The sequence below is a fragment of the Amycolatopsis vancoresmycina genome, from assembly GCF_000716785.1.
Taxonomy (GTDB): domain Bacteria; phylum Actinomycetota; class Actinomycetes; order Mycobacteriales; family Pseudonocardiaceae; genus Amycolatopsis; species Amycolatopsis vancoresmycina.
The window spans coordinates 1-57,671 of record NZ_JNYY01000007.1 but is presented as its reverse complement, the minus strand read 5'-3'; the positions used below and the strand labels follow the sequence as shown (position 1 = coordinate 57,671).

Annotated in this window: 47 protein-coding genes, 1 tRNA gene and 1 rRNA gene (1 of these 49 running past the window's edge); 27 read left to right on the top strand and 22 right to left on the bottom strand. The window is 70.3% G+C overall.

Annotated features, from left to right (window positions below; genetic code table 11):
- The 5 genes from OO60_RS18570 to OO60_RS18550 all read left to right on the top strand — a co-directional run.
- Positions 1–475: the 3' portion of a TetR family transcriptional regulator gene (locus OO60_RS18570; protein ID WP_004560327.1), read on the top strand. 185 nt of this gene lie to the left of the window's left edge; the window shows 475 of its 660 coding nt (coding positions 186–660); the start codon falls outside the window, past its left edge; the stop codon is at positions 473–475.
- A 123-nt stretch (positions 476–598) separates the two neighbouring features.
- Entirely contained in the window at positions 599–1,711 is a 1,113-nt protein-coding gene (locus OO60_RS18565; RefSeq protein WP_004560326.1) for a Re/Si-specific NAD(P)(+) transhydrogenase subunit alpha, read from the top strand.
- A gap of 5 nt (positions 1,712–1,716) precedes the next feature.
- Positions 1,717–2,022: an NAD(P) transhydrogenase subunit alpha part 2 gene (locus OO60_RS18560; RefSeq protein WP_033261827.1), complete on the top strand. Its 306-nt coding sequence runs from the start codon at positions 1,717–1,719 to the stop codon at positions 2,020–2,022.
- The gene (locus tag OO60_RS18555; protein ID WP_033261772.1) at positions 2,019–3,407 is read left to right on the top strand and encodes an NAD(P)(+) transhydrogenase (Re/Si-specific) subunit beta; all 1,389 of its coding nucleotides are present in this window, start codon (positions 2,019–2,021) and stop codon (positions 3,405–3,407) included. The genes OO60_RS18560 and OO60_RS18555 overlap by 4 nt, the downstream gene beginning before the upstream one ends.
- Positions 3,404–4,135: a lipoate--protein ligase family protein gene (locus OO60_RS18550; RefSeq protein WP_033261771.1), complete on the top strand. Its 732-nt coding sequence runs from the start codon at positions 3,404–3,406 to the stop codon at positions 4,133–4,135. The genes OO60_RS18555 and OO60_RS18550 overlap by 4 nt, the downstream gene beginning before the upstream one ends.
- A 106-nt stretch (positions 4,136–4,241) precedes the next feature.
- Here OO60_RS18550 and OO60_RS18545 read toward each other — a convergent pair whose 3' ends face one another.
- Complete coding sequence (locus tag OO60_RS18545; RefSeq protein ID WP_033261770.1) at positions 4,242–4,604, bottom strand: Lsr2 dimerization domain-containing protein; 363 nt, start codon at positions 4,602–4,604, stop codon at positions 4,242–4,244.
- 143 nt (positions 4,605–4,747) lie between these two features.
- Here OO60_RS18545 and OO60_RS18540 point away from each other — a divergent pair, with 143 nt between their 5' ends.
- A complete protein-coding gene (locus OO60_RS18540; RefSeq protein WP_033261769.1) occupies positions 4,748–6,136 on the top strand; it encodes a dihydrolipoyl dehydrogenase family protein in 1,389 nt (462 codons plus the stop codon).
- A 3-nt stretch (positions 6,137–6,139) separates the two neighbouring features.
- On the opposite strand, the gene OO60_RS18535 is transcribed toward OO60_RS18540, so the two are convergent.
- The gene (locus tag OO60_RS18535; RefSeq protein WP_004559002.1) at positions 6,140–7,882 is read right to left on the bottom strand and encodes a hypothetical protein; all 1,743 of its coding nucleotides are present in this window, start codon (positions 7,880–7,882) and stop codon (positions 6,140–6,142) included.
- A gap of 270 nt (positions 7,883–8,152) precedes the next feature.
- Here OO60_RS18535 and OO60_RS18530 point away from each other — a divergent pair, with 270 nt between their 5' ends.
- Both OO60_RS18530 and OO60_RS18525 read left to right on the top strand, forming a co-directional pair.
- Positions 8,153–8,656, top strand: a complete 504-nt coding sequence (locus OO60_RS18530) for a DUF3145 domain-containing protein (RefSeq protein ID WP_081656009.1) — start codon at positions 8,153–8,155, stop codon at positions 8,654–8,656.
- Between the two features lie 32 nt (positions 8,657–8,688).
- The gene (locus tag OO60_RS18525) at positions 8,689–9,282 is read left to right on the top strand and encodes a hypothetical protein (protein ID WP_004559004.1); all 594 of its coding nucleotides are present in this window, start codon (positions 8,689–8,691) and stop codon (positions 9,280–9,282) included.
- Positions 9,283–9,335: 53 nt separating this feature from the next.
- Here OO60_RS18525 and OO60_RS18520 read toward each other — a convergent pair whose 3' ends face one another.
- The 6 genes from OO60_RS18520 to OO60_RS18495 form a co-directional block, all read right to left on the bottom strand.
- Positions 9,336–10,580 (bottom strand): beta-ketoacyl-[acyl-carrier-protein] synthase family protein, encoded by a 1,245-nt coding sequence (locus OO60_RS18520; RefSeq protein WP_004559005.1) that lies wholly within the window; start codon positions 10,578–10,580, stop codon positions 9,336–9,338.
- A 28-nt stretch (positions 10,581–10,608) separates the two neighbouring features.
- Entirely contained in the window at positions 10,609–10,854 is a 246-nt protein-coding gene (locus tag OO60_RS18515) for an acyl carrier protein (RefSeq protein WP_004559006.1), read from the bottom strand.
- Positions 10,855–10,928: 74 nt separating this feature from the next.
- Complete coding sequence (locus tag OO60_RS18510) at positions 10,929–11,912, bottom strand: beta-ketoacyl-ACP synthase III (protein ID WP_004559007.1); 984 nt, start codon at positions 11,910–11,912, stop codon at positions 10,929–10,931.
- Positions 11,909–12,832, bottom strand: coding sequence for an ACP S-malonyltransferase (locus tag OO60_RS18505; protein WP_081656010.1), 924 nt, complete (start codon positions 12,830–12,832; stop codon positions 11,909–11,911). Before OO60_RS18505 ends, OO60_RS18510 begins: the two co-directional genes overlap by 4 nt.
- 156 nt (positions 12,833–12,988) lie before the next feature.
- Positions 12,989–13,471: a nitroreductase family deazaflavin-dependent oxidoreductase gene (locus OO60_RS18500; RefSeq protein ID WP_004559009.1), complete on the bottom strand. Its 483-nt coding sequence runs from the start codon at positions 13,469–13,471 to the stop codon at positions 12,989–12,991.
- An 85-nt stretch (positions 13,472–13,556) separates the two neighbouring features.
- Positions 13,557–14,771 carry a PucR family transcriptional regulator gene (locus OO60_RS18495; RefSeq protein ID WP_033261767.1) on the bottom strand — a complete coding sequence of 405 codons (1,215 nt, stop codon included), beginning with the start codon at positions 14,769–14,771 and terminating at the stop codon, positions 13,557–13,559.
- A 117-nt stretch (positions 14,772–14,888) separates the two neighbouring features.
- On the opposite strand from OO60_RS18495, the gene OO60_RS18490 reads away from it, so the two are divergent.
- The 4 genes from OO60_RS18490 to OO60_RS18475 all read left to right on the top strand — a co-directional run bounded on the left by OO60_RS18490 (position 14,889) and on the right by OO60_RS18475 (position 19,116).
- Positions 14,889–15,797, top strand: a complete 909-nt coding sequence (locus OO60_RS18490; protein ID WP_033261766.1) for an ABC transporter ATP-binding protein — start codon at positions 14,889–14,891, stop codon at positions 15,795–15,797.
- Positions 15,794–17,014 (top strand): ABC transporter permease, encoded by a 1,221-nt coding sequence (locus tag OO60_RS18485; protein ID WP_004559012.1) that lies wholly within the window; start codon positions 15,794–15,796, stop codon positions 17,012–17,014. Before OO60_RS18490 ends, OO60_RS18485 begins: the two co-directional genes overlap by 4 nt.
- A 331-nt stretch (positions 17,015–17,345) precedes the next feature.
- Positions 17,346–18,119: a mechanosensitive ion channel family protein gene (locus OO60_RS18480; protein WP_004559013.1), complete on the top strand. Its 774-nt coding sequence runs from the start codon at positions 17,346–17,348 to the stop codon at positions 18,117–18,119.
- 361 nt (positions 18,120–18,480) lie between these two features.
- Positions 18,481–19,116: a nicotinamide mononucleotide transporter family protein gene (locus OO60_RS18475; RefSeq protein WP_003084483.1), complete on the top strand. Its 636-nt coding sequence runs from the start codon at positions 18,481–18,483 to the stop codon at positions 19,114–19,116.
- Here the strand turns inward: OO60_RS18475 and OO60_RS18470 are convergent.
- Positions 19,097–20,707 carry an L-lactate permease gene (locus tag OO60_RS18470; RefSeq protein WP_003084484.1) on the bottom strand — a complete coding sequence of 537 codons (1,611 nt, stop codon included), beginning with the start codon at positions 20,705–20,707 and terminating at the stop codon, positions 19,097–19,099. The genes OO60_RS18475 and OO60_RS18470 overlap by 20 nt on opposite strands.
- Positions 20,708–20,816: 109 nt before the next feature.
- Complete coding sequence (locus OO60_RS18465; protein ID WP_003084485.1) at positions 20,817–21,410, bottom strand: TetR/AcrR family transcriptional regulator; 594 nt, start codon at positions 21,408–21,410, stop codon at positions 20,817–20,819.
- A gap of 83 nt (positions 21,411–21,493) precedes the next feature.
- On the opposite strand from OO60_RS18465, the gene OO60_RS18460 reads away from it, so the two are divergent.
- On the top strand, positions 21,494–22,237 hold the full coding sequence (locus OO60_RS18460; RefSeq protein WP_003084494.1) for an SDR family oxidoreductase: 744 nt from the start codon (positions 21,494–21,496) through the stop codon (positions 22,235–22,237).
- Here the strand turns inward: OO60_RS18460 and OO60_RS18455 are convergent.
- The gene (locus OO60_RS18455) at positions 22,234–23,445 is read right to left on the bottom strand and encodes an alpha-hydroxy acid oxidase (RefSeq protein WP_003084499.1); all 1,212 of its coding nucleotides are present in this window, start codon (positions 23,443–23,445) and stop codon (positions 22,234–22,236) included. The two genes, OO60_RS18460 and OO60_RS18455, sit on opposite strands and share 4 nt — an antisense overlap.
- Positions 23,446–23,516: 71 nt before the next feature.
- Entirely contained in the window at positions 23,517–26,312 is a 2,796-nt protein-coding gene (gene aceE, locus OO60_RS18450) for a pyruvate dehydrogenase (acetyl-transferring), homodimeric type (protein ID WP_003084501.1), read from the bottom strand.
- A gap of 417 nt (positions 26,313–26,729) precedes the next feature.
- Between aceE and OO60_RS18445 the strand changes: the two genes are divergently transcribed.
- The 4 genes from OO60_RS18445 (at position 26,730) to OO60_RS45885 (ending at position 33,757) form a co-directional block, all read left to right on the top strand.
- Complete coding sequence (locus tag OO60_RS18445) at positions 26,730–27,161, top strand: DUF3052 domain-containing protein (RefSeq protein WP_003084504.1); 432 nt, start codon at positions 26,730–26,732, stop codon at positions 27,159–27,161.
- A gap of 72 nt (positions 27,162–27,233) precedes the next feature.
- The gene (locus OO60_RS18440; protein ID WP_003084507.1) at positions 27,234–27,695 is read left to right on the top strand and encodes a peroxiredoxin; all 462 of its coding nucleotides are present in this window, start codon (positions 27,234–27,236) and stop codon (positions 27,693–27,695) included.
- A 43-nt stretch (positions 27,696–27,738) separates the two neighbouring features.
- Positions 27,739–27,813: transfer RNA gene (locus OO60_RS18435), tRNA-Val, on the top strand.
- A gap of 1,489 nt (positions 27,814–29,302) precedes the next feature.
- Positions 29,303–33,757 carry a HEAT repeat domain-containing protein gene (locus tag OO60_RS45885; protein WP_081911232.1) on the top strand — a complete coding sequence of 1,485 codons (4,455 nt, stop codon included), beginning with the start codon at positions 29,303–29,305 and terminating at the stop codon, positions 33,755–33,757.
- A gap of 86 nt (positions 33,758–33,843) precedes the next feature.
- Here the strand turns inward: OO60_RS45885 and OO60_RS18425 are convergent, their stop codons facing one another.
- A complete protein-coding gene (locus tag OO60_RS18425) occupies positions 33,844–35,292 on the bottom strand; it encodes an MFS transporter (protein WP_003093780.1) in 1,449 nt (482 codons plus the stop codon).
- 123 nt (positions 35,293–35,415) lie between these two features.
- On the opposite strand from OO60_RS18425, the gene OO60_RS18420 reads away from it, so the two are divergent.
- On the top strand, positions 35,416–35,997 hold the full coding sequence (locus OO60_RS18420; protein WP_033261764.1) for an SDR family oxidoreductase: 582 nt from the start codon (positions 35,416–35,418) through the stop codon (positions 35,995–35,997).
- A 152-nt stretch (positions 35,998–36,149) separates the two neighbouring features.
- Entirely contained in the window at positions 36,150–37,019 is an 870-nt protein-coding gene (locus OO60_RS18415; RefSeq protein WP_155849054.1) for a hypothetical protein, read from the top strand.
- A gap of 43 nt (positions 37,020–37,062) precedes the next feature.
- Here OO60_RS18415 and OO60_RS18410 read toward each other — a convergent pair whose 3' ends face one another.
- Complete coding sequence (locus OO60_RS18410) at positions 37,063–37,557, bottom strand: carboxymuconolactone decarboxylase family protein (protein ID WP_004561053.1); 495 nt, start codon at positions 37,555–37,557, stop codon at positions 37,063–37,065.
- Between the two features lie 125 nt (positions 37,558–37,682).
- Between OO60_RS18410 and OO60_RS18405 the strand changes: the two genes are divergently transcribed.
- Positions 37,683–38,147, top strand: coding sequence for a MarR family winged helix-turn-helix transcriptional regulator (locus OO60_RS18405; protein WP_004561052.1), 465 nt, complete (start codon positions 37,683–37,685; stop codon positions 38,145–38,147).
- Here the strand turns inward: OO60_RS18405 and OO60_RS18400 are convergent.
- Positions 38,144–38,560, bottom strand: coding sequence for a cupin domain-containing protein (locus tag OO60_RS18400; protein WP_004561051.1), 417 nt, complete (start codon positions 38,558–38,560; stop codon positions 38,144–38,146). The two genes, OO60_RS18405 and OO60_RS18400, sit on opposite strands and share 4 nt — an antisense overlap.
- An 11-nt stretch (positions 38,561–38,571) precedes the next feature.
- A complete protein-coding gene (locus OO60_RS18395; RefSeq protein WP_004561050.1) occupies positions 38,572–40,059 on the bottom strand; it encodes an AMP-binding protein in 1,488 nt (495 codons plus the stop codon).
- Positions 40,060–40,090: 31 nt separating this feature from the next.
- On the opposite strand from OO60_RS18395, the gene OO60_RS18390 reads away from it, so the two are divergent.
- Together OO60_RS18390 and OO60_RS18385 are read left to right on the top strand one after the other, a co-directional pair.
- Positions 40,091–41,227, top strand: a complete 1,137-nt coding sequence (locus tag OO60_RS18390) for an acyl-CoA dehydrogenase family protein (protein WP_004561049.1) — start codon at positions 40,091–40,093, stop codon at positions 41,225–41,227.
- Between the two features lie 40 nt (positions 41,228–41,267).
- On the top strand, positions 41,268–42,215 hold the full coding sequence (locus OO60_RS18385; protein WP_004561048.1) for an SDR family NAD(P)-dependent oxidoreductase: 948 nt from the start codon (positions 41,268–41,270) through the stop codon (positions 42,213–42,215).
- On the opposite strand, the gene OO60_RS18380 is transcribed toward OO60_RS18385, so the two are convergent.
- Complete coding sequence (locus OO60_RS18380; protein WP_033261762.1) at positions 42,212–43,381, bottom strand: aminotransferase class V-fold PLP-dependent enzyme; 1,170 nt, start codon at positions 43,379–43,381, stop codon at positions 42,212–42,214. The genes OO60_RS18385 and OO60_RS18380 overlap by 4 nt on opposite strands.
- 45 nt (positions 43,382–43,426) lie before the next feature.
- Between OO60_RS18380 and OO60_RS18375 the strand changes: the two genes are divergently transcribed.
- The gene (locus OO60_RS18375) at positions 43,427–44,059 is read left to right on the top strand and encodes a GntR family transcriptional regulator (RefSeq protein WP_004560402.1); all 633 of its coding nucleotides are present in this window, start codon (positions 43,427–43,429) and stop codon (positions 44,057–44,059) included.
- A 21-nt stretch (positions 44,060–44,080) separates the two neighbouring features.
- On the opposite strand, the gene OO60_RS18370 is transcribed toward OO60_RS18375, so the two are convergent.
- From OO60_RS18370 to OO60_RS18350, 5 genes are read right to left on the bottom strand one after another with little or no spacing between them, the layout of a single operon-like run.
- Entirely contained in the window at positions 44,081–45,706 is a 1,626-nt protein-coding gene (locus OO60_RS18370) for a CocE/NonD family hydrolase (RefSeq protein ID WP_004560400.1), read from the bottom strand.
- Positions 45,707–45,756: 50 nt separating this feature from the next.
- A complete protein-coding gene (gene aspA / locus OO60_RS18365) occupies positions 45,757–47,148 on the bottom strand; it encodes an aspartate ammonia-lyase (protein ID WP_004560399.1) in 1,392 nt (463 codons plus the stop codon).
- Positions 47,145–48,062, bottom strand: coding sequence for an asparaginase (locus OO60_RS18360; RefSeq protein WP_004560398.1), 918 nt, complete (start codon positions 48,060–48,062; stop codon positions 47,145–47,147). The genes aspA and OO60_RS18360 overlap by 4 nt, the downstream gene beginning before the upstream one ends.
- On the bottom strand, positions 48,059–49,489 hold the full coding sequence (locus OO60_RS18355) for an amino acid permease (RefSeq protein WP_004560397.1): 1,431 nt from the start codon (positions 49,487–49,489) through the stop codon (positions 48,059–48,061). Before OO60_RS18355 ends, OO60_RS18360 begins: the two co-directional genes overlap by 4 nt.
- Entirely contained in the window at positions 49,486–50,133 is a 648-nt protein-coding gene (locus OO60_RS18350; RefSeq protein ID WP_004560396.1) for a FadR/GntR family transcriptional regulator, read from the bottom strand. Before OO60_RS18350 ends, OO60_RS18355 begins: the two co-directional genes overlap by 4 nt.
- A 388-nt stretch (positions 50,134–50,521) precedes the next feature.
- On the opposite strand from OO60_RS18350, the gene dnaE reads away from it, so the two are divergent.
- The 4 genes from dnaE to OO60_RS18330 all read left to right on the top strand — a co-directional run.
- Positions 50,522–54,109 (top strand): DNA polymerase III subunit alpha, encoded by a 3,588-nt coding sequence (dnaE, locus tag OO60_RS18345; protein ID WP_004560374.1) that lies wholly within the window; start codon positions 50,522–50,524, stop codon positions 54,107–54,109.
- Positions 54,110–54,176: 67 nt separating this feature from the next.
- A complete protein-coding gene (locus OO60_RS18340; RefSeq protein ID WP_033261761.1) occupies positions 54,177–55,646 on the top strand; it encodes an MFS transporter in 1,470 nt (489 codons plus the stop codon).
- A gap of 428 nt (positions 55,647–56,074) precedes the next feature.
- Positions 56,075–57,256, top strand: a complete 1,182-nt coding sequence (locus OO60_RS18335; protein ID WP_004560364.1) for a low temperature requirement protein A — start codon at positions 56,075–56,077, stop codon at positions 57,254–57,256.
- Positions 57,257–57,610: 354 nt separating this feature from the next.
- A 16S ribosomal RNA gene (locus tag OO60_RS18330) occupies positions 57,611–57,671 on the top strand; the annotation flags it as partial.

Sequence of the window (57,671 nt, the reverse complement as noted above, 5' to 3'; positions counted from 1 at the left end):
GACGGCGTTCTACCGGCACTTCGCCTCGATGGAGGAACTCGGCGTCGCGCTCGTCGAAGAGACCACGCGCACGCTGCGCGGCATGATGCGCTCCGCCCGCACCGATCCCGACACCTACCAGGGGATGATCAGCGCCTCGGTGGCCACGGTGCACCAGTTCGTCCGGGCGAACGAGGACCACTTCCGGTTCCTGACCCGCGAGCGCTACGGCGGCGGCCCGCTCGCCCGCGCGATCGGCGTCGAGCTGCGGCTGTTCTCCGGCGACCTCGCGATCGACCTCGCCCGGTTCGCGCCGCTGCGCTCGTGGAGCACCGAAGACCTGCACATGCTGGCCGACTTGATCGTTTCCGTGATGCTGACGACCATTGTCGAACTGCTGGAAGCCCGCCCTGGTGACGACGCGAAAATCACCGGAACGGCGGAAAAACGGCTGCGTCTCGTGCTGCTCGGCGTGCCGCACTGGAAATCGGCCTGAACGTTTCCCGCACGACGTTCGTATTTCCCGGCACAACCGGGAGACTTGCGACTCACGTCACTGGGGACTGTCGGTCCGGCGTGGTACAACCCTCGGATCGTGCCTCGCCGATGAGGAGGTCGTGTGACGGACAGCGAACAGAGTCAGCAGCTCACCGTGGGTGTGGTGGCCGAGTCACGCCCCGGGGAGCGGCGGGTGGCCCTGGTGCCCAAACTGGTCGGGCGGCTCGTGCAGCGCGGGCTGCGCGTCGTCGTCGAGCCGGGCGCCGGGGCCGGTGCGCACCTGAGTGACGACGCGTACACCCAAGCGGGCGCCGAACTCGGCGACGCCTGGGGCGCGCCGATCGTCGTGAAGGTCAACCCGCCTTCGCCGGGGGAAGTCGCGAAACTGAGCCGGGGCGCCGTGCTCGTCGGCTTCCTCGATCCGCGCGGAAACCCGGACGGGCTCGCGAAGCTCGAAGAAGCGGGCCTGCGCGCGTTCGCGATGGAGGCGATCCCGCGGATTTCGCGGGCCCAGGCGATGGACGCGCTGTCGTCGCAGGCCAGCATCGGCGGCTACCGCGCCGTGCTGCTCGCGGCGCAGAAGCTCCCGCGGTTCTTCCCGATGCTCACCACCGCGGCCGGCACCGTCCCGCCGGCGAAGGTGCTGGTGCTCGGCGCCGGTGTCGCCGGCCTGCAGGCGCTGGCCACGGCGAAACGGCTCGGCGCGCAGACCACCGGCTACGACGTGCGGCCCGAGGTCGCCGAGCAGGTCAAGTCGCTCGGCGCGCAGTTCCTCGACCTCGGCATCGAGGCGGTCGGCGAAGGCGGGTACGCCCGCGAGCTGACGCCGGAGGAGCGCGAGGAGCAGCAGCGGCGGCTCACCGAAGCCATCACGAAGTTCGACGTCGTGATCACCACCGCGCTCGTGCCGGGCCGCAAGGCACCGACGCTGGTCACCGCGGACGCCGTCAAGGGCATGCCCGCCGGGTCGGTCGTGGTCGACCTCGCGGGCGAGACCGGCGGCAACTGCGAGCTGACCAGGCCGGGCGAGGACGTCGTGGAGCACGACGTCACCATCTCCTCCCCGCTCAACCTGCCCGCCGAAATGCCTTCGCACGCCAGCGAGCTGTACGCCCGCAACGTCGTCGAGCTGCTGGAGCTGCTCGTGACGAAGGAAGGCGCGCTGGAGCTGAACTTCGAAGACGAGATCGTCGCCGGTGCCTGCGTGGCCGGGCGCGAAGGGAGCCCGTCGTGAGTCCCCTGGTGCAGAACCTCGCGGTGCTCGTGCTCGCCGGGTTCGTCGGCTTCGCCGTCATCTCGAAGGTGCCCAACACGCTGCACACCCCGCTGATGTCGGGCACCAACGCCATCCACGGCATCGTGCTGCTGGGCGGCCTGGTCGTGCTCGGCCTCGGCGTCGACGGCGTGTTCAACAAGATCCTGCTGGTGATCGCGATCGCCTTCGGCACGATCAACGTCGTCGGCGGCTTCCTGGTCACCGACCGGATGCTCTCGATGTTCAAGGCCAAGAAGCCCGCTCCGGCCGATGAGGAGGAGACGAAGTGACCGACTTCATCGCGATCCTCTACATCATCGCGTTCGCCCTCTTCATCTACGGCCTGATGGGCCTCACCGGCCCGCGCACCGCCGTCCGCGGCAACTGGATCGCCGCGGTGGGCATGGGCATCGCCGTCATCGCCACCCTGCTCACCCCCGGGATGGGCAACTGGGTGCTGATCGCGCTCGGCGTCGGGATCGGCGTGGTCGTCGGCGTCCCGTCGGCGCGCAAGGTCAAGATGACCGCGATGCCGCAGATGGTGGCGCTGTTCAACGGCGTCGGCGGCGGCGCGGTCGCGCTCATCGCGTGGGTCGAGTTCAACCACACCGACGGCTACGCGCACGAGCCGCTCTACATCTCGATCGCGTCCCTGTTCGCCGCGATCATCGGCTCGATCTCGTTCTGGGGCTCGAACGTCGCCTTCGGCAAGCTCCAGGAGCTGATCAGCGGGCGCCCGATCACCCTCGGCAAGCTGCAGCAGCCGGTCAACCTGCTGCTCCTGGCGATCGCGGTCGTGTGCGCGGTGCTCATCATCACCGGCGGCGACAGCGAGCTGCTGATCATCGGGCTGCTCGTCGCGGCGGGCATCCTCGGCCTCACCGTGGTGCTGCCGATCGGCGGCGCGGACATGCCCGTGGTGATCTCCCTGCTCAACGCCTTCACCGGGCTGTCGGCGGCGGCGATGGGCCTGGCGCTGGACAACACGGCGCTGATCGTGGCCGGCATGATCGTCGGCGCGTCCGGTTCGATCCTGACCAACCTGATGGCCAAGGCGATGAACCGGTCCATCCCGGCGATCATCGCGGGCGGCTTCGGCGGCGGCCCGGCGGTGGCGGCCGGCGCCGGGACGAAGGAAGCCCGCCCGGTGCGTTCGACCAGCGCGGCCGACACGGCGATCCAGATGGCCTACGCCAGCAAGGTCGTCGTCGTGCCGGGCTACGGCATGGCTGTGGCGCAGGCGCAGCACACCGTCCGCGAGATGGCGAAGCTGCTGGAGAAGAAGGGCATTACGGTCGCGTACGCGATCCACCCGGTCGCGGGCCGCATGCCCGGGCACATGAACGTGCTGCTCGCCGAGGCCGACGTGCCGTACGAGCAGCTCAAGGAGATGGACGAGATCAACTCCGAGTTCGCCCAGACCGACGTCGCGCTGGTGATCGGCGCGAACGACGTCACGAACCCGGCCGCGCAGACCGACCCGAGCTCGCCGATCTACGGGATGCCGATCCTGAAGGTCAACGAGAGCCGGTCCGTGATCGTCTTGAAACGCGGGATGAGCTCGGGCTTCGCCGGCATCGACAACGACCTGTTCTACGATCCGAAGACCAGCATGCTCTTCGGGGACGCCAAGTCGTCGGTGGGCGAGATCGTGGAGGAACTCAAGGCGCTATGACGACCGGGTCGGATGTTCGTGCGGCGTTCACGGATCCGGCCGAGAATCTCGCTTTCGACGAAGCGCTCCTCCGGGTTGCGCCCGGGTCACCCGTGCTGTGGCTCTGGCGCAACCCGGTTTGCGTCGTGGTGGGCCGCGGTCAGCGGATCGCGCGCGAAGTGCGTGTCGAGGAGTGCGCCCGCGACGGCGTCCCGGTGCTGCGGCGGGCCAGCGGCGGCGGCACGGTGTTCCACGACCCGGGCAACCTGAACGTCACCCTGGTCCTGCCCGGCCCGGCCGACCGGCCGCTGGAAGCGCTGGGCCAGGTGATGAGCGCCGCCGTCGACCAGCTCGGGCTGGTGCCGCGGATCGGCGACCGCGGGCTGTTCGTCGGCGACGCGAAGCTGTGCGGGTTCGCCGTGTTCCGGACCAAGACCGGCCTGCTGGCCCACTCGACGCTGCTGGTCGAGACGTCGGCCGGGCTCGTCGGCCGCTACCTGACCAGCGCGCCGCCGGACCCGCGGCCGCTGGACTCGCACCGCAGCCCGGTGGCGTCGCTGGCCGAGCACGGCCTGCGGCCCGGGTTCCCGGCGGTCGAGGCGGCCGTGCGGGCGGCGGCGTCGCAGCGGCTCGGGACGCTGGTGCCCCGGCCGCCGTCCGCGGCCGAGCTGGCGCGGCAGCGGGCGTTGCTGCACACCCGCTACCACTACCCCTCCTGGCACGCCGACGGCGCCCAGCGCGCGGCCTGAGCCATCCGGCCCGGGCCCTCTACCGCGGCTGGTCGTGAGTGGTAAGGAGGGTTCTAACTCGCCTTACCACTCACGACACCCGGGGCGCGCTCTGTCTACTGTGGACTTATTCGGCTGCCGAGAAGGTGACGGTCGGCACCTTGCGCGCGGCCGCCCTTGTGGTGCTCTTCGGCTCTGCGGCCTTCTTGGTGCGCGTGGTCTTCGCCGGTGCGGGCTTGGCGGGCGCGGCCTTGGGCTTCGCGGCCGGCGGGGTCTTCTTCGCGCCGGGGACGATTCGCGGGCGGTTCTTGCGGCCGCCGGTGCGGCGCCCGGCGTCGGCGTAGCGCTGCAGGAGCGCGCGCAGCGCTTCGGCGTTGGCGAACGAGAGGTCGATGTCGTAGTCGATGCCGTCCAGCCCGAACCCGACGGTCTCCGCCGCGGGATCGCCGGTCAGATCATCCAGCACCTGTACCGCCGTGTTCCTGGCCACGACAAACCTCCCGTGCTCGAACGTGTGATGTGTTCGCGCGCACCGGGCCGCGACGGCACCGGTGCCGCCGACAACTTGCAGCTTCCTGACGGAGGATAGCCGCTGGCTTGCGTGATCCCGCGTCGTGGTGTGCGCTGAACCCCATGGCTGGAGAGACTTTTGACGTAGTGGTGATCGGCGCGGGTCCGGTGGGGGAGGTGGCCGCCGAACGAGCGGCTCGCGGAGGCCTCAAGGTCGCCCTCGTCGAGCACGAACGCTTCGGCGGCGAGTGCTCCTACTGGGCCTGCATCCCGAGCAAGGCGTTGCTGCGGCCGGGAAATCTCCTCGCCGCGGCGAAGCGCATGCCCGGCGTGCCGGTCGGCGACCGGATCGACCCGGCGGCGGTGTTCGCGCGCCGTGACTGGTTCACCGGCAAGGGTGACGACTCGGGGCAGGTCGACTGGGCGCGCGGCGTGGGCATCGAGCCCGTCCGCGGGCACGGCGAGATCACCGGCGAGCGGGAGGTGACCGTCGGCGGCGACCGCGTGCTGACCGCGCGGCACGCGGTGATCGTCTGCACCGGCAGCGTGCCCAGCACCCCGCCGATCCCGGGGCTCGACTCGATCCGGCCGTGGGGTTCCCGGGAAGCGACGTCGGCGTCCTCGGTGCCGGCGCGGCTCGGCGTCCTCGGCGGCGGCGTGGTCGGCGTCGAGATGGCGCAGGCGTTCGCGTCGCTCGGCTCGGAGGTGCACCTGGTGATCACCGGCGAGCGGCCATTGCCGCGCACCGCCGCGTTCGCCGGCGACCTCGTCCTGCACGGGCTGCGCGAAGCGGGCGTCTACGTGCACACGGAGTCGGGCGTCTCGCAGGTGGCCGCCGGGCAGTTCGGGACCGAGCTGACGCTGAAGGACGGCTCCGCGCTCGTCGTCGACGAGTTCCTGGTGGCGACCGGCCGCCGCCCGGCGACCAGCGGGCTCGAGCGCTTCGGCATCGAGCCCGGGCAGCCCCTGGAGGTCGACGACACCGGCCGCGTGTCCGCAGTGGACGGTGACTGGCTGTTCGCGGCGGGTGACGTCACCGGCCGGGCTCCGCTGACCCACCAGGGCAAGTACGGTGCCCGCGCGGCGGGGGACACGGTCGCGGCGCTGGCGGCGGGTAAGCCGGTCTCGACGGACGCGTGGAGCCCGTTCACGGCGACGGCCGACCACCACGCGGTGCCGCAGGTGGTGTTCACCGACCCGGAGGTGGCGGCGGTCGGCCTGGCGGACGCGCGCCCGGGCTCGGCGGACCGCGTCGTCGACATCGACATCGCGGTGGCCGGCTCGTCCCTGCACGCGGACGGCTACACGGGCAAGGCCCGGATGGTCGTCGACACGAAGCGGAACGTGCTCCTGGGTGTGACGTTCGTCGGCCAGGACGTCTCGGAGCTGCTGCATTCGGCGACGATCGCCATCGTCGGCGAGGTGCCACTGGACCGGCTGTGGCACGCGGTGCCGTCGTTCCCGACGATCAGCGAGGTGTGGTTGCGCCTGCTGGAGGCGTACGGGCTCTGAGGGTCACTGGGCGGGCAGGTCGAGGGCGGCCTTCGCGGCCCTGACCAGGCCGGGATCGTCCGCAGTGGACGGTCCCGGCGCCCACACGGCCTGCACGACCCGGACGGAGCTGCCGTCGAGCTTGCTGGCGTAGGCGGCGTTCTCGAACCGCGGGGCGGGGGTGGCGCCCCACTGGCCGGTCTCGGAGGCGAGATCGAGGATGCCCCCGCCGCCGGGGGTGTCGGCAACGGCCTTGAAGGCGGCGGCCTGCGCGGCATCGGGAAAGGCGACGATCCCGACGGTGACCGCCCCGCCGCGGCCGTCGATGGTGGCGGCGTAGCTGGCGCGTTGCACGCCTGAGCAGCTGGTTTGCTGCAGGCTGGCCTGGGCGTCCCCGAAGGCGTGCGACGCGCAGCCCTGGTCCCCACCGGCGGCGCGGAGCGCGAACTGGAGGCTCGGCTTGGGAGCGGCACTGCGCGCGGTGGAGGGCGGCGGCGCGGGGGTATGGGAGGGGGCGGGCGAAGCGGCGGTGCCGTTTCCAGTGGTGGCGACGACGATCGCGGCCACGGCGAGCAGGACGAGCACGGCGATGGCACCGAGGGGAACCCACCGGACGGTCCGCGAGCTCGCGGCGGCGGGCGCGGGTTCGGGCCGCGGCCGGGGGTAGGGGGAGGGCTTGGGTGAGCCGGCCGACGGCAGCGGTGGCCGGGGCGCGGCGGTCGGGGCTTTCAGGGGTGTGGCTTCGGACGGCGGGCCGGATTCCGTGGCGGATGGCTCTGCTGCTGCGGTAAGGCACGGGGTTTCGGGCGCGCTCGCGGGTTCGGCCGGCTCCGGGTCACCCGGCGGGGTGGACTGCGGCAGTGTTCCGATGCCGGGGAACACGGGCAGCGCCGAATCAGCTACCGAATCCGGCTGATCCTCGGCGGCCGGTGTCACAACACCGGTGCGCTCGGCTTCCGGCGGCAGCACTTCGGTGCGTTCAGGCTCAGCCTCGGCAGCAGGGGCGGGGTCCTCGGCAACGACAGGCTCAGCAGCGGCCGGTGTCTCGGTCCGCCAGTCACTCAACCCGCCCGAAGCAGCACCAACCGCACCACCGGCGACCGGAGCCCCAGCCGGCTCGCTCGGCTCATCGTCCCAAAGGGACTCCGGCGGCGAGTCGTCCGTCAACCGGCTGAAGCCTTCGCCCAGCAGCACCTCGTCCGAAAACTCCGGTGCCGACGGGGCCAGTCCCTTGATCAGCGCCCGGACCTGGTCCACCGACCGGGGCCGGTGCGCCGTGGCCAGTGACACCGTGGCCGCCAGCATCGTCGTCGGCGTCGGGTGCAGGACGCGGACCGGGCCCGCCAGGTCGCCCGCCGGCTGGTCGACCGTCTCCACGTACGGTCCCACCGCGATGATCGTGCCCACCGGGGCCGTTCCCGGGACCAGGGACGCGATTCGCCGTTCGCACGCCTGGGACAGGTCCAGGGCCTCCGTGGCCGGGTTGACCGCTTCGTCGTCCGTGACCAGGGGCCAGCCGTCGGCCTTCCACGGTGCTCCCAGCGGGGCCTCCAGCCGCAGGGCCGGGTCCGGCAGGTCCACGCCGATGACGATGATCACCCCGTGGGGCAGCAGGACCACCGCCTCGATCGGGCGCTCCGTCACCGAGCCGACACCGATCAACGCGATGCCGCCGATCACGGTGCTGCCGCGGCCCAGGGACGCCAGTGCCGCCCGGACGTCGTCGGCGACCCGGGACTGCTGCCGCTCCAGGCGCACCAGTCGCACCGAAAGCCCCTTTCCGCTCGTCGTTCCGGGTCAACACGCTAGCGCGCCCAGCGCAACGAACCGCGCGACACGGGGACGGCACGGCGCGGTGCCCTCCGAAAGTGGGGCGGTGGGTGACTTGTGGTGTTCATGTGGCCAAACGGCACGGTTGGGGTGCAGAATGTGCTACAACGCATCGGAGGCGGCATTCGGGAGTCGCGCTGAAGCCGTTCCGCAGCTCGAGTCAGGGCGTAGGGGAAGACGTCCCTCGTCGAGCAAGCGGAGGTAGCAGTGAGCACCCGTGGCAGCACCCGAGGTGTGGTGTACGTCCACTCGTCGCCGTCTGCGGTGTGTCCGCACGTCGAGTGGGCCATTTCGGGCACCCTGGGTGCCCGCGTTGACCTGAAGTGGACGGCGCAGCCGGCCAGTCCGGGTCAGCTTCGCGCCGAATGCGGTTGGCGCGCGCCCGCGGGCACCGGCGCCAAACTGGCGTCCGCCCTCAAGGCGTGGCCGATGATTCGGTTCGAGGTGACCGAAGAGCCCAGCGCGGGCGTCGACGGCGAACGGTTCTGCTTCGCGCCCGGCCTGGGCCTGTGGCACGGCCGGACCAGCGCCAACGGCGACATCGTGGTGGGCGAAGACCAGCTGCGCGCCCTCGTCGGCATGACGCGCGGCGGCGAATCGCTGGCGCACAAGCTCGACGAACTCCTCGCCGCGAGCTGGGACGAGGCGCTCGAGCCCTACCGCCACGCCGGCGACGGCGCGCCGGTGACCTGGCTGCACCAGGTCGGCTGAGCCCGGGGACGGGGGCCGGTACGCTCTTCGGGGTGACCACCCCCGCCCCCGGCTCCCGCCAGCGCTGGCTGGTGCCCGTCGTGGTCGTCGTGCTGTCGGTGACCGTCGGCGGCGGCCTGCTCGCGCGCGAGCTCTACCGCCGGCCCGACCAGCCCGCCGACGACACCTCGGTGGCGGTGCCGCCGCCGTCTTCGGCCAGCAGCGGCGCGCCGGGCGCGGCCGGGGAAGTCGGGATGACCGACGACGCGCGAGCGCACCCGCAGGCCGACGCCGTCCGCCGGGTGCTGCAGAAGTACTTCGAGGCCATCAACACCAAGCAGTACCCGCTGTGGACCGACGTGGTCACCGACGAGCGGGCCGCCACCCAGTCGCAGAGCGACTGGAAGAAGGGCGTTCGCACCACAAAGGACAGCGACGCCCTCGTCTACCGGATCGAGCGCTCGTCGGGGAACTCGCTGCGCGTCCTGGTCGGGTTCACCAGCAAGCAGGCCATCGAGGACGCCCCGCTGTTCTTCCGCGAGCCCTGCATCAAGTGGCGGCTCGTCATGCCGCTGGTGGTCGAGGACAAGGCCCTGAAGGTCGCCGCCGTGGACGGCGGGCCGCCGCCCGAACACGAAAAGTGCTGAACGCGACAGAAGGGCCCGGCCGAAGCCGGGCCCTTCTGTCGTTTTCCGAAAACTCAGACCGTGAACAGCAGTGCGGTGTTGTGGCCGCCGAAGCCGAACGAGTTGCTGATCGCCGCGGTCAGCTCGACCTTGCGCGGCTCGCCCGCGACGACGTCCAGCTGCACCCGCGGGTCCAGGTCGGTCAGGTTCCGGGTGGCCGGCACGAGGCCGTGGTACAGCGACAGGATCGTGATGATCCCCTCGACCGCGCCGGCACCGCCGACGAGGTGGCCGAGCGAGCCCTTGGGCGCCGTCACGACCACGTGTTCCCCGACCGCGTTGCGGATCGCCGCCGCCTCGCCGATGTCACCGACCACAGTGGACGTCGCGTGCGCGTTCACGTGCCCGACGTCCGCGGCGGTCACCCCGGCCATCTTCATCGCCGCGCGCATCGCCGCGATCTGGCCGACGCCCTCCGGGTGGTTGCCCGTGATGTGGTAGGCGTCCGAGGTGATGCCGTGCCCGGCGATCGTCGCGTAGACGCGCGCCCCACGGGCCTTCGCCTGGTCCGCGCGCTCCAGGATGACCACGCCGGCGCCCTCGCCGAGGACGAACCCGTCGCGGCTGGAGTCGAACGGCCGCGACGCGCTCGCCGGGTCGTCGTTGCGCGTGGAGACCGTGCGGGCCTGGGCGAACCCGGCCAGCGTGATCGGGTGGATGCACGCTTCGGCGCCCCCCGCGATCACGACGTCGGCGCGCCCGGAGCGGATCATCTCCACCCCGCTGGCGATGCCCTCGGCGCCCGAGGCGCAGGCCGAGGCCGGGGAGTGCACCCCGGCCCGCGCCTTGAGGTCGATGCCCACGTGCGCGGCCGGGCCGTTCGGCATCAGCATCGGCACGGTCAGCGGCGACACCTTGCGGAGACCCTGCTGGTGCAACAGGTCGTTCTGGGTGAGCAGGGTGACGGGCCCGCCGATGCCGGTGCCGATCGACACGCCGAGGCGGTCCGGGTCCACATCGGTGTGCTCGTCGGTCGGCTCGGTGTACCCGGCGTCGGCCCACGCCTGCCGGGCCGCGATCAGCGCGACCTGCTCGCAGCGGTCCATCCGGCGGGCCTGGACCCGCGGCAGGACATCGGTCGGCTCGACGGCCAGCTGACCGCCGATCTTGACCGGCAGCTGCAGCTCCTCGACCCAGTCGGCCTCGATCGCGCGAACCCCGCTCGCCCCGGCCAGCAGACCGTCCCAGGTGGACGTGACGTCCCCGCCGAGCGGTGTGGTGGCGCCGAGACCGGTGATCACGACGTCGAAGTTGCTCATTCGAGTCTCCTCAAGGAGGGAAGAGGACTTACTTGGAGTTGGCCGACACGTAGTTCACGGCGTCGCCCACGGTCTTGAGGTTGGCGAGCTCGTCGTCCGGGATCTTGACGCCGAACTTGTCCTCGGCCTGCACGGCGATCTCGACCATCGACAGCGAGTCGATGTCCAGGTCGTCCACGAACGACTTCTCGGCGGTGACGTCGTCCTGAGCCACACCGGCCACCTCTTCGACGATCTCGGCGAGGCCGGCGAGGATCTCAGCGTTGTCAGCCATGGGGTAGTTCCCTTCTCGGTCCATCTGGGGGTCTGTTTCCCTCGGGCGAATGCCCGCGGGGAGCGTAACGGTGATCAGGGGCAGAGGAACGCCTGCCCGGCGTAGGACAGGCCCGCGCCGAACCCGACCGCCAGCACCACGTCGCCGGACTTGGCCGTCCCGGCCTTGCGCATGTGGTCCAGCGCGAGGGGGATGGACGCCGACGAGGTGTTGCCGGAGTACTTGATGTCGTCGGCGACGACCATGTCGTCGCGGGCGCCGTTGGCCCGCAGCTTCTTCGCGATCGCCTCGACGATCCGCAGGTTCGCCTGGTGCGGGATCAGCACGTCCACATCGGACGGCTTCAGCCCGGCGGCCTCGAGCGCCTGCATGGCGATCGGCGCGATCTTCGTGGTCGCCCACCGGAAGACCGACTGGCCCTCCTGGTAGATGTACTTCTCGTCGCGCATGTAGATCAGGTCGACCAGGTCGCCCGCGCTGCCCCACGACACCGGGCCGATGCCCGGCTCGTCGGACGGGCCGACGACCGCGGCGCCCGCGCCGTCGGCGAAGATGATCGCGTTGGCCCGGTCGACCGGGTCGACCGAGTCGGTGAGCTTCTCCGCCCCGATGACCAGGACCTTCTTCGCCGAGCCGGCCCGGATGAGGTCGGAGGCGACGCCGAGGCCGTAGCAGAACCCGGCGCACGCGGCGTTGAGGTCGAACGCGCCGGGGCTGGGGATGCCGATCCGGGCGGCGACCTGGGCGGCGGCGTTCGGGATCAGCGTCGGCATGGTGCAGTTCGGCAGGATCACCGTGTCCACTTCGGACGGGTCGACGCGAGCGTCGGCCAGCGCGGCGGTGCCGGCGGCGACGGCCATGTCGGTGAGCAGTTCGTCCTTTTCGGCGAACCGGCGCTCGACGATCCCGACGCGGGTCTGGATCCACTCGTCGTTGGTGTCCATGGTCTGCGACAGGTCGTCGTTGGTGACGATCTTCGCGGGCTGGTAGCTGCCGACACCCAGCACGCGGCTGCCGCGGGAGCCGGTGGTCAGGCTCAGGGCGGGTCGGTCGGTCACGAGGCGTCCTCCTGGCGCAGCGCCGCCAGCTCGGCCGGCGTCTTCAGCGCGGTGATAGTGGTGACGACACCCTTGAGCTGCCGCTTGACCAGGCCGGTCAGGGTGCCCGCGGGCGCGAGTTCGATCGTGCGGGTGACGCCGAGGGAGACCAGGCCGTCCATCGTCAGGTCCCAGCGGACCGGGCGGGTGACCTGGGAGACCAGCCGCGCCAGGTACTCGGCCCCGCTGGTGACGACGGCACCGTCCGCGTTGGACAGCAGCGGCCGGGTGGGGTCGGCCGGGGTCAGCTCGGCGGCGTGGGCGCGCATCGCCTCCTCGGCGGGCGCCATGTACCGCGTGTGGAACGCGCCGGCGACCTTGAGGGCGCGGATCTTCGTGCCTTCGAGGGGTTCGGCGACGATCTTCGCGATCGTGTCGGCGGCGCCGGAGGCGACGATCTGGCCGGCACCGTTGCGGTTCGCCGCGGTCAGGCCCTGTTCTTCGAGCCACGCGACGACCTGCTCGGGGTCACCGAGCATGACCGCGGCCATCGACGTCGGTTCCAGGGCGCATGCCTTCGCCATCTCGGCGCCGCGGACGGCGGCGAGCGCGACGGCGTCTTCGGGCTTCAGCACCCCGGCGATCGCGGCGGCCGCGAGCTCGCCGACGGAGTGGCCGGCGACCGGCGCGTCCGCGGGCACCGGCGCGGTGGCCTGGAGGTGCTCGAAGGTGAGCAGCGACAGGGCGACGATCAGCGGCTGCGCGATCGCGGTGTCCTGGATCTCCTCGGCTTCGGCCTCGGTCCCGAGGCGGAGCAGGTCGAGCCCCGCGCGCTCGGACCACTGCGCGACGCGCTCGCGCGCGCCGTCGAGGTCGAGCCAGGGCGTGAACATACCGGGGGCCTGGGACCCCTGACCGGGAGCGAGGACTGCTGCTGTCACCCTTCAAGAAAACACGGCAAACGGTGTTTCCCGGGATGCCGACGTTCACAGTGTCTGTGCGGCGTCTTTGTCGGAACCCTCCAAAGACGCGCCGCAGAAGCTCGCGCGTAACCCGGAAGCCTTGTCGGGTTCAATCACCTTTCGCTGTTAAGTCCATCACGTGACGGCCGTCTCGGGAAGGGTCAATTCCTGCGGCGTGAGCAGGACGACGGGGATCTCGCGCTCGGTCTTGCGCGTGTACTCGTCGTAGAGCGGGAAGATGGCCGCCATCATCGTCCACAGGTGCCCGCGCTCGTCGGCGGACGCGACCCGGGCGCGGGCGGTGAACCGGCGGGTGCCCACCTGGACCCCGACGCTCGGCTCGGCCACGAGGTTCTTGAACCAGGCCGGGTCTTCGTCGGCGCCCCCTTTGGACGCGACGACGACGAAGTCCTCGCCCGAGGTCCCGTAGATCAGGCAGGCGCGGCGGGGCACGCCGGTCCGGCGGCCGGTGGTGGCGAGGATGAGCGTGCGCAGCCCGTTCGACTCGTGGCCCACGGTGCCACCCGATTCCAGGTAGGTGCGCGTCTGTTCGCCGACCCAGTCCCACTGCGGGTCGGCGGAGTCGGTGGCGCGGTCGAGGTCGTCGGCGACGGCCATGGAAGCTCCTTCCGGGGGTGGACCGGCCCGGTGCCGCTCCTGTTTTCGAGACGAAGCCGGGGCCCGGGTTTCGACATCCGCGGCGTCACCAAAGCCCGCGGGCCCGCGCCAGCCGGCCCACGGTCAGCGCGATCCGCAGCACCAGGGCGTCGCGCGGGTCGGTCGGCTGGCAGCCGGTGAGGTCCGCCGCCTTCCGCAGCCGGTAGCGCACCGTGTTCGGGTGGACGAACAGCGTCTTCGCGCACGTCTCCAGCACGCCGCCGCTCTCCAGGTACGCCTCCACCGTGCGCTGCAGCGTCGGGCCGGCCTCCTCCAGCGGCCGCGCGATGGTGTCCACCAGCAGGCGCTCGGCCTCCGCGTCCCCCGACAGCGCGCGCTCGGGCAGCAGGTCCGCCGACCGCACCGGGCGGGGCGCGCCCGGCCAGCCGACCACCGCCCGCAGCCCCGACAACGCCTCCGTCGCGCTGTGGTGGGCCTCCGCCAGCGTCGGCACGGTCGGGCCGGCCACCACCGGGCCCTCGGCGAACGCGACCGACATCCGGGTCAGGATCTCCCGCTCCTTCACCCCGCCGTCGGTCGGTCCGCCGACCACGACCACCAGCCGGGAGCCCTGCACCGACAGCAGCACCGGCCGCCCGACGCGGGCCGCGCGGCTGCGGACCTCGAACACCACCGTCGGCGGGTCCTCCGACGGCGGGTTGCCGACGAGCACGGTCGCCGCCGCCGTGGGGTCCCAGCCCAGGGCCGTGGCCCGCGAGAGCACCGACTCCTCGGCGTCGCCGCGGACGATGCCGTCGACGACCAGCGCCTCCAGCCGGGCGTCCCAGGCGCCGCGGGCCTCCGCCGCGGCGGCGTAGGAGTTGGCCGCCGCGAACGCGATTTCCCGGCCGTAGCGCAGGATTCCCTCGATCAGAGCGGCGCGTTCGGCCTCGTTCGCCGCGAACTCCGGCAGCTGCTCCTCGAAGACCTCGATGGCCAGCCGCACCATGCCGACCGCCTGGCGCAGGCTGATCCACCGCGACAGCTCGGCCGGCGCGTCCCGGAACGCCTCGGTCGTCAGCTTCAGCGCTTCCTTGGAGTCCCGCAGCCAGCCGACGAAGCCGGCGGCCCCCGCCTGGGTGATCAGCAGGACGCTCGCGCGCTGGTCGGCGGGCAGCCGCGCGAACCACGGGAGCCGCCGCTCCATCACCGCGATGCTCGCGCTCGCCAGGTCGCCGGACGCGCGTTCCAGCCGCCGGAGCGTCTTCGCGGACAGTCCGTGGTGCTTCGGCACCGGGCGCGGGGCGGGGGTTCCATCCATGGCGACGCGATCCTACGTGCCCGCAACTTTCGTAGCCCCCGGCGGCAACGCGCGAGGGTAGGCGGGGCGTGTACGAACTGCCTAGGATCGTGGCCACGACCGAACGGGGGAACCGGAATGACCGGTTTGGAAATAGACGGGGTGTCCAAACGCTACGGCGACGTGGTCGCCCTGCGGGAAATGACGTTCGACGTCCGGCCGGGGGAGCTGTTCGGCTTCGTCGGCAGCAACGGCGCCGGCAAGACCACGACCATGCGGATCGCGCTCGGCGTGCTGTCCGCCGACGCCGGCGAAGTCCGCTACGACGGCGTGCCGGTGACGCACGAAACGCGCCGTCACATCGGCTACATGCCCGAGGAGCGCGGGCTTTACCCGAAGATGAAGGTGGCCGAGCAGCTGACGTACCTGGCGCGGCTGCACGGCATGCCCGCGGCCGACGCGCGGGCGTCGGCGGAGAAGTGGACCGAACGGCTGGGCGTCGCCGGCCGCCGCGACGACGAGGTCCAGAAGCTGTCGCTCGGCAACCAGCAGCGCGTCCAGCTGGCCGCGGCGCTGGTGCACGAGCCGCGGATCCTGGTGCTCGACGAGCCGTTCTCCGGCCTCGACCCGGTCGCGGTCGACGTGATGAGCCAGGTGCTGAAGGAGAAGGCGGCCGAGGGGGTGCCGGTCGTGTTCTCCAGCCACCAGCTCGATCTGGTGGAACGGCTCTGCGACCGCGTCGGCATCGTCCGCAGTGGACAGATGGTCGCCCGCGGCACGGTCGACGAGCTGCGGGCCGGTGGCGCGCTGCGGCTGCGGGTCGACGTCCCCGACGCCCGCGAGGGGTGGGCCGACGGCCTGCCCGGCGTCAAGGTGCTCGGCCGCACCGGCTCGGTGACCGAGCTCGAGCTCGGCGAGGACGCCGACGACCAGGCCGTGCTCAAGGCGGCCCTGGCCACCGGGCCGGTCCACGAGTTCGCCCGCGAACAGCCGTCCCTGACCGACCTGTTCCGCAGCGTCGTCACGACCGAGGAGGTTCCCGCATGAGTACCCCGGTCCCGGACGTCCGGATGAGCCCGGCGGCGGCCGTCGGCCTGGTCGCCTCCCGCGAGATCAGCACGCGGGTGAAGTCGAAGGCCTTCCGCGTCAGCACGGTGATCATGCTGCTGCTGATCGTGGTCGGCATCGTGCTGATCAAGCTGATCGCCGGCGGCGGCGGACCCGACGCGAAGGTCGGCTTCACCCCGGCGACCGCCGCCTTCTCGGCGCCGCTGAAGGCGGCCGGGCAGGCCGTCGACGAAAAGGTCGAGACCAGCCAGGTCGCCGACGAGGCCGCCGGGCGCGCCAAGCTGGCCGACGGCTCGCTCGACGCGCTCCTCACCGGCGACGGCAAGAGCGTGCACGTCCAGGTGAAGAAAGACCTCGACGGCAAGCTCGCGAACGTCCTGCAGCTGCTGTCCCAGCAGGTCGCGGTCAACCAGCAGGTGACCGCCCTCGGCGGGAACCCGGCGCAGTTCCAGGCCGCGATCGCTGCGGCGAAGTTCGTCGAGGACCCGCCGCTGGAGCAGCCGTACGACTACAACGGCCAGCAGCTCGTGCTGGGCATCGTCGCCGGCATCCTGATCTACCTGTCGCTGATGATCAACGGTCAGAGCGTGGCGCAGGGCGTCGTCGAGGAGAAGACGTCTCGGGTGGTCGAGCTGCTGCTGTCGACGATCAAGCCGTGGCAGCTGATGGCCGGGAAGGTGCTCGGGATCGGGGTGGTCGGGCTGATCCAGATGCTCGTCATCGGGATCGGCGGGGTGGTCGCCGGGCTGGCGACGGACGTGCTGACGATTTCGGTTTCGGCGGCCGTGGGCACGGTCGTCTGGCTGATCGTGTGGTACCTGCTCGGGTTCTTCATGTACTCGATCGTGTTCGCCGCGCTCGGGGCGCTGGTTTCGCGCCAGGAAGACGTCGGCGGCGCGACGATGCCGGCCCTGATGTTCGTGATCGCCGGGTACGTGATCGGTATTTCGGTGCTGCCGTCGGATCCGGGCAACACGTTCGTCGAAGTGCTTTCGGTGATTCCGGTGTTCTCGCCGACGCTGATGCCGATGCGGCTGGCGATGGGCGGGGTGCCCGTTTGGGAAGCGGTGGTGTCGGTGGGGCTGGTGGTGCTGCTGATTCCGGCGCTGATCTGGCTGGCCGCGCGGATCTACCGGAATGCGGTCATGCGCACCGGGGCGAAGGTGAAACTCCGCGACGCCCTGCGCGCCGCCTGACGTTCTCCCGCTGTTCATCCGGCCCCCGGCGCGCTGCCGCGAATGACTCATTCGGGACCTCCGAGGTCGCGAATGAGTCATTCGCGACATCCGGGGTGAGGCGTGGCCGGCCGGGTCACCGCCACTTTGCCCGTAAAAGGCTCGAGGCCGCCCGGCGCTTGCGGTTTACGCTGCGCCGGACGGCCTCGTCTCCCCGGTCCCCACCGGTAGAACCAGTATGGCCACGGGTGATCTTCGCGCGCCAGTCGTCTCACTCGATCGTGGGGCGCACGAGTTGCCGCCCCTGGGTACTTGATCGACGATCCGGTGCAAATCCGTGGAGGGAGTCGGTATGGGCCAGCAACTGAAGGACGGGCTCGGGCAGGCGTGGAACCTGGTGGCCACGTTCGTCCCGAAACTCGTGGGATTCCTGATCATCCTGCTGATAGGCTGGTTGATCGCGAAAGCCGTCTCGAAAGGGCTGGCGCTCGTGCTCGGGAAAGCCGGTTTCGGGAAACTCGTCGACAAGACGGGGCTGAGCGGGAAGATCGGCCAGCAGAAGATCGACGCGACCGCGATCCTCGTCAAATTGGTCTACTACTTCATTCTGCTGATCGCGCTGCAGCTGGCGTTCGGCGTGTTCGGGCCGACCAACCCGGTGAGCCAGCTGCTCAACGACATCATCGCGTTCCTGCCGCGGATCGTGGTGGCGCTGGTGCTCGTGGTGGTCGCGGCGGCGATCGCGAAGGTCGTGCGTGACGTGGTCGCGTCGGCGCTGTCCGGCCGCGGCGCGGCACGCCCGCTGTCGCTGGGCGCTTATTGGCTGATCATGGCGTTCGGCATCATCGCGGCGCTCGGCCAGGTGAACATCGCGACGGCGATCACCGGCCCGATCCTGATCGCGGTGCTGGCGACGATCGGCGGCGTGATCGTGGTCGGCTTCGGCGGCGGCCTGATCAAGCCGGCCCAGGACCGCTGGCGCGGCTGGCTGGCGAACATGGAGCACCAGCTGGAGACGCCGCAGCAGCGCACGAGCGAGATGCCGGCCGCCGCGCGGCCGCGCACGACGGTGGGAGCGGACAACACCCCGACCCCGCCGGCCGGCACCCCGCGCCCGCAGATCTGAGCGGAGGGGAGTGGCGCGGGCCCGGCGGTCGGGGAAGCCGCCGGGCCCGCACCGCGCCCGGGGTCGCCGCCCGGGGTCGCGAATGACTCATTCGCGGCTTCCGAGGTCCCGAATGAGTCATTCGCGACCTCCCGCAGCGCTCGGCACGCCGCGCGGGTGCCGCGCCGCGCGGGCGAGCTGCCGCGCGGGCGAGCTGCCGCACCTTCCCCGGCTCCCGGGCCGCGTCCGCCGCGTGAACGGACCACCGCTCCGCGGCGGACCCTCGCCGTCCCACGCCTCGGGATGTCTCGCCCCTCACACTCCCTAGGGAATTCCCCTCCTCCGGAGCATGTTGGGAGCGGTAGGACGAAAGGGGCGTCACGTGGACTTCCTGCTGCACCACGGGATCACCGTGCTCGGCCAGTGGATCTCGATCGCGGAGCTCGCCGGGCAGGTGTTCGCGCTCGCCGTCGTGTTCCTCGCGCAGCGTCGCACCCTGTGGACGTGGCCCGTGCAGGTCGGGGCCACCGTGCTCCTCTTCGCCGTCTACGTCTCCGCGCACCTCGGCGGGCTCGCCGCGCGGCAGGTCGCCATCCTCGCCATCTCCGTCTACGGCTGGTGGGCCTGGACGCGCCGGCAGGACCCGGTGTTCGGCGTCGTCGTCCGCAAGGGCCGGCTCGCCGAACGGCTCGCCATGCTCGGCGCCTTCGCCGTCGGTACCACCGTGATGGCTCTCGTCCTCGACGCACTCCACGCGTCCTGGGCGCCGTGGCCGGACGCCGCCATCTTCGTCGGCACCCTGGTCGCCTTCGGGGCGCAGGGGCTGGGGCTCGTCGAGTTCTGGCTCGTCTGGCTGGCCGTCGACGCGATCGGCGTCCCGCTGCAGATCTCCTCCGGGCTGTACTTCTCCGCCGCCATCTACATCGTCTTCGCCGGGCTCGTCGTGCACGGCTGGTGGAGCTGGAACCGCTCGGCCGAACGCGTGGCGGGGCGGCAGGTCACGGCAGCATCCAGCTGAGCGCCGCCGTGCTCTGACCCCACACGATCAGGCACATCACCAGCAGCAGCCCGACGCTCCACGGCAGCACCCGCCGCAGCAGCTTCCCCTCCTCGCCGGGCAGGTTCGCCGCCACGCAGGCGATGGTGAGGTTCTGCGGCGAGACCATCTTGCCGAGGACGCCGCCGGAGCTGTTCGCCGCGGCCAGCAGGTTCGCCGGCAGGCCCGTCTGGTGCGCCGCCGTCACCTGCAGGGCACCGAACAGCGCGTTCGACGAGGTGTCGGACCCCGAGACGGCGACGCCGAACCAGCCCAGCACCGGCGAGAGGAACGCCAGGCCGGCGCCCGCGGCGGCGATGAACGTGCCGATCGTCGACGTCTGGCCGGACAGGTTCATCACGTAGGCCAGCGCGAGCACGCCGGTCACGGTGAGGATCGCGAACCGCAGCTCCTTGACCGTCGCCAGCCACTCCCGCGCGGTGTCGCTCGCCGAAACGGCCAGCAACGCCGCCGTGATGACGCCCGCCAGCAGCACGAGCGTCCCGCCGGTGTTGAGGAACGGCAGCGAGAAGGTGTTGCCGGAGACCGGTTTCCCGTTCGGCCCGGCGACGTTCAGCCCGGGCCAGCGGAACTTCCAGGTCGCCTTGTCCAGCAGCTTCTTGACCGGCGGCAGCACGGCGATCGAGAAGATCACGATGATGAGCAGGTACGGCAGGTACGCCTTGACGACGTCGCCGCGCGAGTCCTCCGGCGGCGCCTCGGCGGTCGCCGTGCCGCCGGTGCCGATCCGGACCGCTTCGGGGACCGGACGCCGGGTCTGGGGTAGCGCGACCAGCGCGGCCGCGCCGGCGAGCGCCGCGCCGATGTCCGCCAGCTGCGGCGACACGTAGTTCGAGGCGAGGAACTGCACGACCCCGAACGCGACCCCGCAGACGAGCGCGGGCAGCCAGGTGTCACGCAGGCCGCGCTTCCCGTCGACGATGATCACTAGCAGCAGCGGCACGACCAGCGCGAGCAGCGGCGTCTGCCGCCCGACGATCGACGAGACCTCCTGCAGCGGCAGCCCGGTGACCTGGGCGAGGGTGACGACCGGGGTGCCCATCGCGCCGAAGGCGACCGGCGCGGTGTTGGCGACCAGCGCGACGACGGCCGCCTTGACCGGGTGGAACCCGACGGCCACCAGCATCACCGCGCTGATCGCAACCGGCGCGCCGAAGCCGGCGAGGGCTTCCATGAGCGCGCCGAAGCAGAAGGCGATGATGAGCGCCTGGATGCGCGGGTCGTCGGAGATCCGGCCGAACGAGCGGCGCAGGACGTCGAAGTGCCCGGTCCGCACGGTGAGCCGGTAGATCCACAACGCGTTCACGACGATCCACATGATCGGCCACAGCCCGAACGCGGCACCTTCGAGCGCCCCGGAGACGGCCTGCACGACCGGCATCCCGTACGCGGCCACCCCGACCACGAGCGCGACGAGCAGCCCGATGAGGGCGGCGTGGTGCGCCCGCATCCGCACGGCGCCGAGCAGCACGAGGACGGTGGCGAGCGGCAGCGCGGCGACGAGCGCGGACAGGCCCAGCGAACCGAGGGGAGTCAGATCCTGCACGAACACGGGCGACCTCCGTTTCCACGATGCGAAAACGGCCTTTCGGCGGGTGCCCGAGATCTTCGTCACAAACCGGTCGGTCCGTCAAGAAGTTGAGACCGGTTGGCCCAATCCGTCAACGCTTGACCGGCAGCACCGCGAGGGCGGTCTCGGCGATGCCGCGCAGGTCGGCCCGGTCGCAGCCGCCCTTGCCGAGGGCTTCGATGCCGCGCATGGTCGCCAGCAGGAGCCCGGCCAGCCGGGCCGGGTCGTGGCCGTCGGCGATGTCCCCCGCGCGCTGGGCCCCCGCGACGCAGGCGGTCAGCAGGCCGTTCAGTTCGCGGAACGCCGCGCGGGCGCGGTTCGCGATCTCGGTGTCGTGCTCCGCGCACTCGGCCGCGGCTTTCGCGATGAGGCAGCCCCGGTGGATGTCGTCCGCGACGACGGCCTCGGCGTCGGCCAGGACGTAGTCGCGGAGCCGCTGGTAGGCCTCGCTGTCAGGGCCTTCGAGCTTGCGGCGCGCGCCTTCGACCGCGGTGGTGCAGTGGTCGTCGAAGATGCGCACGAAGAGGGCGTGCTTGTCGCCGAAGGCGCCGTAGAGGCTGCCTTTGCCGAGGCCGGTGGCGGCGGCGATGTCGTCGATCTTCGTGCCCGCGTAGCCGGTCGACCAGAACCGGTCCCGCGCCGTGCGCAGGACCGTGCCTTCGTCGAAGCTGCGGGGTCTCGCCACGGCTCCAGGATAGGCATTCTTGACTGTCTCGTCCAGAACGGCGTACGTTCTGGACGAGACAGTCAAGAATTCGGGAGGGCAGCATGAAGCTGGCGGACAAGACCGCGCTCGTGACCGGCGCGGGAACCGGCATCGGGCTGGGGATCGCGAAGCGGTTCGCGGCCGAGGGTGCGCACGTCGTCATCACCGGACGGCGCAAGGAGGTCCTCGACGACGCCGTCGCCGAGATCGGCGGTTCGGTGCAGGCGATCCGCGCCGACTCCGCGAACCTCGCCGACCTGGACGAGGTCTACCGCGCGATCGCCGAGCGCGGCCGCGGCCTGGACGTCGTGGTGGCCAACTCCGGCGGTGGCGTCACCGCCCCGCTCGGCGAGATCACCGAAGAGCAGTTCGACGTCACCTTCGGCACGAACGTCAAGGGCGTGCTGTTCACCGTGCAGAAGGCGCTGCCGCTGCTCAACGAGAAGGCGTCGGTCATCATCACCGGGTCGACGACGTCGACCCGGGTGGCACCGGGGATGAGCGTCTACGCCTCGACGAAGGCCGCCGTCCGCAACTTCGCCCGCACCTGGGCGCTCGACCTGCAGGGCCGCGGCGTGCGCGTGAACGTCCTGAGCCCGGGGCCGACGCTCACCCCCGGCCTGCTCGGCCTGGCCGAACCCGGCGAGCAGCAGGCGATGGTGGAGCGGATGGCGGAGGCGGTCCCGCTGGGCCGGCTCGGCGACCCGGCGGAGATCGCGGCCGCCGCGCTGTTCCTGGCCACCGACGAGGCGAGCTTCGTCAACGGCGTCGAGTTCTTCGTCGACGGCGGCCAGGCGCAGGTCTAACGCAGGGTGGCGTGGCTCGGCGTCAGGTCCTTCAGGGTCCGGACGCCGAGCAGCTGCATCGTGCGGACCATTTCCGTCCGCAGGATGTCGACGCACCGCTGGACGCCGCGCTCGCCGCCGGCCATCAGGCCGTACAGGAAGGCGCGGCCGACCAGGACCGCGTCCGCGCCGCGGGCGATCGCCGCCACGATGTCGCCGCCGGACAGGATGCCGGTGTCGATCCAGACCTCCGCGCCGCCCTGGACCTCGTCCAGGACCGCCGGGAGCAGCTCCAGCGGCGTCGGGGCGCGGTCGAGCTGGCGGCCGCCGTGGTTGGAGATCAGGACCGCGTCGGCGCCGTGCTTCACGACGTCGCGGGCGTCGTCGACGTTCTGGACGCCCTTGACCACCAGCTTCCCCGGCCAGGTCCGGCGGACCCAGTCGAGGTCGTCGTAGTTCAGCGTCGGGTCGAAGAGCTTGTTCAGCAACTCCGCGACCGTGCCGCCGAAGTGGTTGAGCGAAGCGAACTCCAGCGGCTCGGTGGTGAGCAGGTTGAACCACCACGCCGGGTGCGTCGCGCCGTCGAGGAACGTCTTGAGCGTCAGCGCCGGCGGGATGGTCAGGCCGTTGCGGACGTCGCGCAGGCGGGCACCGCCGACCGGGGTGTCCACGGTCAGCATCAGCGTGTCGTAGCCCGCGGCCCACGCCCGATTCATCAGATCTTCGCCGGCGCCGTGGTCGCGCCAGACGTAGAGCTGGAACCACTTGCGCGCGCCCGGCGCGGCCTCGGCGAGGTCTTCGATCGACGTCGTCGCCATCGTCGAAAGGCCGACCGGGATGCCGTTGCGCTCGGCGACGCGGGCCACCGCGCGCTCGCCCTCGTGCTGCATCATCCGGGTGAACCCGGTGGGCGCGAAGGCGAACGGCAGCGCCGACGTCTTCCCGAGGATCTCGCGGCTGGTGTCCACATCGGACACCCCGCGCAGCACGTTCGGGTGAAACTCGACGCGGCGGTACGCCTGCCGGGCGCGGCGCAGGCTGTCTTCGAGCTCGGCCGCGCCGTCGGTGTAGTCGAACGCCGCCCGCGGGGTGCGCTTGCGCGCGATCGTCCGCAGGTCGGCGATGGTGTGGGCGTTCGCCAGCCGCCGGTCCGTCGGGTTCAGCACGATCGGCTTCGGCCGCAGGATCTGCTGCAGCTCGCTCGGCTTCGGCAGTCGTCGCTTCGTCACCTTGACCCACTCCCTACGTGCCCGGGCCCGGCAGACATCCGATGTCTGCCGGGCCCGAACCTAGCACCAGGTCACGCGTTCCCGGAATCCGACGTCTGCGGCCCGGCGGCCGAGATGTCGTCGAGCCGGTACTTCGTGGCCGCCTCCAGGACCTTCGCGTGGTCGATTTCGCCGCGCTTGGCCAGGATCGACAGCGCGCCGGCGGTGATCGACTCGGCGTCGACCAGGAACTTCCGCCGCGCCGCCGGCCGGGTGTCGGAGAAGCCGAACCCGTCGGTGCCCAGCGTCAGCATGTCGGTCGGGACGTACGGGCGGATCAGGTCCGGCACCGCGCGCATCCAGTCCGACACCGCCACGACCGGCCCGTTCGTGCCCGAGAGCTTCTCGGTGACGTACGGCACGCGCGGCTCGCTGCCCGGGTAGAGCAGGTTGTCGTGGTCGATCTCGACGGCCTCGCGCCGCAGCTCGGTCCACGACGTCGCCGACCACACCGCGGCCCGCACGCCCCACTCCTCGGCCAGCATCTTCTGCGCCTTCAGCGCGTCCGGCATCGTGACGCCGGAGACGAGGATCTGCACCTCCGGGCCGTCGCCCGCGGGCGCGTCGGCGTACTTGTACAGACCCTTGAGCAGGCCGTCGACGTCGAGGTTCTCCGGCTCGGCGGGCTGCTGGTACGGCTCGTTGTAGATCGTCATGTAGTAGAAGACGTTCTCGCCGTTGCCGTCCGGGCCGGTCTCGCCGTACATCCGGCGCAGGCCGTCCTTGACGATGTGCGCGATCTCGAACGACCACGCCGGGTCGTAGGCCACCGCGGCCGGGTTGGTCGCCGCCAGCAGCAGCGAGTGCCCGTCCGCGTGCTGCAGGCCCTCACCCGTCAGGGTGGTCCGGCCGGCGGTGGCGCCGAGGACGAACCCGCGGGCCATCTGGTCGGCGGCCGCGTACAGGCCGTCACCCGTCCGCTGGAACCCGAACATCGAGTAGAAGATGTAGATCGGGATCATCGGCTCGCCGTGCGTCGCGTACGACGTGCCGACGGCGGTGAACGACGCCGTCGAGCCGGCCTCGTTGATGCCCTCGTGCAGCAGCTGGCCCTTCTCGGACTCCTTGTAGGCCAGCATCAGGCTCGCGTCGACCGAGGTGTAGGTCTGGCCGTGCGGGTTGTAGATCTTGGCCGTCGGGAACATCGAGTCGAGGCCGAAGGTGCGGGCCTCGTCCGGGATGATCGGGACGACCCGCTTGCCGATCTCGGAGTCCTTCGCCAGCTCGCGGACCAGCCGGACGAACGCCATCGTCGTGGCGACCTCCTGCTTGCCGGAGCCCTTCCGGATGCCCTCGTAGACCTTGTCGCCGGGCAGCACCAGGGCCTTCGCGGCCTTCGGACGGCGTTCCGGCAGGAAGCCGCCGAGCGCCTTGCGGCGGCCGATCAGGTACTCGATCTCGGGCGAGTTCGCGCCCGGGTGGTAGTACGGCGGCAGCTTCGGGTCGCGCTCGAGCTCCTCGTCGCTGATCGGGATCCGCTGCGAGTCGCGGAACAGCTTGAGGTCGTCGAGGGTGAGCTTCTTCATCTGGTGCGTGGCGTTGCGGCCCTCGAACGCCGGGCCGAGGCCGTAGCCCTTGATCGTGTGGGCCAGGATCACCGTCGGCTGGCCGTGGTGCTCCAGCGACGCCTTGTAGGCCGCGTACACCTTCCGGTAGTCGTGGCCGCCGCGCTTGAGGTTCCAGATGTCGGCGTCGGAGAGGTCCTTGACCAGGTCCTTCGTCCGCGGGTCGCGGCCGAAGAAGTGCTCGCGGACGAAGGCGCCGTCGTTGGCCTTGTACGTCTGGTAGTCACCGTCCGGGGTGACGTTCATCAGGTTGACCAGCGCGCCGTCGCGGTCGGCGTGCAGCAGCGAGTCCCACTCGCGGCCCCAGATCACCTTGATGACGTTCCAGCCGGCGCCGCGGAAGTACGACTCCAGCTCCTGGATGATCTTGCCGTTGCCGCGCACCGGGCCGTCGAGCCGCTGCAGGTTGCAGTTGATCACGAAGGTCAGGTTGTCGAGGCCCTCACCGGCCGCGACGTGGATCAGGCCGCGGGATTCGGCCTCGTCCATCTCGCCGTCGCCGAGGAACGCCCAGACGTGCTGGTCGTTCGTGTCCTTGATGCCGCGGTCGCGCAGGTAGCGGTTGAACCGGGCCTGGTAGATGGCGTTCATCGGGCCGAGGCCCATCGACACCGTCGGGTTCTCCCAGAAGTCCGGCATCAGCCGCGGGTGCGGGTACGACGGCAGGCCGCCGCCCTCACCCGCGTGGCTGAACTCCTGGCGGAAGCCGTCGAGCTGCGACTCGCTCAGCCGGCCCTCGAGGAACGCGCGGGCGTAGATGCCGGGGGAGGCGTGGCCCTGGATGTAGATCTGGTCGCCGCCGCCGGAGTGGTCCTTGCCGCGGAAGAAGTGGTTGAAGCCCACCTCGTACAGCGCGGCGGAGGAGGCGTACGTCGAGATGTGGCCGCCGACGCCGACGCCGGGACGCTGCGCCCGGTGCACCATGATCGCCGCGTTCCAGCGGATCCAGGCGCGGTAGCGGCGCTCGATGTCCTCGTCGCCGGGGAACCAGGGCTCGTTCTCGGTGGGGATGGTGTTGACGTAGTCCGTCGAGGTCAGCGCCGGGACGCCGACGTTCCGCTCCCGGGCGCGCTCGAGGATGCGCAGCATCAGGTACCGGGCCCGCTGCTGCCCGCCCCGTGCGAGGGCCTCGTCGAAGGAGTCCAGCCACTCGGCGGTCTCCTCCGGGTCGATGTCGGGCAGGTGCGCCGCCAGTCCGTCACGGATGACGCGTACGCGTGCCGGGGTCTCCTTGCCGGAGGCGCCGTCGTTCTGCGGGGCCAAGGGGTCTCCTTGCGAAAAGTTGTAGCCGGTGGTGCTCGTGCGCGGGGGTGTACGACTCTCCATCGTCGTCTTCCGTCCCGGCTTCCGCACCGCTACTTGGCGGTAACATCGGCCGTCCCGGTCGAGCCACTCCCAGCGCGCGGTGTATCGCGCGCGCGTTTACTTCTCCCCCACCCTAGGGGACGGCACCCGAAGGGGTGGCAGACCGGGGGCGCGAGGTACCCGAAACGCCGTCGCGGCGGGCCGGTCGCGGGCCGTATCCTGCGACACGAGTTGTCAAAGATCCGGTGTGGACGGTTGCGCGCGGAGCCTCACCAGTGTTCGCTATCGGCAACCGGGTCGCCGAGTGTGGCGCCGCCGTACCCTCGAAGAGGGTGGGGGATGCCACACTCCGTCGTAGTTGGAGGAGTGAAAGCAGTGGTCGCCGCGGGAGACGCTGATCAGAGCAGCGTCGCCGAGAGGCTCGGCATCAAGCCCGAGATGGTGGTCCAGGAGATCGGCTGGGACGAGGACGTCGACGACGACGTCCGCGCGGCGATCGAGGAGCAGATCGGCGGGGACATCCTCGACGAGGACGCCGACGAGGTCATCGACGTGGTGCTGCTGTGGTGGCGCGAGGACGACGGCGATCTCGGCGACGCGCTCATCGACGCCAGGGGCCCCCTGGAGGAGACCGGCGTGATCTGGGTGCTCACCCCCAAGACGGGACAGCCAGGGCACGTCGAGCCGAGCGAAATCGCCGAAGCGGTGCCTGCCGTGGGCCTGGCCCAGACCGCCAACATCAGTGTCGGCCCGAACTGGATCGGCACCCGCCTGGTGTCGCCCAAGTCGAAGTCGAAGCAGCGCTGAGCCGGTCCCGCCGGACGGACACGATAGGGTTGTCGTCGCAGGCACGTGTCCGTTCGGGAGAGGAAACGCGGTATGGCCGTCGAGGTCGGTTCTGAGGCCCCTGACTTCACGCTCAACGACTACAACAAGCAGCCGGTCCAGCTGTCGTCGTTCCGGGGTGACAAGCCGGTGCTGCTGGTCTTCTACCCCTTCGCGTTCAGCGGCATCTGCACGGGCGAGCTGTGCCAGCTCCGCGACGAGTTCGCGGACTACGACAACAAGGGCGTCCAGGTACTGGGCGTCTCGGTCGACACGCCGTTCTCGCTGAAGGCGTGGGCCGACAAGGAGGGCTACCAGTTCCCCCTGCTGTCGGACTTCTGGCCGCACGGCGAGGTGGCGCGCTCCTACGGCGTCTTCAACGAGGACGCGGGCCTGGCGGTCCGCGGCACGTTCCTGATCGACACCTCCGGTGTGGTCCGGTTCGCCGAGGTCAACGCGCCGGGCGAGGCCCGCGACCAGCAGGGCTGGAAGAAGGCCGTGGCCGAACTGGCCTGAGTTTTCCCACGGCGGCGGTTCCTTCACGGGGCTGCCGCCGTGCGGGCGCATAGCTCAGCGGAAGAGCACTCGGCTTACACCCGAGCGGTCGCAGGTTCGAACCCTGCTGCGCCCACCAGCGGAAACGGGGCCCCAAGATCATTGAGGACCCCGCCGACATCACCGATTGACATCAGTCGCTGTCCGCCGGCGGAGCGGCAGCAGTGTGACGTAAGTCATCCTCCCGTGCCGGAGTAGGCTGTCCTGCTGAAACGTCGTGTTGACATTCTCCGGCCGCAGTCCGCCGGCCCGAGGACGTGGGGCCAGTGCGGGATCCCAAGGTTCGCTGGATCACTTGTTCAGTTCACACTCCTTGTATCGCTCATGTGTTCGATCGAGGTGTGCGTTGCAGCTTGCAAAGCGTCCAGCTGGCCGGTGACCGCTGCTGCGGGGTTCGGGCTGTGGTCGGGTTGGTGCTCGGGATGACGGCTGCGCCGGGCTGGGATCAGCCTCACTGACCGCAGGTTCCGCGTTCACGGTGAATGGAGCGGGCTCGGGTGCACGCTGCCGAGGTGGCCACGAATGAGCGTCAGCGGTAGGTCCGAGCGCCCGCAGGGGCTGTAGCGCGCATCCTGCCTGGCGTGCCTGCCGGCATGGGCGACTCGCTCGTCGAACACATCGCTGGCCTGCATTCGTCGCAGTCGCCAACGCGTCCTCTGTCCTGGGTCCAGCCGCGCAGCGGCACTCGGAGGCTGCGCACGGCGGCGGGGCTGAGGCGAAGCTGTCCGGACGCTCGCAAGATGCACCCTGGCCGTGGACGCCTACGCCGTCGCGGAGCACCTCCGACACTGCCCCCAGATCGCCCCCATGACGCTCGCCCGGCAGCGCGGCGAAGGCCACCACCTCAGGTCTTGTGAGCCTGTCGAGCCACGACAGCCACTCGCGACCTAGGGAGGGACGGCTTCCGCCGTGCCGTTGCCTGCAGCGACCTCGGGCTGTGGTGCGTGGCGGCGATGGATAACCGGCGTGTGATCAGTGGAATGCTGGTCGAGGTCGCGCCGGCGTGGTGTGACGTGGTGGCGAAGGCCGGTCATCCGCGCCTACCCGAGCGAACGCCGAGCCTGCCGACATTTCAGGTGCTGCGACCAGCAGGCAGGTCGACGACGCTGCGGACGGACCGGCGGACGCCCGCCCGTATCGGCGGAACCGGCAGCTAACTGCGCGACATCTTCGAGCGCAGCTTCCACCGTCTCAACAGTTCCGTCCATCGCCGCTTGATTCAGCGAACCGCCACCGGTCATCGGAGCGTCGTCAGCCTGACCGATCTGGCCATCTCGGCGTCGAGGACGGCTCTGGGGTGAATCGTCCACTTTTGTTCAGCAGGGTGTAACGATGGGGGATTGTTCCGCGATAGCTATCGGCGACGGTTCATCTCGCGGAGGGGTTGGGTTATGGAGACGGCGCTAATCCGCTGGCGGCTCTTGCTGTCGTAGGTTGAGGCAGAGGCCAACGTGGAACCCGGTCGGCGGCTCCAGGGTGCCGCCAGATTTTCTGGGTGTGAATGATGGCCAGGGGTCCGCGTAAACGACGTAATCACAGTGGCACCTACCTGCGGGAGGACTCGAGTCATGATCGGTTCCCCGTTCGATGCAGTCCTGAAGCGACTGGCCAAAAAGTCGGTGCGGTTCTACCTGGAGCCCTCCTTTCGAACTCATCAGATCGGTGAGGAAGAAGCCGGGCCGCTGATGTTCCCGCAGTTGATCGAACAACTTTCTACGTTGCGTCCATGTACATGGTCGATCAACGGTGGTCCTGGTGCTGGAAAAACCACTGCGATCGAACAAGTGGCAATATCGCTTCTGAAGAACGACGTGCTGTGCATTGTTTTGGACAACAGAGTGCTGCGCCACAGAGACGTCGGCGGGGTGACCGTCAAGGAATTTGCCAAGTCGGAACGCTATTCTGAGATTGATTTGCCTCTGTGGAAGTCTCGCGTCAAGCATGGGAAGATCGTCTTCCTTGTCGACGGGCTCAACGAGCTGGAACGCGAGTTCTCCGGAACTTCGACTTGGACGTTCGTGCGAAGGCTGATTGACGGAGGGCACGATTTTCCGGTACTGACGACTTCGCGTTATGACGTGGAGGACCTCGGTCTGGCAAACCTGCGCGACATCGTAAACCTAACGCTTTCCCCGCTCGACGAAAACGCGATCAAAAACTATATCAGCGCTCGCGGGGGGCTCAAAAGCGACACGATCGCCGCAATCAAAGCATCAGGAATGATCGGCGTCGCGTCCAACCCATTCATGTTGTCCCTGCTGACGGACTGGCTTCTCGGCACCCAATCGAGCGAACAGCGGCAGATCCCGAGGTCGCGGTCTGAACTGCTGCTGGAAACCGTTGTGCGGCCCAAGGTGCAGAATCGCCTCGGCGCCCTTGAGAAGGCGGCTGAGCGCCATGGGCTCGGCATGGAGTCGACCTTGTGTGCTGCCGCCATCGCGGCGATCACCTCCTCAACGAAGGATGCGAACTTCTCCACCGTCGACCTTGAAGCCCTGCTGGGCCGCGTGTGGAACGGCGACGAAGTTGCCCACGTTGTGCGAGCGTTCATTGACACCCAGATGGTCCTTCCTGTGCTCTCGGATCAAGAGGCGGAAGGCTTGCATACTCTCTTTCATCCGGCTTTCATCGACTTCGGTCTTGCCCTCGGCTGGCGCTCGGTCGACCTACCGACAATGGCATGGGATCTGGATCTCCTTGAACAGTGCATTGGCGACTGGGTTGGCCTGCAATCCAATCCGGACATCGCCGTTCGCGAGTTGTTGGAACTCGACCGAACTTACCTCCGTCCGGAGCTGATTGTCGACATCTTACTGGCTAATCGCGGGGTTTTGTGCGATGAAACACGGGCCATGGTCTGGCAATTTCTAGGGGGCTGTTTCAAAGGCGCGAGAGCTACACGTGATTCGCTCGCTGTAGCCTTGAACAAGCTGCCGGCGTCACTGCTCGCGGAAGGGGTTCAGCAGGGTCTTCTGCGACCGCTTGGTCACGACAATCCTGAACTGGCGGACAAAATTCTGTTCGCTCTGCGCAGCGAATCAATGAACGCAGAGTCGTTGCAGCAGATGCGTCGCGCGGACTTGCGAAAGAAAAAGTTGCCTTCGCGCGATAAGCGTCAACCCGACCCGGACGATTCGCTTCTCCTTCAGCGATTCGAAGAACTGCAGTCGGGCGCGACACCGCATGTCCGTCGTAATGCGGCCAACTGGCTTGGGTTCAACGGCGCTCCGGAACACATTGCTCAGCTGACCACTGTCATGCGCTCTGATCCGGACGACTCTGTACGCGGGGCCACGGCGATCGCGCTCGGAAACATCGGTTCATCTGAAGCGCTACCGGCCCTCGTCGAGTGTCTGCACTCCGACGCAGGGGACGACGTTCGGGGTTCGGCGGCGAACGCTCTGGGGCGTATTGGTTCGCCTGATGCGGTGCCTTCGCTGGTCAAGGCGCTGAGCGCCGATTCGGGAGACAACGTTCGGGGTTCGGCGGCGAACGCTCTGGGGCGTATTGGTTCGCCTGATGCGGTGCCTTCGCTGGTCAAGGCGCTGAGCGCCGATCCGGGAGACAACGTTCGGGGTTCGGCGGCGAACGCTCTGGGGCGTATTGGTTCGCCTGACGCGGTGCCTTCGCTGGTCAAGGCGCTGAGCAACGATACCGACCCTTACGCCCGTGGTTCTGCGGCCGAAGCCCTCGGCCACATCGGCTCACCCGATGCTCTTCCGGCCCTCACCGCCGCATTGGGCTCCGACATCGAGGTCGCTGTTCGCGGTTCTGCGGCAGACGCCCTTGGGCGTATTGGATCGCCTGATGCAGTGCCTTCTCTGGTCGAGGCGTTGAGCATCGACTCGGCGGACAACGTGCGCGGAACCTCGGCGAACGCTCTCGGCCGCATCGGCTCACCCGATGCTCTTCCGGCCCTCACCGTCGCATTGGGCTCCGACATCGAGGCAGCAGTTCGGGGTTCGGCGGCGAACGCTCTGGGGCGTATTGGTTCGCCTGACGCGGGGCCTTCGCTGGTCAAGGCGCTGAGCGCCGATCCGGGAGACAACGTTCGGGGTTCGGCGGCGAACGCTCTTGGGCGCATCGGTTTACCCGACGCGGTGCCTTCGCTGGTCGAGGCGCTGACCAATAATGCCGACCCTTACGCCCGTGGTTCTGCGGCCGAAGCTCTCGGCCGCATCGGCTCACCCGATGCTCTTCCGGCCCTCACCGTCGCGTTGGGCTCCGACATCGAGGCGGCAGTTCGCGGTTCCGCAGCAAGTGCCCTCGGGCGCATCGGCTCGCCAGACGCTGTGCCGTTCTTGGTCAGAGCGTTGAGCACCGACTCGGCGGACAACGTTCGCGGAACCTCGGCGAACGCCCTCGGCCGCATCGGCTCACCCGAGGCCGTGCCGTCACTCATCAAAGCACTGAGGACCGATCCGGCAGACAATGTCCGCGGCGTCTCGGCAAACACACTCGGCCGCATTGGCTCGCCCAAAGCATTTGGCGATCTGCGAACCATCATTGAAAACCCCGAAGAAAGTTACAGCGTGCGGCGAGGCGCGGTGGGAGCCCTGGCCGGCCTCAACATCCACGTTCCGGAGTGGCTTCCCGCCATCGCCGACCGCTTCAGGCCCGCCACGCGAGAAGCACGCGCTTTCCGAGGCGCGATCGTCAACTTCGTGGCCCAGCGCCCGATCACCGGAGAGACGAGGCAGTGGCTCGATGAGGTCGCCCGACGGGACCCCGATCCCATCAACAGGACGACGGCCATCGTCGGCCTGTCACGAGATCAGCAGATCACACCCGACCTGATCAGATTCACCATCGCGCCGACCACTCCACGCCGCGACGGAAGACCTCATGACACCGACAACGGCGTGCTCGGTGTGACCGCGTCCGCCGTCGTCAGGATGGCCGGCTACGACCTGGACACCGCCCTCGCCCTTCTCGACGATGTCACGGACCTCGTGGTCGACGCGGACACCCGGTCATCGACCATCCAGTCCGTCGTGTCTCAGATCCGGCACCTCTCACTGGACAGAGCCGAGCAGGTCATCGGGCGAATGCGGACCCGCGTCGGCGACCGGCCGAGTGTAAACAAATTCTTCGAGTCGACCTTCAGCAACGAGGTCGCTTTGCTCAAGCGCCGCCAGCTCGCAGCGGCCGATCTGGATTCCTTGGCCAATTCTCCCGAAAAAACCTTGTCAAGCTTCCGCGACGCACGAAGGTCGAGGTTCGAGGTGGCAACCCCTTCGCAAGTTCCCAAGCGCGTCAACGTGGCGTTGGTGACGGCCGTACCCACTGAGACCAGGGCCCTTCACGACGTCCTTCGAAGTAGGGGGATCGCGACCCAGGAAGTGCAGCGAGCCGGACGCTTCTACGACGTGTTCGAACTTCCGACTTTCGACCAGCAACAACCGGTCCGAGTGGTGACTACCCAGGCTACCGACAAGGGCGGTCAATCGTCGTCCGCCGTCACCCATGCGATCCTCGAGGAATTCAAGCCGGAACTGGTCTTCCTCGTCGGTGTGTGTGCGGGCTTCGGCGAGCGCGGGGTGTCGTTGTTCGACGTCATCCTGGCCCGACAGGTGTTCAACTACGACCCTGAGAGGATCACGCCGACCCAAAACGGTAGTCGTCCACGGATCTACCCGACTGACGAATATCTCTTGCGGCTCGCGGCAAACCTGGACAACAAGAGGCTGCTCGAACCTGCTCTCGATGGCGGGAAACTCTTCATCAAGGACTTTGCGAGCGGCGAGAAGGTCGTCGCCTGGCACGAAGCCGATCTTCGTCGGCAACTTCTCGACCTGTCGGTGGACTTGTACGGGGTGGAGACCGAGGCGCACGGGCTCATGCACGCCATCTGGGAGACCTTCAAGGCTGAGAACTTCGTCAACGGCGCGATGTTGAAATGCGTAAGCGATCTCGGTGACGAGGATATGGGTGTAAACAAAACAGAGAAGCAAGAGAAGGCGGCGCGCCTCGCTGCCAATGTTGCGCTCGACATCACTGCAGCGTTCCGTCGAACGTCCTGACACCGACATGCGGTGTCTCGGGAACGATGCCTCCCAGGCCAGGCGGCGGAACCACCTGACTTGAACCTGGGAGGGTTCCGGTTGCGTCAATTCGCCGCGGCCGGTTCCAGCTCTGTCGCCGCCTCGGTGCGGCGCATCGACGTCACCAGCAGGGCCAGCCCCGCGAACAGCACCGCCGCGATCACGCCCGTCACGTGCAGCGCGTCCGTGAACGCCGCCTTCGCCTGCTCCGCCACCGCCGGCCGGGTGACGTCGGCCGCCAGTGTCGTGCCCGCCGGGAACACTCCGTGGTACACCGTTGCCGCCGTCAGGCCGATCAAGGCCATGCCCAGCGAGCCGCCCAGGTAGTTGCCCGTGTCCGCCATCGATGCCGCCGAGCCCGCGCGCTCCGGCGGGACCGCGCCGACCACCAGGCCGATGCCCAGCGCGAACAGCGGGCCCGTGCCCAGCGTCAGCACCGTGATGGCCACCACGACCGGGACGAGACCGCCGGTGACCGCCAGCAGCAGGCTGCCCGCCGCGGACAGCGCCAGCCCGCCCGCGATCGCCGTCGCCGGGGTGAGCCACCGGGTCAGGGACGGCGCCGCCATCGTGCCCGCCGCCACGCCGAGGCCCATCGGGGCGAACAGCAGCGCCGAAACCAGCGGCGAGTAGCCCAGGACACTCTGCAGGTACTGCGTCACCAGCAGGCCGACGCCGGCCATCGCGACGCCGGCGAACACCAGCGCGACCAGCGCCGCGGTGAACGGCCGGTTCCGGAACAGCCGCAGGTCCAGCAGCGGCGACGCCGTCGTGAGCTGGCGGCGGGCGAAGACGATGCCGAGCAGCGTCCCGGTGCCGATCGCCGCGGCCGGCAGGACCACTGCGCCGGTGGCCAGCTGCTTCAGCCCGAACACGACCAGCAGCACCGCGGCCAGCGAGAGCGCGACGCCGGTGAGGTCCAGCCGCCCGGACGCCGGGGCGCGGAACTCGGGCAGCAGGAACGGGCCGGCCGCGAGCAGCACGACCACCGCCGGGACGGCGACCAGGAACACCGAACCCCACGCGAAGTGCTGGAGCAGGAAACCGGCGAACACCGGGCCGGCCGCGCCGCCCGCGAACTGGCAGGTCGCCCAGATCGAGATAGCCTTCCCGCGCTGCCTGCCGTCGGGGAACATGTTCGTGATCAGGGCGAGCGTCGACGGCATCAGCGTCGCCCCGGCGACCCCGAGCGCCCCGCGGACGACGATGAGCATCTCCGGGCTCGTCGAGAACGCGGCGACGATCGACAGGAGCCCGAAGGCCCCGCCCCCGGCGAGCAGCAGCCGCCGCCGTCCGATCCGGTCGCCGAGCGTGCCCATGGTGATGACGAACCCGGCGACGACGAAGCCGTAGCTGTCGGTGATCCACAGCTGCTCGGTGCCGCTCGCGCCGAGATCCGCGCTGAGCTGCGGCAGCGCGAGGAACAACGAGGTCATGTCCATCGCGACGAGCAGGGTGGGCAGCACCAGCACCGCCAGTCCCAGCCACTCCCGCCGTCCGGCCGGCTTTTCCATGTCCGCTCCTTCTCCGAGGTCCGTTTGCCAGGGGGTCGGAGCCGTCGCGGGGGACCGGACACGGCCGCGGAGATTTTTCCGCGACGGCGGAATCGCGGTTGCCCGGCTGGCTAGCGTCGAAGGGTGAAGATCATCCTGCTGGGAGCCACCGGGCTCGTCGGGCGAGCCGTCGCCGCCGCCCTCGAACCACGGCACGAGGTCGTGCCCGTCTCGCGCAGCTCGCCGATCGGCGCCGACCTGGAAGACCCCGCGTCGCTCGACGCCCTCTTCGACACCGGCGCGGACGCCGTCGTGTGCTGCGCCGCCAACGTCCCGCTGCGCCCGCTCGGCGGGCTGACGGACGCGCAGGTGCTCGACGACCTGCGCGCCAAGCTGCTCGGCCAGGTCGCGCTCGCCCGGCGGGCGGCCGGGCGCCTGCCCGCGGCGGGCTCGATCACGCTGACCGGCGGGACGTTCACCGAGCCGATCCCGGGCAGCGCGCTCGGTGCCCTCGTCAACGACGGGCTGGCGGGCTTCGTCCGGTCGGCCGCCGCCGATCTGCCGCACGGGCCGCGGATCAACCTGGTCAGCCCCGGCTGGATCAGCGAGACGCTCGAAGCGATGGGGGAGGACGGCAGCCGCGGGACGCCGGTGGCCGTCGTCGCCGACGTCTACCGCTCGCTCGTCGAAGGCGACGTGCACGGCGCCACCGTTGTGCCCCGGTGAGCGGGACCTTTTGGCACGATCCGCACGAGGTGCCGCGAATTCTTGTGCGATAACCAAAAAACTTCACACCGGCGTAACAGGTGATCGATTCCGGCCGACAGGGAGAACGGCAAGTGACCAACTCACCTGAGGGGGATCCTGTGAAGGGGTTTTTGAAGAGAGCCGCCGCCGCGGTCGCGGTGCCCGTGCTCGCCGTGCTCGTGGGGGCCGTGCCGGCGCAGGCGCAGACCGTGGCCAACGGGTCGCTGTCGTTCAGCGGTGACGAGGGGGACTGGATCAGTGGGGGAGGCTCCTACGCCTACTCGACGGCGGCGAAGGACCGGCTCACCGTCAACGCGACGGAGGACCACAACCACATCTCCGTGAGCGTCAGCGGCTTCAACAGCGACTGGTGGGACCTCGACCTGGCCGCACCCAGCGGCACGGGCCTGGCCGCCGGCACCTACGACGGGGCGACCCGGTGGCCGTTCCAGGGGGCCAACGCGCCGGGGCTGAGCCTGGGCGGGAACGGCCGGGGCTGCAACACCCTGACCGGCACCTTCGCCGTGCAGAACGTCGTCTTCGGGCCGCACGGCTACGTCCAGACGCTCGACGCCACTTTCGAGCAGCACTGCGAAGGCGGCACGACGGCCGCCCGCGGTGAGGTGCACATCGCGAACCCGCCGGCGCCGGCCGAGCTGGGGATCGGGCTCAAGGTGGCCACCGACGGCACCGCGAGCACGCTCAACGGCAACGCCTACCTGCACGGAACCGTCGAGTGCACCGCGGCCGCCCAGGTCACCCTGAGCGGGACCACGACGCAGGTCAAGCACAACGTCATCATCCGCGGCAACTACTCGGCGCAGGTCGCCTGCACGCCGGGTGCGCCGGTGCCGTGGAAGGCGACCGTGGTGCCGGCCGGGACCACGCCGTTCCAGAAGGGCAAGGCGGAGGTCGTCACCCAGGCGACCGCGCTGGACCCGAACTACAACACCAACGTCTCGGTCGACGACACCAGCGTCGTCACCTTGGTGAAGGGCTGATCCACGCGCCGTGGGGCCGCCGGAACGGGCGGCCCCACGGCGTTCACGCCGCGTGCCAGGTGTGCGCGGCGAAGGCTTCGTCGACCGGGGCGCCGGTGAGCCGGTTCGCGTACGTCGACAGCGTGTACGTCCCGATGCCGAGCACCACCTCCAGCGCGTTCCGGGCCGTGTAGCCGGCGTCGGTGAACGCCGCCAGCGCGTCCGCCGGGACGTCGCCCGTGGTGTCCATGACGGCGTGGACGAAGCCGCGCAGCGCTTCCAGCCGCGGCTCCGGCAGCGTCGACTCCGCTCGCAGGGCCGCGATCAGCGCGGGCGAAGCGGACAGGCCGTGCAGCGTGGCCGTGTGCATCGCCACGCAGAGGTGACACCGGTTGCGCGCGGCCACCGTCATCACCAGCACCTCGCGGTCCAGCGCCGGCAGCGTCGTGGCCTCGAAGGTGGCGTTGAGCCTCAGGAACCCGTTCAGCAGCTCCGGCGACGTCGCCAGCCGGGCGACGGCGGCCGGGACGCGGCCGAACTTCTTCGCGGTGGCCGCCATCGCGGGGCGGGCGGCGGTGGGTGCAGACTCCGGGGTGTGATCGGGGAACAAGACGTCTCCAGCCGTAGGATCGACAACGTGGTTGTCGAAACCGTAAACCTGGTTGTCGATTATGGCAAGGGGTCATGAGCGACACACCCGGGTACGAGCTGCCCTTCCTGCTCTTCGGCGGCTTCCGCACGCTCATCGACCGCCTGCACGCCGAGCTCGCGCGCCGGGGCCACCCCGACGTGCGGCCGTCGTACGGGTTCGCCATGCAGGCCGTGGGTGTCCAGGGCGCGACGGCGTCGGAGATCGGCCGCCGCCTCGGGGTTTCCAAGCAGGCGGCGGGCAAGACGGTCGAACGCCTGGAGGCCCTCGGGTACGCCGAGCGCGCCGACGACCCGGCCGACGCACGCCGCAAGATCGTCCGGCTCACCGCGCACGGCATCGACGCGCTCGCGAAGTCGGCGGAGATCTTCGACGAGCTGCGCGCGGAGTGGGCGCGCACGGTCGGCGCGGAGAGGATCGCCGCGCTGGAGAACGACTTGCGCGCGGTCGTCGGCCCGGCCGCTTACCGGCTCGACGCGGCGGGCTGGTTCTCGAGCTAGAAACCGCAGCCCGGGTCCGGTGCGTCCTCCGACAGCGGGCTGCCCGCCGGGAGCACGTACAGGACCTCGAGCACCAGCGGCGTCGAGCCGAGGTTGCGGCCGATGTGCACCTGGGCCGGCTTCTCGGTGAACGCGCGCCCGGTGCCGAAGACGCCGTCGATGCTGCAGTCGGCCAGGTTGTGCGTCAGCGTCCCGGCTTTCACGTACGCGTACAGCGTGCCGTCGTGGAAGTGCCAGCCGGTGTAGCCGCCGGGCTGGACGGTGATCTCCCGCAGCGTGTAGTCCGTGTGGCCGATCGTCTTCCGGGCCAAGATCGTGCCGGTGACGCCGCTGCCCGGCGTCGCGGACGCGGTGGCGGGCAGCAGGACCGCGGCGAGCACGGTGGCGGCGAGCACGGAGACCGTCTTGCGCAAGGGAATCCTCCTCATTCCTGGCGCAGGGTGCGCCGCATCATCTTGCCCGATTCCGTGCGCGGCAGGCGATCGGTGAAGTCGAACCGCTTCGGCGTCTTGAACCCGGCGAGCGCGGCCCGGCAGTGCTCGGCCAGCCGCGCGGCCAGAGCGTCGTCCGCGGGAACCCCGGCGACCGGCTCGACGACGGCGACGACCCGCTGGCCCCACTCCTCGTCCGGCTCGCCGATCACGGCCACGTCGGCGACGTCCGGGTGGGTGAGCAGCCGGGCCTCGATTTCGGCCGGGTAGACGTTGACGCCGCCGGAGAGGATCAGGTCGGTCCGGCGGTCGAGCAGGAAGACGCGGCCTTCGGCGTCGCGGTACCCGAAGTCGCCGACGGTGAGGTACTCCCCGGACCGGGCGGCCGCGGTCTTCTCCGGGTCGCCGAGGTAGTCGAGCGCGGTGTGCGCGGAGCTGAAGTAGATCGTCCCCGGCTCGCCGTCCGGCACATCGACGCCGTCGTCGTCGAGGAGCTTCAGCCGCACCCCGGGCAGCGGCCGGCCCACGGTGCCCGGCGCCGCCAGCCACTCTTCGGCCGTGACGCCGCAGATCAGCCCCTCCGAGGCGCCGTAGTACTCGTGCACGACCGGGCCGAGCCAGCCGATCATCCGCTCCTTCACCTCGGGCGGACAGGGCGCCGCGCCGTGGATGACGCTGGTGAGGCTCGCCGTGTCGTACCGCGAGCGGACGGCTTCGGGCAGCCGGAGCATCCGGTGGAACATGGTCGGCACGAGGTGGGTGCTCGTGACGCGGTGCCGTTCGACGAGCCGCAGCGTCTCCTCGGCGTCGAAGCGGTCCATCAGCACCGCGCTGTGCCCGAGGTGCAGCGCGTTGACGGCGAACGAGCCGGGTGCGGCGTGGTAGAGCGGGCACGCCACCAGGTGGACCCCCGGCCCCGGCGCGACGCCGAACATCGCCAGCAGGTCGCGGTGGATCGGGTGCAGGGACGGCGGCCTCCCGCTGAGCGCCCGCCGGACGCCCTTGGGCCGCCCGGTCGTGCCCGACGTGTAGAGCATCGTCTGGCCCGCCGTGCGCGGCTCGGGCGGGGCCGGCGGCTCGTCCGCGCCCCAGGACGCGTAGTCGCCCCAGCCGTCGGCGGCGCCGATCGAGAACCGGGGCACGTCGAGGTCGCACCCCCGCGCGATGTCCGCGTCCGCGACGACGACCCGGGCGCCGCTGTTGGCCACCACGTAGGCGATTTCGGCGGGCGACGACCGGTAGTTGACCGGCGTGAAGTACATCCCGGCCTGCAGCGTCGCGAACAGCAGCTCGAAGTAGGGGAGTCCATTGTGGACGACGGCGACGACGCCGTCGCCCGGGCCGAGCCCCAGCCGGTGCAGCGCGTGCGTCAGCCGGTTCGCCCGCGCGGCCAGCTCGCCGAAGGTCGCCGCCGTGCCGTCCGGCGCGAGCACCGCGAGGCGGCCCGGGTCCTGCTCGGCGACGTCGAAGAAGGTGCTCACGCACCGCACGCTACCGGGTACGGTGCGACGCATGGACGCGGACGTTTTCGGGCAGGTCCTCGGTGCGGTGCGGGAGTTCGTGCGCAAGGAGGTCGTGCCGCGCGAGGCGGAGATCGACGAGCGCGACGAAATCCCCGCCGGGATCCGGGAGAAGGCCGCGGAGCTCGGCCTGTTCGGCTGGGCGTTGCCGGAGGAATACGGCGGGCTGGGCCTGGCGATGGCCGAGGACGTCCGGCTGGCGATCGAGCTCGGCTGGACGACGCCCGCCTTCCGGTCGCTGTTCGGCACCAACAACGGCATCGCCGGCCAGGCGATCGTGCACTACGGGACGCCGGACCAGCGCACCCGCTGGCTGCCGCGGCTGGCCGCCGGCCAGGCGATCGCGTCGTTCGCGCTCACCGAAGCCGAGGCCGGTTCGGACCCGGGCGGCCTGACCAGCCGCGCGGTCCGCGACGGCGACCGCTACCGGCTGTCGGGGACCAAGCGGTTCATCACGAACGCGCCGCTGGCGGAGGTGTTCGTCGCGTTCGCCCGCACCGACCTCGACAGCACCGGTAGCCGCGGCATTTCCGCGTTCCTCGTCCCGGCGGGCGCGCCCGGGGTCACGGCCGGCCCGCACGACGCCAAGATGGGCCAGGCCGGCGCGTGGACGTCGGAGGTGGTCTTCGACGATGTCGAGCTGCCGGCCGACGCGCTGATCGGCGAGGAGGGCAAGGGCTTCGGCATCGCGATGGCGTCGCTCGCCAGGGGCCGCCTGCACATCGCCGCGCTGTGCGTCGGCATGGCGGAGCGGGCCCTCGCCGAGGCGGTCGAGTACGCGCGGACGGCCCGCCAGGGTGGCCGCGTGATCGGGGAGTACCAGCTGGTGCAGGCGCTGCTGGCGGAGTCGCACGCCGAGCTCGCGGCCGGCCGGGCGATGGTGCACGAAGCCGCGGCGAAGTACGACTCGGGCGAGGACCGCAAACTGGGGCCGTCGTCGGCGAAGCTGTTCTGCACCGAGATGCTCGGGCGGGTCGCGGACCGCGCGGTCCAGGTCCACGGCGGGATGGGGTACGTCCGCGGGGTGACGGTCGAGCGCATCTACCGCGACGCGCGGCTGTTCCGCATCTACGAGGGCACCAGCGAGATCCAGAAGCTCGTCATCGCGCGGCAGCTGCTCAAGGACTGAACTTGCGCTGGAGCGCGCTCCAGCACTTAGCGTCGGGGGCATGACCACCGCACAGCACAAGATCGGCTCGGGTTTCGGCGCGACCACCACGGCCGCGGAGGTCCTGGCCGGGATCGACCTGACCGGCAGGCTCGCGATCGTCACCGGCGGCTACTCGGGCCTCGGCCTGGAGACCACGCGGGCGCTGACGGACGCGGGCGCGCACGTCGTCGTCCCGGCCCGCCGCCGCGCGACGGCGGAGAAAGCCCTGCAGGGCCTGGGAAACGTCGAGGTCGACGAGCTCGACCTGGCGGATCTCGGCAGCGTCCGAGCCTTTGCCGAACGGTTCGCCGCCTCGGGCCGCGGCATCGACCTCTTCATCGGCAGCGCGGGCATCATGGCGGTGCCGGAAACCCGCGTCGGACCGGGCTGGGAGGCGCAGTTCGCGACCAACCACCTCGGGCACTTCGCGCTGGTGAACCGCCTCTGGCCGGCGTTCGGCGCCGGCGCCCGCGTGGTTTCGGTGTCCTCGCGCGGCCACCACTACGGCCCGGTGCGCTTCGACGACCTGAACTTCGAGCGGGGCTACGACAAGTGGCTCGCCTACGGACAAGCCAAAACGGCGAACGTGCTCTTCGCGGTGGAGCTCGACCGGCTCGCGCGCGAGCGGGGCGTCCGCGCGTTCGCCCTGCACCCGGGCCGGATCCTCACCGACCTCGTGCGCCACCTGGACCGCCGGGAGCTCGTCGACGCGGGCATGGTCGACGAGTCCGGCCGGGTCACCGGCGGGGCGAAGACGCCGGAGCAGGGCGCCGCCACCCAGGTCTGGGCGGCGACGTCGCCGCAGCTCGACGGCCTCGGCGGTGTGTACCTCGAGGACTGTGACATCGCCGAGCCCGCGCCGGCCGACGGAACCCGCACGGGCGTGCAGGACTACGCGGTCGACCCCGCGCTCGCCGGACGGCTCTGGACGGTGTCCGCCGAGCTGACCGGCGTGAACGCCTTCTAGAGCTTCTCGACCTGCCGCACCAGCAGGTCGATCTCGTCCTCGGTGTTGTAGTAGTGCACCGACGCCCGGACCAGGTCCGGCAGGCCGCGCGCGGTGAAGTCGTACTGCGCCGAGGTGCGGGTCGACAGTGAGGTGTTGATGTTCGCCTCGGCGAGCCGGGCCTTGATCTCCGCGGCCGGCGTGCCGTCCACGGTGAAGGTGACGAGGCCGCACTTGCGCGCCCCGGCGTCGTGGACGCGGGCGCCGGCGTCCACGAGCCGGCTGCGCAGCGTCGCCGCCAGCGACGCGACGCGCGACTCGATGGCCGGCAGGCCCCAGCCGAGTGCGTAGTCGATGGCCGCGCCGAGGCCGAGCACCGCGGCGAAGTCGCGTTCCCACACCTCGAAGCGCTTGGCCGTCGGGTCGACGACGTACTCCGCCGGCGCTTCCCAGCTCGCCGAGTGCAGGTCGAGCATGGCCGGTTCCAGCCGCTCGCGCAGCCGCGGGTGCACGTAGAGGAACCCGGTGCCACGCGGGCCGCGCAGGTACTTGCGGCCGGTCCCCGACAGCGCGTCGCACCTGAGGCGCGTGACGTCGAGGTCGAGCTGGCCCGCCGACTGGCACGCGTCGAGCAGGAACGGGATGCCGGCCGCTTCGGCGACCGCGCCGATCTCCTCGGCCGGGTTCACCAGCCCGCCCTGGGTGGGGACGTGGCTCACCGCGATCAGCTTGACGTCGTCGTCGATGCGCCGCCGCAGCTCGTCCACGTCCAGCTGTCCCGACTCGTCGTCGCCGACCACCTCGACGACCGCGCCGGTGCGCCGCGCGACCTGCAGGAACGCGATGGCGTTGCTGGCGTACTCCGCGCGGGAGGTCAGGATCCGGTCCCCGCGGCCGAACGGCAGCGCGTAGAACACCGCCTGCCAGGAGCGGGTCGCGTTGTCGGTGAGCGCGATGTCGTCGGTTCCGGCGCCGAGCAGGCGCGCCACGGAGGCGTACACCGCGTCGAAGCGTTCCGAGGACTCGGCGACGGCTTCATACCCGCCGATCAGCGCTTCGCGGCGCAGGTAATCGACGACGGTGTCGGTCACGACGGCCGGAGGCAGCGCCGCGCCCGCGTTGTTGAAGTGGACCACCTCGGCGCAGCCCGGGGTCTCGCGGCGCGCGCGTTCGACGTCGAAGCTCATACCAACTGAATACAGTAGATAGCTATTGTATGCAATACTGCGCCCATGGCCCGGACCCCGTTGCGCAGCGACCTCCTGGAGCAGATCACCGGCCGCGTCCTGGACGGGCGGCTCGCGGCCGGCGCGCGGGTCAACGAGGTGCACCTGGCGAAGGAGCTCGGCGTCAGCCGGACGCCGCTGCGGGAGGCACTGATCGGGCTCGCCGACCGCGGCCTGCTGGTTTCCGCGCCCGGCCGCGGCTTCCTGGTGCCGCCGTTCGACCCGGGCGAGGCGCGCCGGCTCTACCCGCTGGTGGCCGAGCTCGAAGCCCTCGCGCTGCGCTGGACGTCCCCGGTGGAGCTGGCCGGCCTGCCGGACGCGCTCGACACCGTCTCCGCCGAAATGGACCGCGCGCTCGCCGACGGCGGCGATCTGTCCGCTTTGGACGATCGGTGGCACGCCCTGCTGCTGTCCCGCTGCCCGAACCCGCACCTGCTGCGGCTGATCGAGCAGACGAAGCCGCTGCTCAAGCGGTACGAGTCGGCCTACTTCGCCCGCGAGGGCCACGCGGGGGAGAGCATCGGCGAGCACCGCCGCATCGCCGCCGCCCTGCGCGACGGCGACCTCGCCACCGCGTCCTCGGTGCTCGTCGCCAACTGGGTGAAAGCCTTGGCGTACCTGGGGAACGACCGAAGGTGATCGTCCCCGGGCACCGGACGGTCAGCCGCCGAACACCGGCAGCGTGATCCGCGACGGCCGTCCGGCGTCGTGGAAGATCTCGAAGCGGTTCGCCTTGCCGTCCACCGCCTCCGTGACCGGCTCGCCCGTGCCGTGGTTGCGGGCGAACCGCGGGAACGCCCCGCCCGCCACCTGCACGCGCAGCCGGTGGCCGCGGCGGAAGCGGTACGCGGTCGGGTCGAGCGTCACCTCCGCCGTCACCACGCCGTCCGCGTCCGCCGCGGGGAAACCCGGGCGCAGCCGCAGGATCCCGTCGGTCACGTTGCGGCTGATCCCGTTCGTGTCGACGTCGCAGAGCCGGACGTAGACGTCGGCGTGGCCCAGCTCGGTGCGGACGTGCACGGTCGCCGCCACCTCGCCGATGACGTCGACGTCCGAGGGCAGCGGCTCGCCGGTGAACACCAGCACGTCCGGGCGGGCCTCGACCTCCTGGTTGTCGCGCTGCTTCCACTCGCCCGTCAGCAGCGGGCCGCCGACCGCCGGGGTGGGGTCCGCCGGGTCGTAGGTGAACGTCGTCGGCAGGGCGCGGTCGCCGGGGACTTCGCCGAGCCCGCCGATCGGGCGCAGGTGCGCGGCGGTCGCCGTCGACGGCGGCGGCCACGACTCGAAGTCCAGCCAGGAGTTCGCGCCCTGCAGGAACAGCCGGACCGGGGCCCGCTGCAGCTGGGTGCGGTCGCCGAGCAGGTGCGCGCGCAGGAAGCCGAGCTGGTCGCGGATCATCGGGCCCATGCTCGCGGGCTCGCCGTGCGCCCACGGGCCGATCGTGATCCGCGGCGCCTTCCCGGCCTCGGCCAGGATGCGGAAGTCGCGCAGCTGCCCGCGGACGAACAGGTCGTACCAGCCGGTGACCATCGACACCGGGACGTCGAGCTTCGCGACTTCGGCGCTGTGGTCGGACATCGACCAGTAGCCGTCGCCGGGCACGAAGTGGGCGGTGACGTCCTGGAGGAACGTCACCGGCTTCCCGATCGCGGCCACGTCGGCGCCGCTGATCGGCAGGTGGGCCATCGCGCGGCGGGTCCGGCGGGTCTGCACCGGGTTCGGCAGCGCGGCGAACCGCTCTTCCTGCCGTCCGATCATCGCCGACCACGACACCATGTTGTCCGCGGCGAGCACGCCGCCCGGGTAGAACGTCGAGACGAACTCCGACGCCGTCACGCCGAGGCACATCGCGGCGAGCGGCGGGTCGAGGTACGGCCCGACCGCCCACTGCGTGTGCCCGAGGTAGCTGGCGCCCGCCATCCCGATCGTCCCGTCGCACCACGGCTGGGCGCGCAGCCACTCGGCGGTCGCGACGCCGTCCTCGCGTTCGAGGTGGAACGGCCGGAACTCGCCGCCGGAGCCGAACGAGCCGCGGGTGCTCTGGATGACCGTCTGCAGCCCGTGCCGGGCGAACGTCTCGCCGAAGAGCTTCGAGAGGATGCCCTTGCGCCCGTACGGCGTGCGGATCAGCACCACCGGCGCCGGCGTCGTCCCGGCCGGTGCGTACCGGTCGGCGAGCAGCGTGACGCCGTCGGGCATCGGGACGGCGAGGTCGCGCGTCACGACCGGCTGGGGGCCTTCGGCGCGGGGGAGTCCGAGCAGCTTGTCGACAAGTCGGTCCAGCACGGGCGCCCGCCTTCCGAAGTGGAGTCGATCCTTCCGGATCCGACCGTACCTCAGTTCGCGCGCGCGAGGGTTTCCGGACGCAGCAGCTTCGCCAGCTCTTCGGCCGGGATCAGGCCCTTCTCGACGACGAGCTCGGCGACACCCCGCCCGGTCGCGAGAGCCTCCTTCGCGATCTCCGTCGCGGCCGCGTAGCCGATGCTCGGGTTGAGCGCGGTGACGAGGCCGATCGAGTTCTCGACGTAGGCGCGCATGACGGCCACGTTCGCCGTGATCCCGGAAACGCACTTCGAAGCCAGCGTCCGGCAGGCCGCGCCCAGGTGCGTGATGCTCTCCGACAGCGAGTGCAGGATGATCGGCTCGAACGCGTTGAGCTGCAGCTGCCCGGCTTCGGCGGCCATCGTCACGGTGACGTCGTTGCCGATCACCTCGAACGCGACCTGGTTGACCACCTCCGGGATCACCGGGTTGATCTTGCCCGGCATGATCGACGACCCGGCCTGCACCGGCGGCAGGTTGATCTCGTTCAGCCCGGCGCGCGGGCCCGACGACAGCAGCCGCAGGTCGTTGCAGCTCTTCGAGAGCTTGACCGCGATCCGCTTGAGCACGCCGGACAGGTGCACGAACGCGCCGCAGTCCTGCGTCGCCTCCACCAGGTCCGCGGCGGTGACGACCGGCAGCCCGGTGATCTCGCGCAGGTGCCGGCACGCGGCTTCGGCGTAGCCCGGCGCGGCGTTGAGGCCGGTGCCGATCGCGGTCGCGCCGAGGTTGATCTCGTGCAGCAGCGCGACGGCTTCGTGCAGCCGCTGCCGGTCCTCGCCGAGCATCACCGCGTACGTGCCGAACTCCTGGCCGAGCGTCATCGGCACGGCGTCCTGCAGCTGCGTGCGGCCCATCTTGAGCACGTCGTGGAACTCGACGGCCTTGGCCGCGAACGCCTTCTCCAGCACGACCATCGCTTCGGACAGCTGGCGCACGGCGATGATCGTCGCGACGTTGACCGCGGTCGGGTAGGCGTCGTTCGTCGACTGCCCGAGGTTGACGTGCTCGTTCGGGTGCACGACGTGGTAGTCGCCCTTGGCGTGCCCGAGCAGCTCGAGCGCGCGGTTCGCGATGACCTCGTTGGCGTTCATGTTGGTCGACGTCCCGGCGCCGCCCTGGATGACGTCGACGGCGAACTCGCCGTGCAGCGCGCCTTCCCGGATCTCCCGGCAGGCGCCCGCGATCGCTTCGGCGATCTCGGGGGCGAGCAGGCCGAGCTCGGCGTTGGCGCGAGCCGCGGCCTCCTTGACCGCGGCGAGCGCCTCGATCAGGTGCGGGTAGGCGGCGAGCGTGGTGCCGGTGATGGGGAAGTTCTCGCGGGCGCGGGCGGTGTGCACGCCCCAGTACGCCTCGGCGGGGACGTCCTTGTCGCCCAGCAGGTCGTGTTCGCGGCGGGTGGTCATCGCAGGCTCCCCACAGAGATGTTTCCGGTGAAACGCAGGTTGTCCGGCCCGGGCGGGACGTCGATCCCGCACCGCCCGAGCAGCGCGGCCAGCACCGGGTAGCGCGCCCGGTCCCCGCCGTCGGCGATCTTGAACGCGATCGCCGTGCCGTCCGGCAGCGCGGCGACCTGGACGGCCTCGAACCCGTCCTTGGCGATCAGCCCGGGTATCGCGCGCATGATCGCGGTGACATCCCGCCTGCTGCCGCCGACCAGCTCCGGGTGCTGCCGGATACCGTCGGCGACCAGGCCCTCGGGCGTGTCCGGCGCGGCGAGCGCGATCTTCGACACGGCCGTCGCGAGCCCGCGCAACGTCGTCGCGAAGAGCGGCGCGCCGCAGCCGTCGACGGCCACCCGGGCGATGTCCCGGCCGGTCAGGTCTTCGACGGTGGCCGCGATCGCGCGCTGCAGCGGGTGGGCCGGGTCGAGGTAGCCCGCGGCGGACCAGCCGTTGAGCGCGCAGGTCGCGAGCATCGCCGCGTGCTTGCCGGAGCAGTTGTGCCCGAGCCGGGACGGCGCCCGGCCCTCGGCGAGCCAGCGGTCTCGCTCGACCGGGTCGAACGGGAAGTCCGCCGGGTTGCCGAGCAGGTCGGGGGAGCGTCCGTCGAGGACGTCGAGTGCGGCGGCCAGGTGCATGGGCTCGCCCGAGTGGCTGGCCGCGGCGATCGCGAACCCGGCGGGGGACAGGCGCAGCCCGAGCCGCGCCATCGCCGTGGCCTGCAGCGGCTTCGCCGTCGACCGCGGGTACATCGGCGTGTCGGTGTCCCCGGCGGCGAACAGCGTCGAGCCGTCCGGGGCGAGCACCACCGCCGAGCCGTGGTGGACGCCCTCGACCAGGCCGTCGCGGATCAGCTCGACGAGGGGTTCGTGGCTCACATGCCCTCCTTGTCGAACGCGCGCATGTCGATCCGCTTGCGGACGCCGAACCAGCCCACGACCAGCGCGACGGCGATGGCGGGCAGCGCGAGCAGGGTGATCCGGCCGGTCTCGTCGAAGCCCATCAGCACGACGACGGCGGCGAGGAACACCAGCGTGGCGATTTCGGTCCAGGGCGAGAACGGCAGCCGGAACGACGGCCGCTCGACGCCGTCGCGCTTCGCCCTGCGCACGAACAGCAGGTGGCAGAGCACGATGATGGCCCAGGTGGCGAGGATGCCGATCGCGGCGAAGTTCAGCACGATGTCGAAGGCCTCCTTCGGCACCAGGTAGTTGAGCCCGACGCCGAGCACGCAGACGGCCGCGGTGAGCAGGATCCCGCCGTAGGGCACGTGGTTGCGGTTCATCACGCCGGTGAACTTCGGCGCCGAGCCGGCCATCGCCATCGACCGCAGGATGCGGCCGGTCGAGTACAGGCCCGAATTCAGGCTGGACAGCGCCGCGGTGAGCACGACCAGGTTCATCACGCTGTCCGCCGCCGGCACGCCCAGGTGCGAGAGCACGGTGACGAACGGGCTCTGGTCCTTCGTGTACGAGCTCCACGGCAGCAGCATCGCCAGCAGCACGACCGAGCCGACGTAGAAGACGAGGATGCGCCACATGATGGAGTTGATCGCCTTCGGCATGATCTTCTCCGGGTGCTCGGTCTCGCCCGCGGCCACGCCGACCAGCTCGACCGAGGCGTAGGCGAACACCACGCCCTGCACGATCAGCACCATCGGCAGCAGCCCGGCCGGGAAGATCCCGCCGTGGTCGGCGATCAGCTGCGGGCCGCCCGCCACGCCGTCGACCGGCGTCTGCGTCACCAGCAGGAAGATGCCGATCACCATGAACAGCACCAGCGCGGCGACCTTGACGATGGCGAACCAGAACTCCATCTCGCCGAACAGCTTGACCGAGACGAGGTTGAGCGTCAGGACCACGGCGAGGGCGATCAGCGCGAGCACCCACTGCGGGACCGGCGAGAAGAACGACCAGAAGTGCGCGTACAGCGCGATCGCCGTGATGTCGGCGATGCCGGTGGTCGACCAGTTGAGGAAGTGCATCCAGCCGGCGAGGTACGCGCCCTTTTCACCCATGAACTCGCGGGCGTAGGAGACGAAGGCGCCGCTGGAGGGCCGGTACAGGATCAGCTCGCCGAGCGCGCGGACCACGAAGAACGCGAAGAGCCCGCAGACGGCGTAGACGATGGCCAGCGCGGGCCCGGCCTGGGCGAGCCGGCCGCCGGCGCCGAGGAACAGGCCGGTGCCGATCGCCCCGCCGATCGCGATCATGTTCACGTGCCGGGGTTTGAGGGCCTTGCGGTAGCCGGCGTCGCCCGCGTCCGCGGTGCTGCCGGTCGTGGCCGGGATGGTCTGTTCGGTCACTGGTCCCCGTTCACGATGCTGGTCAAGGTGGCTTCGACGTGCGTCAGGTGCGCCGTCATGGCGGCGACGGCCTGCTCTTCGGAACCGCTTTCGATCGCGGTGACGATGTCCCGGTGCTCGATGTTCGACTGCCGTCGCCGGTCGCCGAGCTGGTTGAGGAAGGCGGACTGGCGGGCCAGCGCGTCCCGGATCTCCTCGATCACCTTCCCGAAGACCGGGTTGCCGGAGGCCTGGGCGATGGTGATGTGGAAGAGCGAGTCGAGCGCGACCCACGCGGTGTTGTCGGTCTCGGCGTCCATCCGGTCGAGCAGGTGGGCGAGCAGGTCGAGGTCGTCCTGGCTGCGCCGCACGGCCGCGTACCCGGCGACCGGGATCTCGACGTGCCGCCGCACCTCGATGAGGTCGCGGGCCGAATAGGGCCCGAAGGTGGGGTTGTCGGCCGGGCCGGTCGCGGTGACGAAGGTGCCCTTGCCGGTCTTCGACTCGGTCATGCCGAGCGCCTGTAGCCCGCGGAGGGCTTCCCGGATGACCGACCGGCTGACCTCGAACTCCCTGCTCAGGGCGGCTTCGGAGGGGAGCTTCGCGCCGACGGCGTGCTCGCCGCGTTCGATGGCGGCACGCAGGTGGGCCAGCACGGCTTCCATGGCACTCACCCGGCGAGGACCACTTTGTCCGGCTGTCTGGCTGTCAGACAGGTTCATGGCGGGAATGCTCGGCGCCGCCGCCACCCCTGTCAACGCGAGCGTCGACGTCTGTGGCCCACCTCACCCACCGTCCCCGCCCCGCCCGAAGGTCGCGAATGACTCATTCGGGACGTGCGAGGTCCCGAATGAGTCATTCGCGACACGCGGCTGGGTGCCGTCCGCGTGACCACCCGGCAGCGGCGCGTGTCGTGATCGTTTCCGCCCGAAGAGGGGCGCGTCGCACCGCCCGGCGCGGGCTCCGGAGGCGCACAATCGAGCTCGGCGAGCGCGGGCTAGGCTGGGGGACCCGGGCGCGCCGGTCCGATCCACCTAGGGGAGGTTTTCGCTGGTGTCGAACGATTCCTTCGTCCACCTGCACGTCCACACCGAGTACTCGATGCTCGACGGTGCGGCGAAGATCGCCCCCCTCTTCGCCGAGGCGGCGCGCCTCGGCATGCCCGCGGTCGGCATGACCGACCACGGCAACATGTACGGCGGCGACGAGTTCTACCAGCAGTCCAAGAAGCACGGTCTCAAGCCGATCATCGGCATCGAGGCCTACATCGCGCCGGAGAGCCGGTTCCACAAGAAGCCGGTCTTCTGGGGCCAGGCCAACCAGCGCGGCTCGGACGAGTTCGGTGAGGGCGGCGACGTCTCCGGTGGCGGTGCGTACACGCACATGACCATGCTCGCGGCGAACGCCACCGGCCTGCGGAACCTCTTCAAGCTGTCCTCGCTGGCCAGCATGCAGGGCTACTACCGCAAGCCGCGGATGGACCGCGAGCTCATCGCGGAGAACAGCGCCGGCATCATCGCCACCACCGGCTGCCCGTCCGGCGAGGTGCAGACCCGGCTGCGGCTGGGTCAGCGCGAAGAGGCGATCCAGGCCGCGTCCGACTACAAGGACATCTTCGGCGCCGACAACTTCTTCCTCGAGCTGATGGACCACGGCCTGCCGATCGAGCGGTCGGTCCGCGAGGGCCTGCTGGAGGTCGGCCGGCTGCTCGACCTCAAGCCGATCGCGACCAACGACTCGCACTACGTCGTCAAGGAGCAGGCCGACACGCACAGCGCGCTGCTGGCCGTCCAGTCGGGCAAGACGCTCAACGACCCGACCCGGTTCAAGTTCGACGGCAACGGCTACTACCTCAAGTCCGCCGCCGACATGCGCGAGTACTGGGACAAGGAGGTCCCCGGCGCGGCCGACAACACGCTGCTGATCGCCGAGCGCGTCGAGTCCTACGAAGACGTCTACGCGCACAAGGACCGGCTGCCGTTCTTCGAGGTCCCGGAGGGCTACGACCAGGGCAGCTGGCTGCGCGAAGAGGTCCAGCGCGGCCTGAAGTGGCGCTTCCCGGACGGCGTGCCGGACGAGTACTACAACGAGCGCATCGAGATCGAGCTCGACGTCATCATCGGCAAGGGCTTCCCGGCCTACTTCCTGATCGTCGCCGACCTCATCAGCTACGCCCGCCGCGTCGGCATCCGGGTCGGCCCCGGCCGTGGTTCCGCGGCCGGTTCGCTGGTCGCGTACGTCCTCGGTATCACCAACCTGGACCCGATCCCGCAGAAGCTGCTGTTCGAGCGGTTCCTCAACCCCGAGCGCGTCTCGATGCCCGATATCGACATCGACTTCGACGACCGCCGGCGCGGCGAGATGATCCGGTACGCCACCGAGAAGTACGGCGCGGACAAGGTCGCCCAGGTCATCACCTTCGGCACCATCAAGACCAAGGCGGCGATCAAGGACTCCGCCCGCGTCCACTTCGGCCAGCCGGGGTACGCGATCGCGGACAAGATCTCCAAGGCGCTGCCGCCGCCGATCATGGCGAAGGACATCCCGCTCTCGGGCATCGTCGACAGCAAGCACGAGCGCTACGGCGAGGCCGCCGAGGTCCGCGCGCTGGTCGAGACCGACGAAGAGTGCAAGACGATCTTCGAGACCGCCCGCGGCCTCGAAGGCCTGATCCGCAACGCGGGCGTGCACGCCTGCGCGGTCATCATGTCGTGCGACCCGCTGACCGACGCGATCCCGCTCTGGCAGCGCGACGACGGCTCGATCATCACCGGCTGGGACTACCCGTCGTGCGAGGCCATCGGCCTGCTCAAGATGGACTTCCTGGGCCTGCGGAACCTCACGGTCATCGGTGACGCGATCGACAACATCAAGGCCAACCGCGGGATCGACATCGACCTCGACACCCTGGGCGTCGACGACCCGGAGACGTACAAGCTGCTGGCCCGCGGCGACACGCTCGGCGTGTTCCAGCTGGACGGTGGCCCCATGCGCGACCTGCTGCGGCGCATGGAGCCCACGGTGTTCGACGACATCGTCGCGGTCGGCGCGCTGTACCGCCCCGGCCCGATGGGCATGAACGCGCACAACGACTACGCCGACCGGAAGAACAACCGGCAGAAGGTCAAGCCGATCCACCCGGAGCTCGACGAGCCGCTGCGGGAGATCCTGGCCGACACCTACGGCCTGATCGTGTACCAAGAGCAGATCATGCACATCGGCCAGAAGGTGGCCGGGTACACGATGGGGCGCGCGGACGTGCTCCGCCGCGCGATGGGCAAGAAGAAGAAGGAAGTCCTCGACCTCGAGTACGAGGGCTTCGAAGCCGGGATGAAGGCCAGCGACCTGGTCCCCGGCGGCTTCTCCGCGGAGGCCGTCAAGGCGCTCTGGGACACGATCCTCCCGTTCGCCGGCTACGCGTTCAACAAGAGCCACGCGGCCGCGTACGGCCTGGTCTCCTACTGGACGGCGTACCTCAAGGCGAACTTCACGCCGGAGTACATGGCCGCGCTGCTGACCTCGGTCGGCGACAACAAGGACAAGTCGGCGGTCTACCTGTCGGAGTGCCGCCGCCTGGGCATCAAGGTGCTGCCGCCGGACGTCAACGAGTCGGCCCTGCGGTTCGCGGCCGTCGGGGACGACATCCGCTTCGGGCTGGGTGCCGTCCGCAACGTCGGCGCGAACGTCGTCGAGTCGATCATCAAGACCCGTGAGGAGAAGGGCAAGTACGCGTCCTTCACCGACTTCCTCGACAAGTCCGAGCTGGTGGCCTGCAACAAGCGGGTGATCGAGTCGCTGATCAAGGCGGGTGGGTTCGACTCCCTCGGCCACACGCGGCTGTCGATGATCCAGGTCCACGAAGACGCGGTCGAAGCCGTCGTCCCGCTCAAGCGCCAGGAGGCGATGGGCCAGTTCGACCTGTTCGGCTTCGGCGGCGACGAAGGGGAAGCGGCGCCGTCGTCGTCCCCGCTGGCGCACCTGAAGTTCGGCGAGGAGGAGTACCCGCGCAAGCAGCTGCTGGCCTACGAGCGCGAGATGCTCGGGCTGTACGTCTCGGCGCACCCGCTGGACGGCGCCGAGCGGATCCTGCGCAAGCACGCCCCCAAGCCGATCGCGAGCATCCTCAACGACCCGCCGAAGGAAGGGGAGCTCGTGATCTCCGGGCTGATCACCTCCCTCGAGCGTCGCGTCAACAAGAAGGGCGAGCCCTGGGCGATCTGCACGGTCGAGGACATGGACGCCTCCCTCGAGGTGCTGTTCTTCCCGAAGTCGTACGCGCTCTTCGCGGGTGAGCTGATCGAGGACAACGCGGTCCTGGTCAAGGGCCGGGTGAACTGGCGCGAGGACAAGATGTCGGTCTTCGGCGGCGGCCTGGCCACCCTGGACCTGTCCGAGGTCGGCACGGGCAACGGCGACGACGAGCCGCCGCTGGTGCTGCTCGCGGCGGCGGAGAAGATCGACCAGTCGGTGGTCAGCGAGCTGCGGTCGACGCTGCTGGCGCACAAGGGCGAGACCCCGGTGCACCTCAAGCTGGTGGGCAAGAACCAGACGGTCTTCGCGCTCTACGACTACCCGGTCAAGGTCAGCTCGATGCTGATCGGCGAGCTGAAGGGCATCCGGGGCATCACGGCCTCGACGTGACAGTGCGCGAGGCGGGTTCCGGGCGCACAACGCGCGCGGAGCCCGCCTTTCGTGTTTGCTGGTCAGGATGACTCACGAACCCGATCCCCGCCGCTGGAAAGCGCTCGCCGTCTCGCTGACGGCCGGGTTCATGGGCCTGCTCGACGTCAGCATCGTCAACGTCGCCCTCCCGTCGATGCAGGCGGGCCTGCACGCGAGCAGCGGCGGAATCCGCTGGGTCGTCTCGGGGTACGCGCTCGCGTTCGGCCTTGTGCTGGTCACCGGCGGGCGCCTCGGGGACGCGTTCGGCCGCCGCAACATGTTCCTCGGCGCCCTCGCCGCGTTCGTCATCACGAGCGCGCTGGCCGGTGCGGCCCCGAACGAGACGACGCTGGTGATCGCGCGGCTCGCCCAGGGCGTCGCGGCCGGCATGCTCACCCCGCAGAACACCGGCCTGATCCAGGACCTCTTCCGCGGCGCCGAGCGCGGCCGCGCGTTCGGGATGTTCGGCGCCGTCGTCGGGATCTCGACGGCGGTCGGCCCGATCCTCGGCGGGGCCATCATCGCGGTCTTCGGCGCCCAGGACGGCTGGCGCTGGGTGTTCTACGTCAACGTCCCGATCGGCGTCCTCGCGTTCGCCCTCGCCCTGCGGATGCTGCCGCGCAGCGAGAAGAAGCAGCTCAGGATCTCCTCGGAGATCGACTTCGTCGGCATCGCGCTGCTGGCCGTCGCCGTGCTCGGCGTGCTGCTGCCCGTCATCGACTCCGACAGCGGTGGGTTCAAGCAGCTGTGGTGGCTCTTCCTCGTCGCGGCGGTGTTCGGGTTCGCGTTCGTGCGCTGGGAGCGTTCGGTGGTCCGGCGGGGGCGGTCGCCGCTGCTGGACACCCGGCTGTTCACCGAAACGCCGGGGTACGCGGCCGGCGCGGCGGTCGGGGCGCTCTACTTCTGCGGGTTCGCCGGGATCTGGCTGGTCTTCGCGATTTACTTCCAGCAGGGCCTCGGCTACTCGCCGCTGCAGTCCGGCCTGTCGGTGACACCGTTCGCGCTCGGTTCGGCGGTGTCCGCGGCCGTCGCCGGGCGCCTGGTGCCGCGCTTCGGCCGCCGGCTGACCGTTACCGGGCTGGCCATGGTCGCCGTCGGGCTGCTGGCCGTCGCGCTGCTCGCCGAGGTGGTCCCGCCGTCGGCGTCCGGGTGGGCCTTCGCGGTGCCGCTGGTGTTCGCCGGTGTGGGTGGCGGGATGGTGATCTCGCCGAACACGACGTTGACGCTGGAGTGCGTGCCGGTCCGGATGGCCGGGGTCGCGGGCGGCGCGCTGCAGACCGGGCAGCGGATCGGCACGGCGATCGGCACCGCCGTGCTCGCGTCGGTCTTCGGCCTGGTCCTCGGCCGGGGCTACCCTCTGGCCCTCACCGTCGCGCTCGGCTGCGCGGCGCTGCTGACGTGTGGCGCGCTCACGCTGGCGATCGCCGAACTGCGGGCCCGGCGACGGCGGGCTTCGGAAGACGAGCGTGAGGCGCGCCGGGCCGAGACGTCCGCGGCGGACGTCCACCGGAGCTGAGACACTACTTTCCGCAGATTTGCGATGCTCCATCCGAGTGACGAGCACGGAAAGACACTGGTGCTACGGAGAGCAACCGGGTAGATCTTATGGAGCCTTCACTGCGCGGCTACGGCTACCGACAGTGGCAATCAGTCGGCCACCCGGGGATGGGGTGACCGGCTTGAGCGATCGAGGCGTCCGGAGTTCGAGGGAATGGACACACTCGGTCACCTTCCGTCCAGTGGGTGTCGGCGTCCGCGGGGGACCGCCCGGCACTCGCGGAAGGGCTGCCCATCGGGAGTCCGCCGGCGCGTGACGGTGGCGGGTGGGCCCGGGTGAGGGGGAACCAGGCCCGCCCGCCTTCTTCACCCGTGTCGCGCGCACCCCGCCCGCGCTGATCGTGCTGGGATGATCGCGTCCGTCCGAGGCCGACGCGGGGAGTCCCGATGACCGAGCAGCCGTCGCGGATCCGGGTCTGGCACCGGCCGATGCGCTCCCGCGACCGTGGTGAGCACCACCGCGTCGCGACACCGCTGGAACTGCTCTTCGACCTGTGTTTCGTGGTCGCCGTCGGCCAGGCCGCGGCCGCGCTGCACCACGCACTCGCCGAAGGCCACGCCGCGCACGGCGTGACGTCGTTCGCGATGGTGTTCTTCGCGATCTGGTGGGGCTGGCTGAACTTCAGCTGGTTCGCCTCGGCGTACGACACCGACGACGTCCCGTACCGGCTGGCCACGCTCGTGCAGATCGCCGGCGGGCTGACCATCGCGGCCGGGGTGTCCCGCGCGTTCGAGGGCGACTTCCGGGTGATCGTCGCCGGGTACGTCCTGATGCGGTTGTCGCTGGTCGGGCAGTGGCTGCGAGCGGCCCGGTCCGTGCCCGAGACGCGGCCGGCCGCCCTCCGGTTCGCCGCCGGGATCGCGCTCTGCCAGGTGCTCTGGATCCTCCGGCTGTTCCTGCCGCCGTCGACGGCGGCGGTGACGTTCGTGGCCGTCGTGCTGTGCGAGCTCGCGGTGCCGGTCGTCGCCGAGCGCAGCGCGCGGACGGCGTGGCACCCGCACCACATCGCCGAGCGGTACGGGCTGTTCACGCTGATCGTGCTCGGCGAGGTGATCCTGAGCGCGACGAACGCGGTCAAGGAAGGCACGTCCGAAAGCGGGCACCTGGGCGCGCTGATCTCGCTGGCCGCGGCCGCGCTGGTCCTGGTGTTCTCGATGTGGTGGCTGTACTTCGACCGGCCGGGACACGCGCGGCTGGTCCGCCGCCCCGGCATGTTCACGGCGATGAGCTGGGGCTACGGCCACTACTTCATCTTCGCGTCCGCGGCGGCCGTCGGCGCGGGGCTCGAGGTGGCGGTCGCCTACGACACGGGGACGCTGCACCTGAGCGGCGTGGCCGCCGCACTGCCGGCCACGGTGCCGGTCGCGGTGTTCCTGCTGAGCGTGTGGTTGCTGCACATCGGCCCGACGAACGAGTGCCGCCCGATCGCCATCGGGTTCCCGGTGACGGCGGTGCTCGTCCTGGCGGCGTCGTTCACGCCGGCGCCGATCCACGTGACGGCGGGGCTCGCGGCCGCGTTGGTCGTCCTGACGGTCGTCGCGACCCACGGCTCGCCTTCCCCGGCCTGAGCGCCTATCGGTGCAGGTCAGGGGCCTGGCGCGAAAAAAGGTACCCCCCTGTGCAAGGGGGTTTCGGGGGCATGTAAAGTTCTCCAAGTCGCCAGGGAAACCGAGCGGCCGCCGGGAACACGAACCAAGCTCCCACGATCGTGGTAGAGTGGGTGGTCCCGAACCAGGGTGGTATCCCTGGAACAAAGCTTGAAACAAAAGCCGAAGACCAAGGCGCTTCGCGGCGCGGCGGTCCGAAGTGTGTTGCTTGAGAACTCAACAGTGTGCTAGTGAACTAAGCCAGTAGAGCTTATATGAAACCCCTCGTCGGGGTTTCCTTTGAGAGCAATACATTTGCCTCGATTAAACTGTTCATTGTTGGAGAGTTTGATCCTGGCTCAGGACGAACGCTGGCGGCGTGCTTAACACATGCAAG

What these genes read in the sequence shown, in the direction of transcription:
- aspA (WP_004560399.1), bottom strand. Translation starts at nt 47,148, where the DNA reads ATGACCACCCGCCGCGAACACGACCTGCTGGGCGACAAGGACGTCCCC.
- OO60_RS18375 (WP_004560402.1), top strand. Translation starts at nt 43,427, where the DNA reads ATGGCCCGGACCCCGTTGCGCAGCGACCTCCTGGAGCAGATCACCGGC.
- OO60_RS18495 (WP_033261767.1), bottom strand. Translation starts at nt 14,771, where the DNA reads ATGGATGGAACCCCCGCCCCGCGCCCGGTGCCGAAGCACCACGGACTG.
- OO60_RS18550 (WP_033261771.1), top strand. Translation starts at nt 3,404, where the DNA reads ATGACGACCGGGTCGGATGTTCGTGCGGCGTTCACGGATCCGGCCGAG.
- OO60_RS18390 (WP_004561049.1), top strand. Translation starts at nt 40,091, where the DNA reads ATGGACGCGGACGTTTTCGGGCAGGTCCTCGGTGCGGTGCGGGAGTTC.
- OO60_RS18540 (WP_033261769.1), top strand. Translation starts at nt 4,748, where the DNA reads ATGGCTGGAGAGACTTTTGACGTAGTGGTGATCGGCGCGGGTCCGGTG.
- OO60_RS18410 (WP_004561053.1), bottom strand. Translation starts at nt 37,557, where the DNA reads ATGGCGGCCACCGCGAAGAAGTTCGGCCGCGTCCCGGCCGCCGTCGCC.
- OO60_RS18500 (WP_004559009.1), bottom strand. Translation starts at nt 13,471, where the DNA reads ATGGCCGTCGCCGACGACCTCGACCGCGCCACCGACTCCGCCGACCCG.
- OO60_RS18480 (WP_004559013.1), top strand. Translation starts at nt 17,346, where the DNA reads ATGGGCCAGCAACTGAAGGACGGGCTCGGGCAGGCGTGGAACCTGGTG.
- OO60_RS45885 (WP_081911232.1), top strand. Translation starts at nt 29,303, where the DNA reads ATGATCGGTTCCCCGTTCGATGCAGTCCTGAAGCGACTGGCCAAAAAG.
- OO60_RS18520 (WP_004559005.1), bottom strand. Translation starts at nt 10,580, where the DNA reads ATGAGCAACTTCGACGTCGTGATCACCGGTCTCGGCGCCACCACACCG.
- OO60_RS18405 (WP_004561052.1), top strand. Translation starts at nt 37,683, where the DNA reads ATGAGCGACACACCCGGGTACGAGCTGCCCTTCCTGCTCTTCGGCGGC.
- OO60_RS18485 (WP_004559012.1), top strand. Translation starts at nt 15,794, where the DNA reads ATGAGTACCCCGGTCCCGGACGTCCGGATGAGCCCGGCGGCGGCCGTC.
- OO60_RS18460 (WP_003084494.1), top strand. Translation starts at nt 21,494, where the DNA reads ATGAAGCTGGCGGACAAGACCGCGCTCGTGACCGGCGCGGGAACCGGC.
- OO60_RS18515 (WP_004559006.1), bottom strand. Translation starts at nt 10,854, where the DNA reads ATGGCTGACAACGCTGAGATCCTCGCCGGCCTCGCCGAGATCGTCGAA.
- OO60_RS18425 (WP_003093780.1), bottom strand. Translation starts at nt 35,292, where the DNA reads ATGGAAAAGCCGGCCGGACGGCGGGAGTGGCTGGGACTGGCGGTGCTG.
- OO60_RS18340 (WP_033261761.1), top strand. Translation starts at nt 54,177, where the DNA reads ATGACTCACGAACCCGATCCCCGCCGCTGGAAAGCGCTCGCCGTCTCG.
- OO60_RS18490 (WP_033261766.1), top strand. Translation starts at nt 14,889, where the DNA reads ATGACCGGTTTGGAAATAGACGGGGTGTCCAAACGCTACGGCGACGTG.
- OO60_RS18440 (WP_003084507.1), top strand. Translation starts at nt 27,234, where the DNA reads ATGGCCGTCGAGGTCGGTTCTGAGGCCCCTGACTTCACGCTCAACGAC.
- OO60_RS18350 (WP_004560396.1), bottom strand. Translation starts at nt 50,133, where the DNA reads ATGGAAGCCGTGCTGGCCCACCTGCGTGCCGCCATCGAACGCGGCGAG.
- OO60_RS18385 (WP_004561048.1), top strand. Translation starts at nt 41,268, where the DNA reads ATGACCACCGCACAGCACAAGATCGGCTCGGGTTTCGGCGCGACCACC.
- OO60_RS18380 (WP_033261762.1), bottom strand. Translation starts at nt 43,381, where the DNA reads ATGAGCTTCGACGTCGAACGCGCGCGCCGCGAGACCCCGGGCTGCGCC.
- OO60_RS18335 (WP_004560364.1), top strand. Translation starts at nt 56,075, where the DNA reads ATGACCGAGCAGCCGTCGCGGATCCGGGTCTGGCACCGGCCGATGCGC.